Annotated in this window: 54 protein-coding genes and 2 tRNA genes (2 of these 56 running past the window's edge); 50 read left to right on the forward strand and 6 right to left on the reverse strand. The window is 62.4% G+C overall.

Annotated features, from left to right (window positions below; genetic code table 11):
- From ileS to DXA43_RS02720, 25 genes are all read left to right on the forward strand, one after another.
- Window positions 1-1,484: the 3' portion of an isoleucine--tRNA ligase gene (gene ileS, locus DXA43_RS02600; protein ID WP_370448003.1), read on the forward strand. It extends 1,294 nt beyond the left edge of the window; 1,484 of the gene's 2,778 nt are visible here — the last part of the coding sequence; its start codon lies off the left edge, out of view; its stop codon occupies window positions 1,482-1,484.
- Window positions 1,485-1,722: 238 nt separating this feature from the next.
- Window positions 1,723-2,304, forward strand: coding sequence for a signal peptidase II (lspA, locus tag DXA43_RS02605; RefSeq protein WP_117806223.1), 582 nt, complete (start codon window positions 1,723-1,725; stop codon window positions 2,302-2,304).
- A complete protein-coding gene (locus tag DXA43_RS02610) occupies window positions 2,304-3,317 on the forward strand; it encodes an RluA family pseudouridine synthase (protein ID WP_117806174.1) in 1,014 nt (337 codons plus the stop codon). Before lspA ends, DXA43_RS02610 begins: the two co-directional genes overlap by 1 nt.
- Window positions 3,318-3,399: 82 nt before the next feature.
- Window positions 3,400-4,695, forward strand: a complete 1,296-nt coding sequence (locus DXA43_RS02615; protein WP_117806175.1) for a glycosyltransferase family 2 protein — start codon at window positions 3,400-3,402, stop codon at window positions 4,693-4,695.
- Between the two features lie 81 nt (window positions 4,696-4,776).
- Window positions 4,777-5,199: a prepilin peptidase gene (locus DXA43_RS02620; RefSeq protein ID WP_089571722.1), complete on the forward strand. Its 423-nt coding sequence runs from the start codon at window positions 4,777-4,779 to the stop codon at window positions 5,197-5,199.
- A gap of 31 nt (window positions 5,200-5,230) precedes the next feature.
- Window positions 5,231-6,478, forward strand: coding sequence for a deoxyguanosinetriphosphate triphosphohydrolase family protein (locus tag DXA43_RS02625; protein WP_117806176.1), 1,248 nt, complete (start codon window positions 5,231-5,233; stop codon window positions 6,476-6,478).
- 60 nt (window positions 6,479-6,538) lie between these two features.
- Window positions 6,539-7,888, forward strand: a complete 1,350-nt coding sequence (locus DXA43_RS02630; protein WP_168170407.1) for a replication-associated recombination protein A — start codon at window positions 6,539-6,541, stop codon at window positions 7,886-7,888.
- Window positions 7,889-7,983: 95 nt separating this feature from the next.
- Window positions 7,984-8,571, forward strand: a complete 588-nt coding sequence (locus DXA43_RS02635) for a hypothetical protein (protein ID WP_117806177.1) — start codon at window positions 7,984-7,986, stop codon at window positions 8,569-8,571.
- Window positions 8,564-8,941: an ATP-binding protein gene (locus tag DXA43_RS02640; protein WP_117629310.1), complete on the forward strand. Its 378-nt coding sequence runs from the start codon at window positions 8,564-8,566 to the stop codon at window positions 8,939-8,941. The genes DXA43_RS02635 and DXA43_RS02640 overlap by 8 nt, the downstream gene beginning before the upstream one ends.
- Before the next feature lies 1 nt (window position 8,942).
- A complete protein-coding gene (locus DXA43_RS02645; protein ID WP_117635146.1) occupies window positions 8,943-9,734 on the forward strand; it encodes an RNA polymerase sigma factor SigF in 792 nt (263 codons plus the stop codon).
- A complete protein-coding gene (locus tag DXA43_RS02650) occupies window positions 9,731-11,137 on the forward strand; it encodes an AI-2E family transporter (RefSeq protein ID WP_117806178.1) in 1,407 nt (468 codons plus the stop codon). Before DXA43_RS02645 ends, DXA43_RS02650 begins: the two co-directional genes overlap by 4 nt.
- Before the next feature lie 152 nt (window positions 11,138-11,289).
- Window positions 11,290-13,947 carry an alanine--tRNA ligase gene (gene alaS / locus DXA43_RS02655; RefSeq protein WP_117806179.1) on the forward strand — a complete coding sequence of 886 codons (2,658 nt, stop codon included), beginning with the start codon at window positions 11,290-11,292 and terminating at the stop codon, window positions 13,945-13,947.
- Window positions 13,948-13,956: 9 nt separating this feature from the next.
- Window positions 13,957-14,385, forward strand: coding sequence for a Holliday junction resolvase RuvX (gene ruvX / locus DXA43_RS02660; protein ID WP_117806180.1), 429 nt, complete (start codon window positions 13,957-13,959; stop codon window positions 14,383-14,385).
- A complete protein-coding gene (gene mltG / locus DXA43_RS02665) occupies window positions 14,378-15,763 on the forward strand; it encodes an endolytic transglycosylase MltG (protein WP_233539998.1) in 1,386 nt (461 codons plus the stop codon). Before ruvX ends, mltG begins: the two co-directional genes overlap by 8 nt.
- A 1-nt stretch (window position 15,764) precedes the next feature.
- Window positions 15,765-16,262, forward strand: a complete 498-nt coding sequence (locus DXA43_RS02670) for a YqeG family HAD IIIA-type phosphatase (RefSeq protein WP_117806182.1) — start codon at window positions 15,765-15,767, stop codon at window positions 16,260-16,262.
- Window positions 16,263-16,270: 8 nt separating this feature from the next.
- Window positions 16,271-16,804: a shikimate kinase gene (locus DXA43_RS02675; protein ID WP_117806183.1), complete on the forward strand. Its 534-nt coding sequence runs from the start codon at window positions 16,271-16,273 to the stop codon at window positions 16,802-16,804.
- Window positions 16,801-17,910: a hypothetical protein gene (locus tag DXA43_RS02680; RefSeq protein WP_117806184.1), complete on the forward strand. Its 1,110-nt coding sequence runs from the start codon at window positions 16,801-16,803 to the stop codon at window positions 17,908-17,910. The genes DXA43_RS02675 and DXA43_RS02680 overlap by 4 nt, the downstream gene beginning before the upstream one ends.
- A 132-nt stretch (window positions 17,911-18,042) precedes the next feature.
- Window positions 18,043-19,173: a Xaa-Pro peptidase family protein gene (locus tag DXA43_RS02685; RefSeq protein ID WP_117806185.1), complete on the forward strand. Its 1,131-nt coding sequence runs from the start codon at window positions 18,043-18,045 to the stop codon at window positions 19,171-19,173.
- Window positions 19,174-19,332: 159 nt separating this feature from the next.
- Window positions 19,333-19,896, forward strand: a complete 564-nt coding sequence (efp, locus tag DXA43_RS02690) for an elongation factor P (RefSeq protein ID WP_117806186.1) — start codon at window positions 19,333-19,335, stop codon at window positions 19,894-19,896.
- Window positions 19,897-19,920: 24 nt separating this feature from the next.
- Window positions 19,921-20,283, forward strand: coding sequence for an Asp23/Gls24 family envelope stress response protein (locus tag DXA43_RS02695; RefSeq protein WP_035138197.1), 363 nt, complete (start codon window positions 19,921-19,923; stop codon window positions 20,281-20,283).
- 3 nt (window positions 20,284-20,286) lie between these two features.
- Entirely contained in the window at window positions 20,287-20,874 is a 588-nt protein-coding gene (nusB, locus tag DXA43_RS02700; RefSeq protein ID WP_117806187.1) for a transcription antitermination factor NusB, read from the forward strand.
- Window positions 20,875-20,876: 2 nt separating this feature from the next.
- Window positions 20,877-21,116, forward strand: a complete 240-nt coding sequence (locus DXA43_RS02705; protein ID WP_006233978.1) for an exodeoxyribonuclease VII small subunit — start codon at window positions 20,877-20,879, stop codon at window positions 21,114-21,116.
- 35 nt (window positions 21,117-21,151) lie between these two features.
- Window positions 21,152-21,955, forward strand: a complete 804-nt coding sequence (locus tag DXA43_RS02710; protein WP_117806224.1) for a TlyA family RNA methyltransferase — start codon at window positions 21,152-21,154, stop codon at window positions 21,953-21,955.
- A complete protein-coding gene (locus DXA43_RS02715) occupies window positions 21,952-22,812 on the forward strand; it encodes an NAD(+)/NADH kinase (RefSeq protein ID WP_117639364.1) in 861 nt (286 codons plus the stop codon). Before DXA43_RS02710 ends, DXA43_RS02715 begins: the two co-directional genes overlap by 4 nt.
- On the forward strand, window positions 22,802-24,430 hold the full coding sequence (locus tag DXA43_RS02720; RefSeq protein ID WP_117757237.1) for a DNA repair protein RecN: 1,629 nt from the start codon (window positions 22,802-22,804) through the stop codon (window positions 24,428-24,430). Before DXA43_RS02715 ends, DXA43_RS02720 begins: the two co-directional genes overlap by 11 nt.
- A 59-nt stretch (window positions 24,431-24,489) precedes the next feature.
- Here DXA43_RS02720 and DXA43_RS02725 read toward each other — a convergent pair whose 3' ends face one another.
- Window positions 24,490-25,347 (reverse strand): MurR/RpiR family transcriptional regulator, encoded by an 858-nt coding sequence (locus tag DXA43_RS02725; protein ID WP_117806188.1) that lies wholly within the window; start codon window positions 25,345-25,347, stop codon window positions 24,490-24,492.
- 271 nt (window positions 25,348-25,618) lie between these two features.
- Between DXA43_RS02725 and DXA43_RS02730 the strand changes: the two genes are divergently transcribed.
- From DXA43_RS02730 to DXA43_RS02775, 10 genes are all read left to right on the forward strand, one after another.
- Window positions 25,619-27,622 (forward strand): fructose-specific PTS transporter subunit EIIC, encoded by a 2,004-nt coding sequence (locus DXA43_RS02730; RefSeq protein WP_117806189.1) that lies wholly within the window; start codon window positions 25,619-25,621, stop codon window positions 27,620-27,622.
- A 505-nt stretch (window positions 27,623-28,127) separates the two neighbouring features.
- A complete protein-coding gene (locus DXA43_RS02735; protein WP_022094575.1) occupies window positions 28,128-28,391 on the forward strand; it encodes an HPr family phosphocarrier protein in 264 nt (87 codons plus the stop codon).
- 133 nt (window positions 28,392-28,524) lie between these two features.
- Window positions 28,525-30,228: a phosphoenolpyruvate--protein phosphotransferase gene (gene ptsP / locus DXA43_RS02740; protein ID WP_099431685.1), complete on the forward strand. Its 1,704-nt coding sequence runs from the start codon at window positions 28,525-28,527 to the stop codon at window positions 30,226-30,228.
- Window positions 30,229-30,302: 74 nt separating this feature from the next.
- A complete protein-coding gene (locus DXA43_RS02745) occupies window positions 30,303-31,235 on the forward strand; it encodes a 1-phosphofructokinase family hexose kinase (RefSeq protein WP_055250439.1) in 933 nt (310 codons plus the stop codon).
- A 183-nt stretch (window positions 31,236-31,418) separates the two neighbouring features.
- On the forward strand, window positions 31,419-32,351 hold the full coding sequence (locus DXA43_RS02750) for a 1-phosphofructokinase family hexose kinase (RefSeq protein WP_117806190.1): 933 nt from the start codon (window positions 31,419-31,421) through the stop codon (window positions 32,349-32,351).
- A gap of 164 nt (window positions 32,352-32,515) precedes the next feature.
- The gene (locus tag DXA43_RS02755; RefSeq protein WP_117806191.1) at window positions 32,516-33,910 is read left to right on the forward strand and encodes a CCA tRNA nucleotidyltransferase; all 1,395 of its coding nucleotides are present in this window, start codon (window positions 32,516-32,518) and stop codon (window positions 33,908-33,910) included.
- A 128-nt stretch (window positions 33,911-34,038) separates the two neighbouring features.
- Window positions 34,039-34,115: transfer RNA gene (locus tag DXA43_RS02760), tRNA-Glu, on the forward strand.
- Window positions 34,116-34,137: 22 nt separating this feature from the next.
- Window positions 34,138-34,214, forward strand: a tRNA-Glu gene (locus tag DXA43_RS02765).
- Between the two features lie 151 nt (window positions 34,215-34,365).
- Entirely contained in the window at window positions 34,366-35,673 is a 1,308-nt protein-coding gene (locus DXA43_RS02770; RefSeq protein WP_117806192.1) for a lysylphosphatidylglycerol synthase transmembrane domain-containing protein, read from the forward strand.
- Window positions 35,674-35,789: 116 nt separating this feature from the next.
- Window positions 35,790-36,401, forward strand: a complete 612-nt coding sequence (locus DXA43_RS02775; protein WP_158564927.1) for a TetR/AcrR family transcriptional regulator — start codon at window positions 35,790-35,792, stop codon at window positions 36,399-36,401.
- A gap of 112 nt (window positions 36,402-36,513) precedes the next feature.
- Here DXA43_RS02775 and DXA43_RS02780 read toward each other — a convergent pair whose 3' ends face one another.
- The 5 genes from DXA43_RS02780 to DXA43_RS02800 all read right to left on the reverse strand — a co-directional run bounded on the left by DXA43_RS02780 (window position 36,514) and on the right by DXA43_RS02800 (window position 41,923).
- Complete coding sequence (locus DXA43_RS02780; RefSeq protein WP_117806194.1) at window positions 36,514-37,683, reverse strand: ABC transporter ATP-binding protein; 1,170 nt, start codon at window positions 37,681-37,683, stop codon at window positions 36,514-36,516.
- A gap of 12 nt (window positions 37,684-37,695) precedes the next feature.
- Window positions 37,696-38,718, reverse strand: a complete 1,023-nt coding sequence (locus tag DXA43_RS02785) for an iron ABC transporter permease (RefSeq protein WP_117806195.1) — start codon at window positions 38,716-38,718, stop codon at window positions 37,696-37,698.
- A 22-nt stretch (window positions 38,719-38,740) separates the two neighbouring features.
- Window positions 38,741-40,312, reverse strand: a complete 1,572-nt coding sequence (locus DXA43_RS02790) for an ABC transporter substrate-binding protein (RefSeq protein WP_118256071.1) — start codon at window positions 40,310-40,312, stop codon at window positions 38,741-38,743.
- 4 nt (window positions 40,313-40,316) lie between these two features.
- Window positions 40,317-40,850, reverse strand: a complete 534-nt coding sequence (locus DXA43_RS02795; protein WP_117716075.1) for a hypothetical protein — start codon at window positions 40,848-40,850, stop codon at window positions 40,317-40,319.
- 146 nt (window positions 40,851-40,996) lie between these two features.
- A complete protein-coding gene (locus DXA43_RS02800) occupies window positions 40,997-41,923 on the reverse strand; it encodes a sirohydrochlorin cobaltochelatase (RefSeq protein ID WP_117583469.1) in 927 nt (308 codons plus the stop codon).
- A 458-nt stretch (window positions 41,924-42,381) separates the two neighbouring features.
- Between DXA43_RS02800 and cobM the strand changes: the two genes are divergently transcribed.
- The 15 genes in view from cobM to DXA43_RS02875 are tightly spaced (at most 41 nt apart) and all read left to right on the forward strand, a layout consistent with a single transcriptional unit that may run on beyond the window.
- Entirely contained in the window at window positions 42,382-43,173 is a 792-nt protein-coding gene (gene cobM / locus DXA43_RS02805; RefSeq protein ID WP_117806197.1) for a precorrin-4 C(11)-methyltransferase, read from the forward strand.
- 1 nt (window position 43,174) lies between these two features.
- Window positions 43,175-44,359, forward strand: a complete 1,185-nt coding sequence (gene cbiD / locus DXA43_RS02810; protein WP_233539999.1) for a cobalt-precorrin-5B (C(1))-methyltransferase CbiD — start codon at window positions 43,175-43,177, stop codon at window positions 44,357-44,359.
- Window positions 44,352-45,041: a precorrin-2 C(20)-methyltransferase gene (gene cobI, locus DXA43_RS02815; RefSeq protein ID WP_117757225.1), complete on the forward strand. Its 690-nt coding sequence runs from the start codon at window positions 44,352-44,354 to the stop codon at window positions 45,039-45,041. Before cbiD ends, cobI begins: the two co-directional genes overlap by 8 nt.
- Window positions 45,042-46,175, forward strand: coding sequence for a cobalt-precorrin 5A hydrolase (locus DXA43_RS02820; RefSeq protein WP_117806198.1), 1,134 nt, complete (start codon window positions 45,042-45,044; stop codon window positions 46,173-46,175).
- Window positions 46,175-46,918: a precorrin-3B C(17)-methyltransferase gene (cobJ, locus tag DXA43_RS02825; protein ID WP_042435525.1), complete on the forward strand. Its 744-nt coding sequence runs from the start codon at window positions 46,175-46,177 to the stop codon at window positions 46,916-46,918. Before DXA43_RS02820 ends, cobJ begins: the two co-directional genes overlap by 1 nt.
- A complete protein-coding gene (gene cbiE, locus DXA43_RS02830) occupies window positions 46,906-48,378 on the forward strand; it encodes a precorrin-6y C5,15-methyltransferase (decarboxylating) subunit CbiE (protein ID WP_117757222.1) in 1,473 nt (490 codons plus the stop codon). The genes cobJ and cbiE overlap by 13 nt, the downstream gene beginning before the upstream one ends.
- Window positions 48,375-49,757, forward strand: a complete 1,383-nt coding sequence (locus DXA43_RS02835) for a cobyrinate a,c-diamide synthase (protein ID WP_233502537.1) — start codon at window positions 48,375-48,377, stop codon at window positions 49,755-49,757. The genes cbiE and DXA43_RS02835 overlap by 4 nt, the downstream gene beginning before the upstream one ends.
- The gene (locus tag DXA43_RS02840; protein ID WP_117757221.1) at window positions 49,750-50,892 is read left to right on the forward strand and encodes a nicotinate-nucleotide--dimethylbenzimidazole phosphoribosyltransferase; all 1,143 of its coding nucleotides are present in this window, start codon (window positions 49,750-49,752) and stop codon (window positions 50,890-50,892) included. The genes DXA43_RS02835 and DXA43_RS02840 overlap by 8 nt, the downstream gene beginning before the upstream one ends.
- Window positions 50,889-51,437: a bifunctional adenosylcobinamide kinase/adenosylcobinamide-phosphate guanylyltransferase gene (locus tag DXA43_RS02845; RefSeq protein WP_117806199.1), complete on the forward strand. Its 549-nt coding sequence runs from the start codon at window positions 50,889-50,891 to the stop codon at window positions 51,435-51,437. Before DXA43_RS02840 ends, DXA43_RS02845 begins: the two co-directional genes overlap by 4 nt.
- A complete protein-coding gene (gene cobS, locus DXA43_RS02850; protein WP_117758118.1) occupies window positions 51,434-52,201 on the forward strand; it encodes an adenosylcobinamide-GDP ribazoletransferase in 768 nt (255 codons plus the stop codon). The genes DXA43_RS02845 and cobS overlap by 4 nt, the downstream gene beginning before the upstream one ends.
- 41 nt (window positions 52,202-52,242) lie before the next feature.
- The gene (locus DXA43_RS02855; RefSeq protein WP_233540000.1) at window positions 52,243-53,199 is read left to right on the forward strand and encodes a histidine phosphatase family protein; all 957 of its coding nucleotides are present in this window, start codon (window positions 52,243-52,245) and stop codon (window positions 53,197-53,199) included.
- A complete protein-coding gene (cbiB, locus tag DXA43_RS02860) occupies window positions 53,199-54,173 on the forward strand; it encodes an adenosylcobinamide-phosphate synthase CbiB (RefSeq protein ID WP_117806201.1) in 975 nt (324 codons plus the stop codon). Before DXA43_RS02855 ends, cbiB begins: the two co-directional genes overlap by 1 nt.
- The gene (locus DXA43_RS02865) at window positions 54,170-55,393 is read left to right on the forward strand and encodes a histidinol-phosphate transaminase (RefSeq protein ID WP_158564928.1); all 1,224 of its coding nucleotides are present in this window, start codon (window positions 54,170-54,172) and stop codon (window positions 55,391-55,393) included. The genes cbiB and DXA43_RS02865 overlap by 4 nt, the downstream gene beginning before the upstream one ends.
- Window positions 55,386-56,885, forward strand: coding sequence for a cobyric acid synthase (locus DXA43_RS02870; protein ID WP_233540001.1), 1,500 nt, complete (start codon window positions 55,386-55,388; stop codon window positions 56,883-56,885). Before DXA43_RS02865 ends, DXA43_RS02870 begins: the two co-directional genes overlap by 8 nt.
- A protein-coding gene (locus DXA43_RS02875; RefSeq protein WP_117806203.1) for a cob(I)yrinic acid a,c-diamide adenosyltransferase crosses the window boundary here: on the forward strand, window positions 56,882-57,345 show its 5' portion. The gene runs 52 nt beyond the window's last position; 464 of the gene's 516 nt are visible here — the first part of the coding sequence; it begins with the start codon at window positions 56,882-56,884; its stop codon lies beyond the right edge, outside the window. The genes DXA43_RS02870 and DXA43_RS02875 overlap by 4 nt, the downstream gene beginning before the upstream one ends.

The following is a 57,345-nucleotide window of genomic DNA, read 5'->3' on the forward strand; positions in this document are numbered from 1 at the left end:
AGCAGGCTGGCAAAGAGGTCCGCGAGAACGTCAAGTGGTATCCGGCCCACGCCGCCAACCGCATTGGCGCCATGGTCGAGCAGCGTCCCGACTGGTGCATCAGCCGTCAGCGCAACTGGGGTGTGCCTATCCCCAGCTACACCTGCGCCGACTGCGGCGAGAAGGTCATGAACGACGCCACGCTCGACGCCGTTATCAAGCTCTTCCACGAGAAGGGCTCCGACGCCTGGTTTACCGATGCTCCTGAGAGCTATCTGGGCGAGGCCTGCGTCTGCCCCAAGTGCGGCGGCCATCACCTCAAGGCTGATAAGGACATCCTTGACGTGTGGTGGGACTCCGGCGTGTCTTGGAAGGCCGTCTGTGAGTACCGTCCCGAGCTGGAGTACCCGGCGGACGTCTACCTCGAGGGCTCTGACCAGCACCGCGGTTGGTTCCAGAGCTCGCTGCTCACCTCGGTGGGCGCCAACGGCCACGCTCCGTACAAGGCGGTCGTCTCGCAGGGCTTCACCCTCGACGGCCAGGGCCGTAAGATGTCTAAGTCACTCGGCAACGTCATCGACCCCAACAAGGTCTGCGACGAGATGGGTGCCGACATCATCCGTCTGTGGGTCGCCTCCGTCGATACCAGCTCCGACGTCTCCATCGACCACGAGATTCTCGCTCGTACGTCCGATGCCTACCGTCGTTTCCGCAACACGCTGCGCTTCCTGCTCTCCGAGCTCGAGGGTCAGTTTGAGCCCGAGACCGACGGCGTCGCCTTTGCCGACCTGCTGCCGCTCGACAAGCTCATGGTCGCCCGCCTGACCCAGGTCCAGGCCGAGGTCGACGATGCCTACGCCAGCTACGAGTTCCCGCGCGCCTACCGTGCGCTTTACGACTTTGTGGTTACCGAGCTCTCCAACGTGTATCTCGACGCCCTGAAGGACCGTCTGTACTGCGAGAAGCCCGGTTCGCTCGAGCGTCGCAGCGCCCAAACCGTGCTGGCCGAGCTCTTCTCGATGCTCATGCGCGACCTGCAGCCGATCCTGTCTTACACCGTCGACGAGGCCATGGCCTATGCGCCCGCCGGCTGCGTCGACCACCAGAAGTACGCCGCGCTGCTCGATTGGTACAAGTCGCCCATCACGGTCGACGAGGCCAACGAGTTTGAGGGCGTGCTCGAGGCTTCGCTCGAGCTCCGTAGCGTCGTGACCAAGGCCCTTGAGGATGCCCGCTCCGCCGGCACCTTCACCAAGAGCCAGCAGGTCCGCGTCAAGGCGGTCGTTCCTGCCGAAATGTATGCGCTGCTGACCGGCGACAAGGCCGTCGACCTGGCCGAGTTCTACATCGTCTCCGATGTTGAGCTTACCCAGGGCGAGGAGCTTTCTGTTGCCATCGATGCTGCCGAGGGCGAGTGCTGCGACCGTTGCTGGAACTACCGCACCACCGTCGGCGAGTACAACGGCCACGCTCACATTTGCAAGCGCTGCGCGAATGCCCTTTAAGGCACGGTAACTCGGCATTTTAGTTATAGGGAGAATTTAGGCGCCTTCGGCCCATTTGCTCCGCTGAAGAAAAGCGACATTCCGTTATCCGGAATGCCGCTTTCTTTTATGCTGGTTATTTATCTGACGTTAGCGAATGTGTCGTGCGCTCTGCGTGTGGCAATATAAGATGGTTATTTGCGTTAAACGGAATTTGATTATCTGAGGGTAGGGGATTTCTTTGGGTCGTGGTGCGGATATGACGCCGCCTATGCGTTGGCGGTTGGGTGTTGCTGGTGGGGTGGCGCTGGTTGTGCTGCTTGTTGACCAGCTGACCAAGCTTGCGGTTCGTGCCGTGGGCGACGCCTTGCATGTGACCGTCATCCCCGGTGTTATCGACTTTATGTTTGTCCGCAATATCGGTGCTGCCTTTAGCATGGGCGAGGGGCATGGCATCGCGTTTGCCGTGCTGGCGTTGGCGGTCATTATCGCTATTGCCGTGTACCTCGTTCGTGCACCCCAGCTCGCCCATCTTGAGGTTGTGGGCATGGCGATGGTTGCAGGCGGTGCTATCGGCAACGCTATCGATCGTTTGGCCTTTGGCTTCGTGACCGATTTTATTGCCACCACCTTCATCGACTTCCCCGTCTTCAATGTGGCCGATATCGGCATTACGGTCGGTGTCGTGCTCGCCCTCTTCGGTTACATCTTCTTGAGCCCCGCGGCCCGTGAGGTCGATGCGACCGCCGAGCTTAACGCCCGTGATGAGGCCCGCGCCAAGCGCAAGGCTAAACAACGTGGGGAGCGTGCCCGCAAGATTCGCGAAAGGAATGAGCGTTAATGGCCGACATCCATATTCTTGTTGCCGACGATTCCGCTGGCCAGCGTCTCGACGCCTATCTGGGCGCCAACGACGGCTGCCCCACGCGCTCTGCCTGCGCGCATCTGATCGAGGGGGGCGCCGTAGTAATCAATGGCGAGACCTGCCTGTCCAAAAAGTACGCCGTGCGCGCCGGCGATCGCATTTCGGTCGACCTGCCCGAGCCGCACGATCCCACCGATGTGATTCCCGAGGCCATCCCGCTCGATATCCGCTACGAGGACGACTATCTCATTGTCCTCTCCAAGCAGCGCGGCCTGGTGTGCCATCCTGCGCATGGTCATGAGAGCGGTACGCTCGCGAATGCCCTGGTCTATCACTGCGGTATCGACCATCTGGGCACCGTGCAGGGCGAGGACCGCCCCGGTATCGTACATCGTTTGGATCGCGATACCTCGGGTCTTATGCTTGCGGCAAAGGACGACGACACCCAGCGCGCGCTCCAAAATCTTATCCGTACGCGCACGCTCGACCGCCGCTACATTACGCTCGTTCACGGTCATATCGCCATGGATGAGGGCACCATTAACACCGGCATTGCCCGTTCTACACGTGACCGTGTCAAGATGGCGGTTTCCGATGATCCTTTTGCGCGCCAGGCCATCACGACCTTTAAGGTCCTTGAGCGCTTTGATTCCACGCGCTTTGATGACGGCTACACGCTCGTTGAGTGTCACCTGTTTACCGGTCGCACGCATCAGATTCGCGTGCACATGCGCCATATCAACCACGCCTGCGTGGGCGATCCGCTCTACGGTAAGTGCGATGCGCGTGCCGATCGGGGCCTGACCAGGCAATTCCTCCATTCCTGGCGCGTGGCGTTCGATCACCCCGTGACGGGAGAGCGCATTGAGTGCCGCGACGAGCTGCCGTGGGATCTCGCCGCCGTCCTCGACGACTTAGCCCCGCGTTCGCTTGGTCGCACTGCTGCCGGCGACGAAATCGTACCGCAGCTCGGCCTGCTCGAAGCCTAGCCAGTATTAGGTGGTTTCTTGAACTCGGTAAGCCTGCGGTAAGATATACGGTTGTTTACGTAACACGTTCCTGGGAGCCTGCATGCTCGCCTTTTTACAAACCAACACACCCATCGTGATCTTCAACCAGATCGTCGTCACGCTGCTCACGGTCTGCTTCTTGTACCAGGTGGTCTTCTTTGTCATCGGTGCTCTCCGCGGCGAGGTCGCGCCTCCCAAGGCCAAAAAACTCCACCGGTATGCCTTCTTTATTGCAGCACACAACGAGGAGGCCGTTATCGCCAACCTCGTTCGCTCCATCAAGGACCAGGATTATCCGTCCGAGCTCATCGAGGTCTTCGTGGTCGCCGATGCCTGCACCGATAACACCGCGCAGCTCGCGCGCGAGGCGCGCGCTGTCGTGTACGAGCGAAACGACCTGGCCCGTAAAGGCAAGAGCTGGGTCATGGACTTTGGTTTTGACCGCATTCTTAACGAGTATCCCGATACCTTTGAGGGCTACTTTATCTTCGATGCCGACAACGTTATCTCCCGCGATTACGTCTCCAAGATGAATGACGCCTTTGACCAGGGCTTCCATGTGGTCACAAGCTACCGCAACTCCAAGAACTTTGGCAGCTCGTGGATCTCGGCTGCCAACGCCACTTGGTACCTGCGCGAGGCGCGTTTCCTTAACAACGCGCGTAATATCTGCAAGACGTCCTGTGCCGTCTCGGGTTCGGGCTACCTCATCTCCGCCAGTGTTATCGAGGGTATGCACGGCTGGCAGTTCCACACGCTGACCGAGGATATTCAGTTCACCACGTTCTGCGCCATTCACGGCATTCGCATTGGCTATGCGCCGGCGGAGTTTTTTGACGAGCAACCCGTGACGTTTAAGGCGTCCTGGAAGCAGCGTATGCGCTGGACCAAGGGCTTCTACCAGGTGTTCTTTACCTACGGTAAGCATCTGGTCAAATCGACGTTCCGCTATCATCGCTTTGCCGCATATGACATGTTTATGACCATCGCTCCGGGCATGCTGCTGTCCCTGATCTCCATGCTCGCCAACGCGACCTTCCTCATCGTTGGCGGACTTTCGCATGGCTTCTTGGCCACCGAGGTCGAGATGCAGGCTTGTGCCGCCTCGCTCATTATGACCTTCGCGATGATGTATCAGACCTTCTTTATCCTGGCGCTGCTCACGACTATCTTCGAGTACAAGCACATCCATTGCGCGCAAAAGTGGCGCCTGGTGACCAACCTGTTTACCTTCCCGATCTTTATGTTCAGCTATATCCCCATTACGGTGGCTGCGTTGTTCCTGAAGGTCGACTGGGTCCCGACGCAGCATGCCGTCAGCGTTACCCTCGACGAGGTCATGCAGGGCGCTAAATAACCACCACCAAAACCACCACGAAGGGGACAGGCACCTCTGTGGTGGTTTTTGCTTTTGAGTGACTGCCCCGGGAGGTGTTCAATGGTCTATATTCCCTTTTGGATCTGCGCCTTTGCCGGTGCGGTGATTGATGTCCGTGAACGGCGGTTTCCCAACGCGCTTGCCGCCGCATGCGCCGTGGCGGCGTTTGCAGGCGTTTGGCTGGACAGGGGCTTGAACACGGCGCTTGACCACGCCGGTCCTGCCGTTATCGTGTACCTTTCCCTTGTGCTGACCGAGTCGCTTTGGCGGCGTTTCCGCCAGGCCCCCGGCATCGGCATGGGGGATGCCAAGGCGCTTTTCGCGCTTTGCACGCTCGACCCCCTGGGCGGCATCGTGGCATTTGCCGTCGCGCTCCTGGTCCTGGCCCTCTCCTGCCTCTTCACAAAATCGCGCTCCCTGCCATTGCTCCCGTTTTTGGTGCCGATATTTGCCATAATCGAGGTCGTGGGCTGGACATTGTAACCGATTGCGCATCCTTTTTAAGGAGCATGCCATGGCAACTAATCAAGAAACGGCCGTCATTAAGGCGCGCATGGACCGCATTCCCGCGGCGTTGTCGCCCGAGCTGGTCGAGCGTATCGCCGCCGACCGCGCCTCGGGTGTCGTTAATCCTTATCGATGCTGCGACGACCAGGTCATTCGTCGTATAGATCGCGCTGCCGACAAAGGCACGCTTATGCGTCCGGCGTTTATGCGCGATACCGAAAAGATTCTTCATCTTCCTGCGTACACGCGTTATGCAGGCAAAACGCAGGTCTTTAGCTTTCGCAGCAACGACGACCTGTCGCGGCGCGGCCTTCATGTGCAGCTCGTCTCGCGCATTGCCCGCGATATCGGCCGTGCCCTGGGCCTCAACTGCGATTTGATCGAGGCGATTGGCCTGGGCCACGATTTGGGCCACACGCCCTTTGGCCATGCCGGCGAGCGTTTCCTCAACGATATCTATCACGAGCGTACGGGTCGTTATTTTTTCCATAACGTGCAGTCCGTCCGCGTGCTCGACGCGCTGTACGGCCGCAACGTGTCGCTCCAGACGCTCGACGGCGTGCTGTGCCATAACGGCGAGTACGAGCAGCGTGTCTTTGAACTCTCGGACATGGCGTCGTTTGACCAGTTCGACCGTACCGTCGAGGACTGCATTGCCACGGGCTATGGCGCGATCGAGCACCTGCGCCCCATGACCCTCGAGGGCTGTGTGGTGCGTATCTCGGATATCCTCGCCTACGTCGGTCGTGATCGTCAGGACGCCATTGCGGCGGGCCTGCTGTCGCCCGACGCTTTTGACGATGGTCGGGGCGGCGCCTATAACAGCTGGATTCTCACGCACGCTTCCATCGATATCGTTGAGCATAGCTATGGCAAACCGCGTATCGAGATGAGCGAGGACCTGTTTGAGGAGATCCGCCGGGCGAAGCGCGAGAACTACGAGAAGATCTATAGCAAGGGCGGTATCGAAGGCGATTCCGAGGAGGAGCTGCGTGAGGCCTTCGAAAAGCTCTACGACCGTTGCCTGCAGGATCTAAATAAAGGCGACGAGTTCTCTTACATCTTTAAGCATCATGTTTCGCGCATTGAGCAGCAGCTTTTCTACTACGATCGCACCTATGCCTGGCAGGACGACAAGGATCAGGCCGTCGTCGATTACATCGCAAGCATGACGGATGGTTATTTCTGCGAGCTGACGAGCAAATTGTTCCCAGGTCTAAAGTTTCCGCACCGCACCTATATTAACGAACGGTAGTTCGTATCCTTTCGGTATACTGTTGGTCAACAACGATTTTGATTAATGCACGGGATGGCTATGGACGACCTTTTTTCTGCTTCGACGCGCGAGCGCTCCTTTAAAAATGCGCCGCTTGCGGTGCGTATGCGCCCCAATTCGCTCGACGAGTATGTGGGCCAGCAAAAGGCCGTCGGTAAGGGCTCGTGGCTGCGCGCCGCGATTGAGCATGACGTGCTGTCGAGCGTGATTCTGTACGGCCCGGCTGGCACGGGCAAGACGACGCTGGCCCACATTATCGCCAACCATACCAAGAGCGAGTTTGTCGAGGTCAGCGCCGTGACGGGCACTGTGAAGGACCTGCGCCGCGTAATCGATGAGGCTAAGACCCGTCTGAACACCTACGACCGCCGCACCATTCTGTTTATCGATGAGATCCATCGCTTCTCTAAGTCGCAGCAGGATGCCTTACTGCATGCGGTTGAGAACCGCACCGTCATTATGATTGGCGCCACGACGGAAAACCCGTACTTTGAGGTCAACTCGGCATTGCTCTCGCGTGGGCGTGTGGTAGAGCTTGAGCACCTGAAGGACGAGGATATCGCCATGCTCATTGAGCGTGCGCTCGAGGCGCCGCAGGGTTTAAACGGTAAGTTCTCGGCCGATGAGGATACGGTTAAGACCATCTGCACGCTGGCAGCGGGTGACGCTCGGTCGGCGCTCACGACACTCGAGCTTGCGAGCGAGATTGCCGTCACGCGTCCCGATACCGAGGGTACGCCAGCGCCTGCGGCGGGGGAACGCTATCCCATTACCGTGGACGACGTGAAGATCGCCAATCCGCGTCGTGGGTTTTCGTATGACAAAAACGGTGATATGCACTACGACATTATTAGCGCGTTCATCAAGTCCATGCGAGGCAGCGATCCCGATGCCACCATTTATTGGCTTGCGCGCATGATCGATGCGGGGGAGGATCCCAAGTTTATCGCTCGCCGCATTATGATTCAGGCTTCCGAGGATGTTGGCAACGCCGACCCGCAGGCGCTTTTGGTGGCACATGCCGCATTTAAATCTGCCGAGGTCATTGGCTATCCCGAGTGTCGCATCAACCTGGCTCAGGCTGCGCTCTATGTGTGCCTGGCGCCTAAGTCCAACGCGTGTGAGGCCTCGATCGATGCGGCGCTGGCCGATATCCACAGCAGTGGTCTTCGCGAGGTGCCCAGCTACCTGCGCGATCGTCACCGTCCCGGCAGCGACGAGTACGGTGTATACAAGTACCCGCACGATTATCCCGAAGGCTGGGTCGATCAGCGCTATTTGCCCGAGGGGTTGGAGCGCGGCGCGTTCTGGCAGCCTGCCGGCCGCGGTTGGGAAGAGTGGCGTGTGGAGCAAAGCGAGCGCGACCGTAGCGGCAACGCTCCCAAGTAGGCCATTGGTGCCTCGCGCATTCCCTTTGGGTATCTTTGCCCTTCTTTGGGGTACCATGAAAAACGTCTGTATTTCGATTCCTTCGGGAGGCTTGTATGAGTCCCATTCAAATCGCCCTGCTGGTGCTCGCCGTTGCCGGCGTGTGGGCTGTTGTCGAGCTCGCGCTCACGCTGCGCAAGACCCGCACCGTCGTCGACTCGCTCGACAAGACGGTGAGCGACCTCAATAATACGCTCGCCGAGGCACAGCCCGTGGTGGCAAAGCTCGATGGCGCTGTCGATGAGCTCACCCCCGCGCTGGCACAGGTTGAGCCGCTCCTCAAGTCGAGCAAGACTGCCGTTGATGCTCTGACGTCTAACCTCGTTGAGGTTGAGGCGGTCGTTCGCGACATCTCCGAGGTCACGGGCAGCGTGGCCGAGGCCAGCAATGCCGTATCGAGCGTGACTGATTCTGCTGCTGGCGCCGTGCAGAAGCTCTTTAATAAGGTGAAGGCTCCTGCAGCCGACGCCGATCGCAAGCTCGCCGCTGCCGCCGCCGAGGCCGAGCAGCCTACTGAGCGCGTTCTGATTGGCGATGACGATGCCGCTGCTGACGATGACGATGTTCAGAAGCCCGCTGCTAAGCCTGCTCAGTATTACACCTATACGCCTGTCGAGACCTCCGAGGAGTCCTGCGATGAGTAGTGAAGCAACCTGCCCCATTACGCTGAGCGTTGCCGGTGATCCGCGTCTCGCGCGCTTGGTGCGCATGACGGCCGCCAACGTCGGCGCCCTGTGCTCTATGTCCGTCGATCGCATCGAGGATATCCGCATGGCTGCCGAGGAAGCCTTCATCTTTGGGTGCACCGCGGTCGACTGCGACGACATCACGATCAATTTCGATGTGGACGAATCTCACGTCGGCATGACCTTTACCTTTGGGGAACAGGCCACCGTCGACGAGGATGACCAGGCTGCTGTGTATGCCGAGCTCATTCTTGCAAGCGTGTGCGATTCCTACGAAAAGACTGCGGCGCCTCTAACGCTTTCCCTCGACCTCAAGGCGGATATCTAATATGACCGAACGTTCCCGGAGCGGCAAGACCGCTTGGGACAAGGAGAAAACCCGCGAGCTGTTTCGTCGTTATAAGGAGACCGGTGATCCGGATGCTCGCGAGCAGCTCGTCATGTCCCATATGAACCTGGTAAGGTTTCTTGCCAACAAATTCAAGAACCGCGGCGAGCCGCTCGATGACCTTTTGCAGGTCGGGTACTTGGGCTTGCTCAAGGCTATCGACCGCTTTGACCCTGAACGCGGACTCGAGTTCACGACGTTTGCCACGCCCACCATCTTGGGCGAGATTAAGCGCCACTTCCGCGACAAGGGCTGGAGTGTGCGCGTGCCGCGTCGTCTGCAGGAGCTCTCTGCCAAGGTTAACCAGGCCACCGATAAGCTCACCAACGAGCTTCAGCGTTCGCCCAAGGTTGAGGAAATCGCCGATTACCTTGGCGTGACCGTTGACGAGGTGCTCGAAGCCATGGAATCGTCCTCGGCCTATACCTCGGTGCCCATCGAGGCTCCCGGCGCGTCCGACTCCGACGATGCTCCCTCGATTCTCGATCGCTATGCCGACGACGACAACGAGCTCGACTTTACCGATGACCGTCTGGTAATCGAGGAAGCCATCCGCGATTTCTCGCCTCGCGAGCGCGAGGTTATCGAGCTGCGTTTTGTGAAGGGCATGACCCAGATCGAGATTGCCAAGAAGCTGGGCATCTCGCAGGTGCAGGTTTCGCGTCTGCTGCGCCGCACGCTTAAGAAGATTCAAGATAAGATTGACCCCGACGGAGTGATGGTTCGTTCATGAGTGAGCACCCCCAACAAATCGACCGCACGCTTCGCGATACCCGCATTCTGACGCTGCGCATTTGGGGCGTCGTCGGCTGCATTGTCATCGTTGCCGTCATCTTTAACCTTATGGGCATCCTGGCACCGGTCATCGAGTTTCTCGCTGTCGGTTCCATCATCGCTTTTGTGATGTCTCCGATCACCAACTGGCTCGAGCATCACGGCGTCGGACGTGGCCTCGGTTCGCTCATCGCACTCATTGTGGTTGTTGCCGTGCTCGTCGGCGTCGTCTGCATCCTATCGCCTATTTTGCTCGGTCAAATCATGGAAGTCCTGAGCCGCCTGCCCGAGCAGCTTCGTGTTGCGGGTGGCGATCTCAACGAGATGCTCTCGCACGCTAAGACGCTCAACAACACGCCGCTCAAGGAGTATCTGGACGACAATCTTTCTTCGCTGGTTACCGTAGCGTCCAAGTACGTCTCGCAAATCGCTGCCGAGCTCGGACGCGGTGTGTTTCCGCTCATTACCAACACGGCCTCGCAGCTGTTCGTCATCTTCCTGGGTCTGGTGCTTGCCTACTGGCTTGCCTGCGATTATCCCCGCATGCACCACGAGGTCTGCACCATCATCGGACAGGAAAAAGAGACCTCGTACCGCTTTATGGTTGCCATCCTTTCACGCTCGGTCGGCGGCTATATGCGCGGCATGGTCGTGACGTCCATCTGCGGTGGCTTTTTGGCTTTTATCGGCTTTACGCTCATTGGCCATCCATACGCAGCGCTCATGGCCATCTTTACCGGCATTATGCACTTGGTTCCGGTTGTCGGTCCCTGGGTGAGCGCGGCGATCGCCACGGTGCTCGGGTTTATGTTCAGCCCTATGCTGGCGTTATGGACGCTTGTCGTGACCATGGTGGCTCAAAACGTCACCGATAATGTCATTTCGCCCAAGGTCATGCAGAGCTCGGTGCAGGTGCATCCCGTCATGAGCCTTACGGCCCTCGTTATCGGTTCGGCACTCATGGGTCCCATCGGCATGGTTATCGCTATTCCGCTGTGCGCGGCCCTTAAGGGCATTTTCGTCTACTACTTTGAGAACGAGACCGGCCGTCAGCTCGTGGCATACGACGGCGCCGTGTTTAAGGGCACTCCGTATCGCGATACCGATGGTAACCCAGTTGCCGCCTACGACGCGCTCGGCGATGACACCTTCATTTACGAGTCCGAGCTCATCGGCAACGAGACTGCGCCCGAGGCCAAGGCCATGCCCAAGCCCGAGTTTGATAATCCCTGGATTAAGCTCTCTGGCCTGCAGCCCGATGCCACGGGCTTCTTCAAGAACCCCTTTGCCAAGGACGATGACTCCAACTCGGACGACACCAAAACCGGCATCGACGGCTCCATGGACGATGACGATAACTAGCGGGGTAATTCGGGTTAACATTCATACGCGCTAACATGCAATTTCGCTGAAGGGCCGGCATTGTGCCGGCCCTCTTTTTTGCACAGGCGCGGTGGGATGGTAATATCGTTACGTTTGAACTGTTTCGATGTGAAACCGAGGAGATTCCCTCTATGAGTGCTGACTACCCGTCAATGACTACGGCCGAGATTCGCTCCAAGTTCCTCAACTTCTTTGAGGAGCGCGGTCTTAAGCTCTATCCTTCTTCGTCCCTCGTCCCCGACGATCCTTCGCTGCTGCTTGCCAACGCCGGCATGAACCAGTTTAAGGAGTACTACCAGGGCAAGAAGACCATGAAGGAGATCGGCGCGATCTCCTGCCAGAAGTGTGTCCGCACCAACGACATCGACTGCATCGGTGAGGACGGCCGTCACCTGTCCTTCTTTGAGATGCTCGGCGACTTCTCCTTTGGCGGCGTCTCCAAGCAGCAGGCCTGCGCTTGGGCCTTTGAGCTCATCACCAAGGAGTTCAAGCTGCCGCTCGACCGCCTGTACTTCACCGTCTTTACCGAAGACGACGAGACCCACGACGTGTGGCGCTCTCTGGGCGTTGCCGAGGATCACATCTCCCGCCTGGGCGAGGACGACAACTTCTGGGCCGCTGGCCCCACCGGCCCCTGCGGTCCGTGCTCCGAGATCTACTTTGACATGGGCGAGGAGGTCGGTTGCGGCAGCCCCGACTGCAAGCCTGGCTGCGACTGCGACCGCTTCCTTGAGTTCTGGAACCTCGTGTTTACCCAGTACGACCGCCAGGAAGACGGCTCCATGCCGGAGCTGCCGCACCGCAACCTCGATACGGGCATGGGTCTGGAGCGCATGGCCGCCATCATGCAGCACAAGACCGCTAACTACGACGGCGATCTGATGCAGCACCTCATCAAGCTCGGTGAGAAGATCAGCGGCAAGACCTATGACGCCGACGATTACTCCGGTGCCAGCCGCTCCCTGCGCATCATCGCCGACCACTCCCGTGCCGTCGACTTTATGATCTCCGACGGCATCCTGCCCGGTAACGAGGGTCGCGAGTACGTCCTTCGCCGCCTGCTCCGTCGTGCCGTGTTCCACGGTCGTCTGCTGGGCATCGAGGGCGCCTTCCTGACCAAGTTTATCGACGAGGTCAACGCTCAGATGGGCGAGGCTTATCCCGAGCTGCTCAAGAACGTCGCGCTCGTTAAGGGTATCGTCGCCTCCGAGGAGGAGCGTTTCTCAACGACGCTCGACAACGGCCGCGTTTACCTGGACGAGGCCCTGGCCGCGCTCGCCGACGGCGCTGTCCTTCCGGGCGATGTTGCCTTTAAGCTTCACGACACCTTTGGTTTCCCCATCGACCTGACCGTCGAGATTGCCGGCGCTGCTGGCCACGACGTCGACATGGACGGTTTCACCGCCTGCATGGAGGACCAGAAGGCTCGCGCTCGCGCCAACGCTAAGGGCGATGCCTGGGGCAGCTTCAATGACGTGTGGGTCGAGCTTTCCGACAAGGTTGCCGCGACCGAGTTCGACGGCTATGACAACGACGCCATCGAGGGCGCCAAGGTTGTCGCCATCGTGCGCAACGGCGAGTCCGTCGAGTCCGCTGCTGCCGGCGAGGATGTTGAGGTCGTGCTCGACCGCACCCCGTTCTATGCCGAGATGGGTGGCCAGCAGGGCGATGCCGGCAAGCTTTCCGCCGAGGGCGTTGTTCTGGCCGTTGCCGACACCAAGAACCACAACGGCCTGTATGCTCACGTCGCGCACGTTGCCGAGGGCACGCTGACCGTCGGTGCTACCGTGACCGCCGCGCTCGACGCCGAGCGCCGTGGCTTCCTGCGCCGCAATCACACCGCCACCCACCTTCTCGACGCTGCGCTTAAGCAGGTTCTGGGCGAGCATGTCTCCCAGGCCGGCTCGCTGGTGACGCCCGAGCACCTGCGCTTTGACTTCACGCACTTCGAGGCTCTGTCTTCCGAGCAGCTCAAGGCTGTCGAGGACCTGGTCAACCAGCAGATCTTCGCTTCCAAGCCGGTTGTGACCCGCGTTATGGGCATCGATGAGGCCAAGGCCGCCGGTGCTGTTGCCCTGTTTGGCGAGAAGTACGGCGACGTCGTCCGCGTCGTTTCCGTGGGCGCCGAGGACCAGCCGTTCTCCCGCGAGCTCTGCGGTGGCACCCATGCCGCCAATACCGCCGAGATCGGCCTATTCAAGATCATTTCCGAGTCCTCTACGGGCTCGAACGTCCGTCGTATCGAGGCCGTGACCTCTAAGGGCGCTCTCGATTACATGGCCGACCGCCTGGCACTTGTTGACGCCGCTGCCGCTGCGCTCAAGTGCCGCGCGGACGAGGTTCCCGCTCGCGTGGAGAACCTGCAGGCCGACCTGCGCGAGACGTCCAATAAGCTCAAGAAGGCTCTGACCGGTGGCTCCTCCGATGCCATTTCCGGCGCCATCGACGGCGCTGTCGAGCTGAACGGTTACAAGCTCGTTGTCGCTGAGCTCCAGGGCCTTGAGGCTGCTGACCTGCGCAACGTCTGGGATACCGTGCACCAGAAGGTCGCCGGCCCTGTCGCCTGCGTCGTCGCCAGCGTGACCGAGAAGGGCACGCCTGCGCTGCTCGCCGCCGGTTCCGATGACGCCGTGAAGGCCGGTTTCCACGCCGGCAACGTGATCAAGCAGATCGCGGGCCTGGTCGATGGTCGCGGTGGCGGCCGTCCCAACATGGCCCAGGCCGGTGGCAAGAACGCCGCCGGTATTGCCGATGCCCTCGCGGCCGCTAAGACCGCGCTCGGCGCCTAAGAAGTCGCTGTGGTCGCGCTCGCGCTGGACATAGGGGAGACCAGGATCGGTATTGCCGTCTCGAGCCGTGATGGCAAGATGGCGATGCCTGTCAAGGTGCTTCCGGCTGCCGAGGTCACCGGTATGGCCAAGACGTTTCGCTACCTGGTCGAGGACTATGAGCCCGATATCCTGGTAAGCGGACGTCCCTTGACCATGGCCGGTGAGCCCGGCCCCCAGGCCGAGCGCGTTGCCGCCGTGGCCCAAAAGATTGCCGACAAGCTCGAACTTCCGCTGGAGTTTGAGGACGAGCGCTTGTCCTCGCAAGAGGCCAAACGCATCCTGCGCGAGCAGGGCCTCAACGAAAAACAGATGAGAGGCAAGATTGACATGATCGCCGCCAGCCTGTTTTTGCAGACATGGCTTGATCGTAAAAACGAGGAGGTCTCGCATGCCTAGCGCTTCCGATCCGCGCCAGCCGATTCGTACACGTCAGCCTGTGCCGCGCCCTGCCCAGCCTGGCCAGCGTCCGGCACAGCCGACGCAGCGCGCAGCTCAGCCTGCCGCGCGCCCGGTGCAGTCCTCCTCTCGTTTGGCTCAACCTGCTCAGCGGACGGTTCGACAGCCCACTGCTCGTACGGCCCAGCCTGCAGGCGGTACCCGCTTTAAGCAGCAGGCACCTACCCAGCGAGCACAGGCCCCCCAATCGCATTCGCATCACGCTCGCGGTTCGCACGGCGTTGCTCCGGCCACGCGATCGAGCTACAACACGCATGCTCGTCGCGGTGCCCAAAAGAAAAGCTCCCCGGTGCCTATGATTATCGGCGTCGTCGTCGCCGTGCTAGCGCTTGTCGCGATCGTTTTCTTTGTCGTGCCGGCCGTCAAGGGCTTCTTTGTCGGTGAGGATTCGAAGGTCACGGCTGGTCAGCAGGTTACGGTGACCATTCCTGACGGTGCTTCGGGCGATACGATCGCCTCGATTCTCTCCGAGAACCATATCGTCGAAAATCCCAAGGATTACTATGCGGCGGTGAAAAAGCTCAACGCCGATATGTCGCTCAAGCCTGGTACTTATTCGTTCACCACGCTCATGGACGCGACTAAGGTGGTTCAGCAACTCATGGAAGGCCCCAACGCTGGCTCCAATGCGCTGACGATTCCCGAGGGCTTGACGGTCGATCAAGTCGCCGACCGTGTGGCCCAGGCCTACAATAGCATCTCTAAGGAAGACTTCCTCAACCAGGCCAAGGCCTCCAACTACGTGGACGACTATAGCTTCCTTAGGGGCGCGGCCAATGATTCGCTCGAGGGCTTCTTGTTCCCCAAGACCTATTCGCTGGGCGATTCGCCGACGGCCGATGATGTGATTCGCGCCATGCTCGATCAGTTTAAGACCGAGTACAAGTCGCTTGACTTTGCGAGCTGCGAGGCGAAGATCAAGGAACGCTACGGTGTGGAGATGTCCGACTACGACATCGTCAACTTGGCCTCTATTGTTGAGCGCGAGGGCCTCAACGCCGATCAACGTGCGCACGTGGCCTCGGTTTTTTACAACCGCCTTGCCGGCAAGCTCGACGGTCTGCGTTATCTCAACAGCGATGCGACCATGATGTATGTCACCGGCGGCGAGGTTGCCGCCGACGACCTGCAGAGCGATAGCCCGTATAACACCTATAAGCACGAGGGCCTGCCGCCCACGCCCATCTGCTCTCCGTCGCTCGAGGCGCTCAAGGCCACCCTTGAGCCGACCGACTCCGATGACCTGTATTTCTACATTACACAGGACGAGGAGTACTTCTCGCAAACCTACGAAGAGCATCAACAGTCTTGGAATTAGCATGAGGATTTTTAGCCCCAAACGATACGTTGCCTCGGTCGATCGCATCGACCTTGATACCCTGTGGGCCGACGGCAAACGCGCCATTCTGCTCGATCGCGATAACACCCTGGTGCCGCGCGACACCGAGCAGGTTCCCGCCGCGGTTTCCGCTTGGCTTGACGCCGCCCGCGCCAAAGGCTTTAAGCTGTGCATGGTGTCCAACAACTGGCATCGCGACCAGGTCATGAGCTCTGCACGCGAGCTGGGACTCGAGGCCATTAGCCACGCCATGAAGCCGGCGCCGTTTGCCCTCAAGGCGGGTCTTCAGCGCCTCGGCGCCACGGCCGACGAGGCGGTACTGATCGGTGATCAGCTCTACACTGACGTGTGGAGTGGCAATTTAGCCGGCGTCGATACCATCCTGGTAAAGCCGCAGGCGACGCAGGACCTGTGGTATACGCAGATCTTCCGTATTTTTGAGCGCCGGGCCCTGCGCGACCTTCCCTGCGAGGAATAGGTTTCGCCATGTCTCAGCACATCAAACACGGCTGCGACCATATTTTCTTTATCGGCTTTTTGGGCGCGGGCAAGTCGACGCTCGCGCGCAACGTCGGCACCATGTTCAAGCGGCGTTTTATCGATACCGACCGCCTGGTCGTGCGCCGTTGCGGCAAGTCGGTAACCGAGATTTTTGAGACCGAGGGCGAGGACCGTTTTCGCGAGCTCGAGACCTCGGCGCTCCGTTCGCTCCAAAGCGAGCGCAGCCTGTTGGTTTCGTGCGGTGGCGGTATCGTCGAGACACCGGTGAATATTGAGCTGATGCACGATATGGGTACGTGCGTGTACCTCGAGGGCGACTTCGAGGATTCGATTCGCCAGATTCGTCGGTCCGACACGCGCCCCGATTTCCGCTCGCCCGAGCATGCCGCGCGCCTGTTTGAGCATCGCCGTCCGCTGTATCGTCAGGCCGCAGATATTACCCTTGATATTCGCAACAAGTCCTTCGAGGACGTTTCCTACCTTTGTGCCGAGATGCTTTTGGAGCGTGGACTGCTATGATTCGCCGTCAATTGATCAATTTCCAAAATCGCAGTGTCGATGTTCGCGTCGGCTTTAACGCTTTTTGTGAGCTGTCGCGTATGTTTGCCTCGGCCGTGGGCAAGCCCAAGCGTGCGATGGTTGTCTGGAACAGCGCTGTTTCCGACCGCTTTGGCGAGATCGTTGAGCACGCTCTGGTCGATGCCGGCTTTGCCGTGTCGCTGCTCGTCCTCGAGGTTTCGCCTGCCGGTGCTACGCTGGCCGATGCCGATACCGTCTTTGGCGCCCTGTCGGCTAACGGCATTACCTGCGACGATCTGGTTGTCGCCGTTGGCGATGTCGCAACCTGCTCGGTTGTTAGCTGGTGCGCTAACCAGTGGTGCGGTCGCACCGAGTGCGCGCTGCTGCCGACGACGTTCGACGCCATGCTCACGGTCGCGACGACCATGAAGCCGCTCGTCGCCTCGTCGGCCAATGCGCTTCCCGCTATCGCGTTTCGTCCCGAACCGGGCTTGGTCGTGTGTGACCTCGACCTTGTTCGCGAGACGGACCCCGAGGACCTCAAGCTCGGCTTTGTAGTACTTGTTGGCACCATGCTTTCGAGCAGTAAGTCCCGCTGGAATCAGTTTACTGAGACCGTCCCCGAGATTCTCGCGGGCGAGGAAGTCGCGCTCGTCAATGCTGTTCAATGGTCTCAGACTGCCCGCAAGGACGTACTGATGGCCACGAACCCGAGCGCCCGCCATGCGCTCGATTTTGGCAAGACGGGGGAGCGTACCCTGCGCGCTTGCTTGGGCGATGCCGCCTCGCAGGTCCCTGCCTACCAGCTGTTGTCCGAGGGCATGCGCTTTGAGGCGCGCGTTGCCCACGATGCCTGCGACTTCGATATCGATTACGTCTTTGAGGTCGATGACTGCTTGGAGGACTTTGGTATCGAGGAACTTGCCTTCGATCTGGAGCCTGCCGCATATATCGAGGAGTTCCGTAGGCAGCAGTTCGCGCGCTCAAACCGCAGTATGCTGCCGCTGCCCGCGGCACTCGGCGCCATTCGCCTAACGAACGTTGAGGACGAGGTTCTTGAGCGCCATGCTCACGCCTACTTGGCTTCTCGCACAGAACTTCTCTAAGATTTATTGACTTCCATCGTCTTTCGTATCATGTTGAGGGGCGGGTTTCCAATCGGTTGCGGATCGCATGCGATTCCGTCGTTCGGTTGAGACCCGTCCCGTCTATATAGAGACAACAAGAAAGGAATCTGCATGTCTGAGTTTGCTGCCGGTCCTGCCGGTCGTATCGAACGTGTCCGTGCCCTGATGGCCGAGCGTGGCTACGACGCCATCGTGGTGCGCGACGAGGCCAACCTTCGTTGGCTTACGGGCGTGAAAGGCGTCTTCGACTACACCTTCGAGTTCCCGCACGCTGCGTTTATTACGGCCGACCAGTGCCTGTTCCACACCGACTCGCGCTACCTCAACAGTTTTGAGGAGAACACGCCCGCCGGCAGCCCCTGGGTCTACGACATGGATGAGGGTACCATCCCCGGTTGGGTCGCCGGCAAGATCGCGGCCAACAAGTGCCGCGTCTGCGCTGTCGAGGACGACATGCAGATCAACTTCTACCAGGGTATTCAGCGCGGCCTGGAGGACCGTTCCGTCGCCTGCATGTTGCCGCTGATGCATGACGACATTCGCAAGATGCGCGCCATCAAGGACGCCGAGGAGATCGAGCTCATGCGCCATGCGCAGTCGATCACCGATGCCGCCTTCCAGCATATGCTCGGCTTTATTAAGCCCGGCATGACCGAGAAGCAGGTTCGCAACGAGCTCGAGAACTTTATGTTCGCCAATGGCGCCGACAGCCTGGCCTTCGGCTCCATCGTGGCGAGCGGCCCCAATACCGCCAACCCGCATGCCGTTCCGAGCGACCGCGTGATCGAGAAGGGCGACTTCGTCCTCATGGATTACGGCGCGGGCTACTGCGATTATCGTTCCGACATGACGCGCACCGTCGTGATGGGCGAGCCCACGCAGGAGCAGCTTGACCTGTACGCGCTCGTGCGCCGTACGCACGAGGAGTGCGTCGCCGCCATCCATCCGGGCGTCGAGGGCAACGACATTTTTAAGCTTTCCAAGAAGATCATTGGCGATGCCGGCTATGGCGATTACTACAACCATGGTCTGGGCCACGGCGTCGGTATCGACATCCACGAGCTGCCCAACTTCAACCGCAGCAAGAATATCATCGAGGTTGGCTCGGTTATCACCATGGAGCCCGGCGTGTACCTGCCCGGTGTTGGCGGCGTGCGCTTGGAGGACTACGGCGTGGTCACCGAGAACGGCTACGAGCCCTTCACCAAGACGCCGCACGACCTTCACGTCATCGATTGCTAGCCCATTTCGATAGATTTTTGGGGCGGGGCGTCCGGATCGATTCGGACGCCCCGCGTTCTCTTTTTATGCGCTCGCTGCAGGTGCCGTCTGCAAGTGTATAATTTCCGTCGTATGTAATTTGGACGCTTGTGCGTTCTGCCCATAACAAGAAAGGTCGCTATGCCTACCATTTCTACCGCCGACTTTAAGAACGGCCTCGGTCTCCGCATCAAGGACAAGGTCTACACCATCGTCGAGTTCCAGCATGTCAAGCCGGGCAAGGGCGGCGCGTTTGTGCGCTACAAGACCCGCGACATCAAGAGCGGTCGCGTCGTCGAGAACACCTGCAACGCCGGCACCAAGTTCGAGAGCGTCATGCTCACCACCCGTGAGTTCCAGTACCTCTACAACGATGGCGCCGATTACATCTTCATGGACAACGAGACCTATGAGCAGGTTCCCGTTCCCGAGGACATGGTGGGCGAGAACTCCAAGTGGCTGCGCGAGAACGACATCTGCCAGCTGCTCTTCGCCGACGATGAGCTCATGGGCGTGACCCCGCCGATGTTCATCGAGACCACCATCGTCCAGACCGACCCGGGCTTTAAGGGCGACACCGTCCAGGGTTCCACCAAGCCGGCCACGATCGACACCGGCGCTGTCATCCAGGTCCCCATGTACCTCAACGAGGGCGAGGTCATCAAGGTTGACACCCGCGACGGCAAGTTCGTCTCCCGCGTCTAGCAACCAACTCTTCTAGGAGGACTCATGCCCCAGGAAATCAAGATTGACGGCATCGGCATTTCGCCCGATGTTCTGACCGCCATCGTCTCGCGCGCCGTGTCGGATGTCGAGGGCATCGCCTCCGTTGGCGTCAAGGACCTTGCCACCAACCTTGTCTCCATGATGCTCTCGTCCAAGGCCCCGGCTTCCGAGCCGGCGGTCGAGGCCGAGGTCATCGGCGACAAACTCGCGCTCACCGTGCGTGTCGTGGTGTTCTTTGGCTATCCGTTCAAGAAACTCGCCGAGGCCGTTCGCGCCGCCGTGGTCGCCGCCATCGATGCCCAGGTTGGCGTCGAGGTCGAGCGCGTTGACGTTTGCATTGACGGCCTCGTTTTCCCCAAGGAGTAACCTTTGAGCCTTAAGGTTTATCGCGGGCGTACGCTTGCCCGCAGTCAGGCGCTGCAGCTGCTGTTCCAGGCCGAGGCCACGGACAGCCCGCTCGAGCGCGTCCTCGAGGGCGATTTCCTGATCTCGAAGGGTCCCCTCGACCCCTATGCGCTGGAGCTTTGCCGCGGTGCCTACGAGCATATCGATCGCATCGACTGTGCCCTGCGCGCCGTCGCCAAGAACTGGGATCTTATGCGCATGCCCGGCGCCGACCGTAACCTGCTGCGTATCGCCGTCTACGAGATGCGTTTCCTCACCGACGAGGAGGTCTCGGACGCTATCGTGATCAACGAGGCCGTCGAACTTGCCAAGGCCTATGGCACCGACCAGTCCGCGTCGTTCGTCAACGGCGTGCTGGGCAAGATCGCGCGCAGCGAGGAGTTGCCGGGCGAGGACCTGTACCAGGAATTGCTGGCCGAGGATCGCGCTCGCGAGGAGGCCCAGGCTGCTGAGGCTGCCGCCAAGGTCGCTGCCGCTCAGGCTACCGCCGGTGTACTTGCCGAGGATGTGGACGCTGCTGAGGCCGTCGAGGCCGACTCCGTCGAGGAGTAGCCATGCCAGAGGGTTCTGTCCGCAACTTTGACGAGATTTCGGACCGTCTGGACCAGATCATCGCTACCGTTCGCTCCAAGGATACGTCCTTGGAGCGTTCACTCGATCTGTTTGACGAAGCGATTGAGCTGGGCTCCCGCGCGGTCGATATGGTCGACAAGTTTGAGCTGACGCCGCGTGAGGCCGATAAGCTCGAGCAGGAATACGATGAGGATGCGGCTAACGAATCCCAGGATAGCTAGGCCGCATCTCCGGATACGAATGGTTGATGGCATTCATGAAACGCGTGCGTCTTGATGACGAACTGATTTCACAGGGCATCTGCGCCGATCGCGCGGATGCCCTTCGCACTCTTATGGCCGGATTGGTCTCGAGTGGCGGCGAGCGCTTGACTTCGCCGGGCCTTAAGGTGATTCCGGGTCTGCCACTGCACGTGAAGGGGCGCATTCCCTATGTTGGCCGCGGCGGTCTTAAGCTCGAAGGCGCGCTTGATGCGTTTGGCATCAATCCGACGGGCCTTAGCTGTCTGGATGTGGGCTGCTCTACCGGCGGCTTTACCGATTGCCTGCTCAAGCGCGGAGCTGCGACCGTTGTCTCGGTGGACGTGGGTCGCGCCCAGTTCGATTGGTCGTTGCGTCAGGATGATCGCGTGACGCTGCATGAGCGCACAAACGTGACGCAGCTGCCTGAGCTTGGCTATGCCTGTGCCATCGACCTGGCTGTATGTGATGTCTCATTTACCGGCATCGCGAATATCATCGACGCCGTGCTGGCGTGCCTGAAGCCTTCGGGTTCGTTCTGCACGCTCGTAAAGCCCCAGTTTGAGGCGCCGGCTGCGCTGGTGGGCGAGGGCGGTATCGTGACAGATCCCACTGTGCGTGTTGACACGCTCGTGGCGGCGATTGAGCTCTTTGCCGCCAAGGGCCTGTTCCCGCTTGACGTGTGCGTGTCGCCCATCCATGGCGCCAAGGGCAACGTGGAGTTTTTCCTGTACGGCACGAGGTTTGCCCCCAGCGAGCACTCCGATGACGAGTTGCAATCCCAGGTATCGGCTTTGAGCGAGAAAGCTGCAACGCTATGAAGGTCTTTCTGGTTCCCAATTACTACAAGCAAGAGGCGGTCGAGAGCGGCCTGATGCTCGAGCTCTGGCTGACGCGCCAGGGCTACGAGGTCGCTTGGGCTGCCGACCAGCGCTCCAAGATCCAGAGTACGCCCGACGTGGATGGTGCCGACCTTGTCATCACGCTCGGCGGCGACGGCACGCTGCTGCGCGCCGCCCGCATCCTCAACTATCGAGAGATTCCTATTCTGGGTCTTTCCTATGGTCACCTGGGCTTTTTGACGGCGGCCAGTCCCGAGGAACGCGATATTCTGCAGGTTGTGAGCGATGCCCTGTCCGGTGAGCTCCACGTGAGTCGTCGCGCCACGATCGCTGCAGACATCGTTTCTGTGCGCGAGGACGGCACCAAGGATGTCGTGCGTTCTTTTGCCCTCAACGACATGGCGCTCACGCGCGGGCCGCTTTCCGATATGGTCGAGTTCGATATCACCGTTTCGGGCCACCATATCGATCGCTTGCGCGGCGATGGTGTGGTCGTGTCTACGGCAACTGGTTCCACGGGCTATGCCCTCAGTGCCGGCGGTCCTATCGTGAGCCCGGATTACACGGGCATGGTCTGCGTGCCTATCGCGCCGCATACTATTCAGGCCCGTGCCTTTTTGACCTCGCCGAGCGATGTCGTCGAGATTTTTATGTCTGATGACCGTCCGAGCGTTCCGGCGATCGCTATCGATGGACAGTTTATTACCTGCGATGGCACCGTTGAGAGCGTGGCGGTGCGCCGCGGGCCCGGCGATGTGCTGCTGCTCGACTACGGCCCCGAGAGTTTTTACAACTCGGTGAGCCGCGTATTCTACGGAGTCCGTCATGATCGATGAGCTGCAGGTTTCTAACATTGCACTCATTCGCGAGGCGACGCTGGTGCCGAGTACCGGCCTGACTGTCCTGACCGGCGAGACCGGTGCCGGCAAGACCGCGCTGCTCTCGGCCCTTAAGCTTATTTTGGGTGAGCGCGCGGATTCGTCGACGGTGCGCGAGGGCGAGGCGCTGGCGAGTGTCGAGGCGCGCTTGTTCGACGGCCCGCACGACACGGAAGGCTTCACGGTCCAGCGCAGCCTTTCTGCCGAGGGCCGCAGCCGCGTGAAGATTGACGGCCGCATCGCCAGTGTGCGCGAGCTTTCGGAGCGCGTTGGCGTGATGATGGATCTGTGCGGCCAGCACGAGCACCAGCGCTTGCTCGACCCGGCGCATCACGTTGCGATGGTCGATGCGTGGGCAGGGCGCTCTGCGCTCGAGGCGCTGGATGCGTATCGCGCCTGCTTTAAGGCATCGCGCGCTGCCGCCAAGGAGGTTCGACGCGTCGAAGAGGCCTCACGTGCGCAGGGGAGCCGCGTCGAGGAGGCGCGCTTTGCCCTCGAGCGCATCGGCGAGGTCGACCCCAAGCCGGGCGAGTATGAGGAGCTCGAGGAGCTGCTGCCGCGCTCGGAGCACGCCGAGGTCTTGGTGGCGACGGCTAACGATGCCCATGCATCGCTTGCCGCCGAAGGGGGAGCGCTCGATGCCGTGAACAGTGCCGTGGCAGAGCTTTCTCGAATGGCTACCGTCGATCGCAAACTGGGCGACATTGCCGATGCACTTTCGGATGCTTGTATCTCCCTTGAGGATTGCGCGAACGAGCTTCGTGCCTATCGCGATGGCATCGCCTTCGACGCGCGCGAGCTCGCTCGCATGCGTGAGCGGTATTCCGACCTCAAGGGCCTGTTGCGTCAGTGGGGTCCCACTATGGACGATGTTTTCGCCATGCGCGATCGCTCTCAAGAGCTGCTGTCCCTGGTTGATGATGGCGATGAACAGATCAAAAAGGCGCGTGAAGCGCTTGGCGCGGCGGAGCGCGAACTGTTTGCTGCCGCCAAGGCGCTTAAGCGCGCTCGCAATACGGCGGCCCCGCGCTTCTGTCACGAGGTTGGCCGCCAGATGGCTCGCCTGGAGATGGGCGGCGCCGAGCTCGTCTGGGAGTCGCGCGATCTTCCCCGTGCTGAGTGGACGCCCGTTGGTCCTTCGAGCTACGAGCTGCTATACCGTAGCGGTGCCGGCTTGACGCCGCGCCCCCTGCGTCGAATTGCGTCGGGCGGCGAGCTCAGCCGCGTCATGCTGGCGAGTAAGGTGGTTTTGGGTAACGCCGACGGTGTTGATACGCTCGTGTTCGATGAGGTCGATGCCGGTGTCGGCGGCTCCACGGCGCGTGCGCTCGCGGGCGTGCTGGCAGATCTCGCCGCTACACATCAGGTGATTGTCGTAACCCACTTGGCGCAGGTCGCCGTCATGGCTGACAAGCATTATGTCGTCAGCAAGGAACCGGGCGTGGTTCCCCAGACGCATTTGGACGAGGTAACCGGCGAAGCGCGTACCGCCGAGATCGCCCGCATGTTGAGCGGCGATCAATCGGAGGCGAGCTTAGCGCACGCCAAGCAGATGCTCGAAGAAGCTCGAGGTTAGGTCGTATCAGCGGTGTTGGTGGGACAAACTAGACTGAAATTTTTGTCCCACTACGCGTTTTACTCAACGACCTTATCCGGCTGGATGAGCTCCTCGTAGTAGCTGATATGTTCGCGAGCGTCTTCAATCTCGGGCAGCAGGAAGTTGTAGATGACTTCGATGATCATCGTGGCGCTGATCTTAGAGAACGCAAAGTCGCCCGTCGTCAGCAGCGCTTCGTGGTTGACGGTATTAAAAGTGTAGTCTGCCAGGCGCGCGAGCGGGGATTTGCTGTCGCTGCTGATGACGACTACGGTTGCGCCGCAGTCGCGAGCCGCTTTTGCCATGCGATTCAAACGGCGCGACTTGCCCGAGTTTGAAATCAGTACGATAACGTCACCCGGGCGTAACGTGAGCGCAAAACCAATCGAGGTCTCGCTAATGGTGCTCGCCATGCAGCGCAGGCCCAGCTGCGAAAACTTAAACGTCGCATCGAGCGCGACCGCGTTCGTATTGCCCACAGCTGCAAACTCAATAACCCCTGCATGCTTAAGGGCATGCACGACAGCCGCCAGCGTATCGTGGTCGATTCCGTCGATGGTCGCATTAAGCTCGCTCACCTTGGCGGCCAGGATGTTCTTGAGGCTCTGCTCCATATTGTCGAGCGAGACCTCGTCAGTCAGGCCCTCGTTGCGCTGGCTTTCCAAATCCCTCGCCAGAGAAAACTGAAAGCTGCGGAAGCTACCAAAGCCCAGCTTGCGGCAGAAGCGCGAAACGGTCGCTTCGGACGTGGCAGCGGCGCGCGAGAGCTGAGCCGCCGTGAGGCGTGGCGCCTCGGACTGGTGCTCCAATATATAGTCGACAATGCGCTGCTCGGACTCGCTGTATCCCTGGTGGGTACTAATGAGGGAAAGTGCGCTCTTGCTACTATCGGTCATGGATGGCTCCTGGTTGGCATGAAAATCGGACTCGTTTGTATTCTCATAGTATAGGGGGATTTTCAATAACAAGATACACCTTGCCGTTTCAAGTGTTGATGGTAAACTTTCACCTACCGTTTACGGTTATGAAAGAACCTTTCACCGGAGAATTGCGCCTTGTCTCTTCTCACGCGGACGGTAGGTTGGTATCTTTCAGTTGTGGAAAAGCGCGCAAGGACGCGCGTGTAGGGGAGCGCCTGCGGGCGCAAAACTTAAAAAGGAGGGACACATGGCTAAGTTTGACATCATCGCCGCCACCGGTTGCCCGACCGGCATCGCGCACACCTTCATGGCGAAGGAGGCGCTGGAGAAGGCAGCTGCCGAGCGAGGTCTGACCATTAAGGTCGAGACCCATGGCCAGGTCGGTGTCGAGAACGAGCTCACCAAGAGCGAGATCGCCGGTGCCAAGGCCGTCGTCGTCGCAGCCGATAAGGATGTCCAGGCTGAGCGTTTCGCCGGCAAGCCCATGGTTTCCGTCGGTGTTTCCAAGGCCCTGTCCGTTGAGGCCGCCGGTAAGCTGATTGACCGCGCGCTCGCCGCCAAGGGCGACAGCACGGTTGCAGTCGCTGCCGATGTCGAGGACGAGACCGAGGAGAAGGAGTCCATCGGCCACGTCATCTACAAGCACCTTATGAACGGTGTCAGCCATATGCTGGTCTTCGTCGTTGCCGGTGGTGTCCTGACCGCCGTCTCGTTCCTGTGGGGCATTACGTCCTTCGATTCGACGGCGTCTGACTACAACAGCTTTGCTGCGATGCTGAAGATCATCGGCGGCATCGCCATGAACCTCATGGTTCCGGTGCTTTCCGCCTACATCGCCGAATCCATCGGCAAGCGCCCGGCGCTCGTCCCCGGTTTTGTTGCCGGTATGATCGCCATCCAGGGCCTGCCTGTTAACGCCGAGACCGGCATGATCGACGCCGGTGGCGCCGGCGTGGGCTTCGGCTTCCTGGGCGGCATCGTCGGCGGCTTCCTCGCCGGCTATGTCATCCTGCTGCTCGAGAAGGTCTTTGCCGGTCTGCCCAAGAACCTAGACGGCCTCAAGGCCATCTTCCTGTACCCGCTGTTCTCGACGGCTATCGTCGGCCTGGTCATGCTCGGCATTTCGGGCCCCATGGCTGCCATCAACACCGCCATGATGGACTTCCTCAAGGGCCTGTCCGCCTCTGGCGCCGTTGTCCTGGGTCTTGCCATCGGCTGCATGTGCGCCTTTGACATGGGTGGCCCGGTCAACAAGGCTGCTTACGTCACCGGTACTGCTATGCTCACCGAGGCACTGGCTGCCGGCGTTGGCACCGATACCTACAACTTCGGCACCAACTTCATGGCTGCCGTCTCTGCCGCCTGCATCGTTCCGCCGCTGATCACTACCTTCGCTGTCGTTGTCGGCAAGAAGTACTTCAGCCAGGAGGATCACGACGCCGGTATCGTCAACCTCATTCTTGGTTGCACCCACATCACCGAGGGCGCCATTCCGTTCATGACCAAGAACATCTGGCCGGTCATGCCCATCATGATGCTCGGTTCCTCCATCGCCTCGATCCTGACCATTATGTTCAACGTCCACGATCCGGCGCCCCACGGTGGCTTCCTGGTCCTGCCCGTTGTCGAGAACGGTCCGCTGTGGGTCCTCGCGATCCTCATCGGCGCTGTGGTCGGTGGCATCCTGTTCGTGGCCTTCAAGAAGTACGACTTCGAGAAGAATCAGAAGGCCGCTCCTGTAGCCAAGCCGGTTGAGGCTTCCAAGGCCGCTGCCGTTGAGGCCCCTAAGGCCGAGGCTGCCGACTTCGTGAAGGTTGAGAATGTCTTTGTCGCCGAGGACTTCGCTTCTCGTGACGAGGCTCTGAGCTTCGTTTCCAACCAGGCTGTCAAGGCCGGTATCGCCAGCGACGCCGACGCTGTGATGAACGCCTTCCTGGCCCGCGAGGCCGAGGGCACCACGGGCATGATGGAGGGCTTCGCCATCCCGCATGCCAAGTCCGACGCCATTACCGAGGCCGTCGTCATCGTCGTCAAGGACGAATCCGGCGTGACCGGTTGGGACACCATGGACGGCGCTCCCGTCAACGTGGCTATCGCCCTGCTCATCCCCGGTGCACAGGCTGGCACCACGCACCTCAAGATCCTGTCCAAGGTCGCCGAGGCGCTCATGGACGAGGACTTCCGTGGCACCGTCAAGGGTTCCACCGACGCCGCCGAGATCGCCAAGACGATCAACGCCCGCCTGGTCTAATCCCACAGTACGCGAATAACATCGCCCCCTGTAACAAAGGCGAGGACTCCACCAGGAGCCCCCGCCTTTTTCATACAGCCCGGCACTTAGGGACGTTCCATTCCTGCCGGCACCCCGGGACACTCCTCAGTCCTCAAGTTGGGCATACAAAGCCCCATCAACCGGATCTCACATACGAACAGTAATTCAGCCAGAATTCCTTTCGTACGATATTTCTTGGACCGACTCAGTTATCGCAGCTCGCCTGCCGGGCGGGGCGGTTAAGTTTGTCGCGAGTTCCGCACGCAAAGGAAAGCACTTAATGTGCTTTCCGTCTTGCGCAGGACTGTAGAGCAGCAAACTTAACCGCCCCGCCCGGCAGGCGAGCGGACAGGACAGACAACTGTCCAACAATTCGTGCGAAACACAATGAAAAACAGTTTGATGTGAGTTAATATAAACAACGTCGTGAATCTGACTCCTGCCACATGCATGACAGGGGTTAAACACAAAAAAGGAGTCAACTATGGTTTCTGAGAAGGCTACCCTCGTTAATCCTCAGGGTCTGCACATGCGTCCGGCTGGTCTGTTTGCCTCCACCATGGGCAAGTACGCCTGCGACGTGACGGTCGTCACCCCCGAGAAGGAGGTCAACGGCAAGTCCCCGATGGCCCTCATGGCTGCTGGTATCCCCTGCGGCACCGAGGTCGAGGTCAAGTGCGACGGCGCCGACGAGGCCGAGGCTCTGGCTGCTGCTATCGAGCTCATCAAGAGCGGTCTTGGCGAGTAGAACTCAAACGGGTCGCATGTTGAACAATTAAGTTCATACTTGGGGGCGCAGTGACCTGTATCAAGGTAGCTGCGCTCTTTTGTCATGGATATGGCAAAACGCTTTATCACATGGCACGGAGAGAGGAATGGGAATGTATCAGGGAGTCAACGCATCCGAGGGCATCGGAATCGGCACCGTTATGGTCGCCGTCGATCCCGACTTGACGTTTGAGCCGCACGAGGTTGCTGATTCGGCAGCAGAGAAGGAACGCTATCAGACCGCTCTTTCGGTCTTCTGCGAGAAGACTCAGGCTCAGGCCGACCACATGAAGGAGACGGTGGGCGAGGCCGAGGCCGAGATCATGAGCGGACACATTGTCCTGGCTCAGGATCCGGGCATGACCGACGCCATCAACGCCGCCATTGACGGCGGCACCTGCGCCGAGCAGGCGCTCATGGACACCTCGACCATGTTCGAGAACATGTTCCTGTCCATGGACGACGAGATGTTCCGTCTGCGCGCGGCCGACATCGCCGACATCCGTACCGGCATTCTGGCCGAGTTGCTGGGTAAGGAGGTCGTCGACCTCTCCGTCCTGCCCGAGAACACCGTCGTTGTCGTGCACGACCTCACGCCGTCCATGACCGCCACGATCGATAAGGCGCACGTTGCCGGTATCGTCACCGAGACTGGTGGCCGCACGTCGCACTCCGCAATCATTGCGCGCGCCCTCGAGATCCCGGCTGTCCTTTCGGTTTCCAACAGCTGCACCGCACTGCGCAACGGCATGACCGTTGTCGTCGACGGTGGCAAGGGTATCGTCGAGGCCGATCCCGATGAGGAGACGCTCGCCGCTTACACTGCCAAGGCCGAGGCTTTCGCTGCCGAGAAGGCGGCTCTCGAGGCCTTCCGCGGCAAGCCGTCCGTGACTGCCGACGGCATCAAGAAGATCATTGCCTGCAACATCGGCAACCCCGATGACGTGCCCAACGCGCTCGATCACGACGCCGAGGCTATCGGCCTGTTCCGTTCCGAGTTCCTGTTCATGGACTCTGCTGAGCTTCCTTCCGAGGAGGAGCAGTTCAACGCCTACCGTAAGGTCGCCAGCGCGCTCAAGGGCGCTCCGGTCATCATCCGCACGCTCGATGTGGGTGGCGACAAGGAGATTCCGTACCTGCACATGGTCAAGGAAGAGAACCCCTTCATGGGCTTCCGCGCCGTGCGTTACTGCCTGGCCAACCCCGACCAGTACAAGGTCCAGCTCCGCGCCCTGCTGCGCGCCAGCGCCTTCGGTGACGTCAAGATCATGATCCCGCTCGTCACCTGCGTCGAGGAAGTCTTGGCTGTCAAGGAGCTCGTCGAGCAGTGCAAGGCCGAGCTGACCGAAGAGGGTCGCAAGTTCAACGAGAACATCGAGGTTGGCATCATGGTCGAGACGCCTGCCGCCTCGCTGCTCGCTGACCGCCTGGCCGAGGTCGCCGACTTCTTCTCCATCGGCACCAACGACCTGATCGGCTACACCATGTGCGCCGACCGTGGCAACGACACCATCTCCAACCTGTACCAGGTTTACTATCCCGCCGTGCTCCGCTCGCTCAAGAACATCATCGAGAGCGGCGTGAAGGCCGGCATCATGGTCGGTATGTGCGGCGAGGCCGCTGCCGATCCGTTGCTCGAGCCGCTGCTGATCAGCTGGGGCCTGGAGGAGTTCTCGATGAGCGCTCCGTCCATCCTGCGCGCCCGCAAGACCATCAGCCAGTGGACCAAGGCCGAGTGCGACGAGCTCGCCGAGAAGGCGCTCGCCTGCAACACCGCTGCCGAGGTCAAGGCACTGCTCGAGTCCGCAGCTCGCTAATTTGGTATCAGAGGTAACCGCGTGGTTGGAATGGGCCGGCCACGCGGCCCTCACATATACAGGGGGTACTGTAAATGTTCTACACGCTAACCGCTAACCCGGCTGTCGACATGACGGTTTCGAGCTCTCCGCTCGAGCCCGACGAGAACGTCCGCACCGGCTCGGCCAGCTACACGGCTAACGGCAAGGGCCTCGACGTGTCCTTCGCCTTTAAGAAGATGGGCGTCGACACCGTCGCGCTCGGTTTCTTCGCCGGCTTCACGGGCAAGTTCATCGTCGAGGAGGTCATGAACCTGGGTTGCCTCTGCCGCCCGGTCTGGACCGACGGTATCACGCGCATCAACACCTACGTCAACGATGGCCAGCACGAGTACGGCATCCTGAACCCCGGTGCTCCGATCACGCCGCAGCATCAGGAGGAGCTCTACAACATCCTGGACACCGCGGGCGACCTTGAGTGCCTGATCGTCTCCGGCTCCGTGCCTCCCAAAGCTACGCCCGACTTCCTGGCTCAGGTCATGGAGCACGCTCAGGCCCGTGGCGCCGACGTCGTCCTGGACCTGTCCTCCGACAAGCTCAAGGAGCTCGCTCACAAGAAGCCGCTGCTCATTAAGCCGAACCATCACGAGATGAAGGCTATCTTCGGCGTGCCGGTCGACACCGACGACGAGGTCCGCGTTGCCATGAAGCTGGCTCACGAGGCCGGCGTCCAGAACGTGCTGCTCACCCGTGGTAGCCGCGGTGACGCTTACTTCTCCAACGGCGAGGACATCTGGTATGCCAAGCGTGAGTTCAACATCAAGCTTGTCTCTTCCGTCTGCGCCGGCGACTGCACCCTCGCTGCGTTCCTGCACAAGTGGTACAGGGATCGCGACAACGTCGAGGAGGCCATGAAGCTCGCTATGGCCACCGGCGCCAACGTTGCTGAGTCCGTCGGCATCGGCGACTTTGGTCACGTCGACGAGTACAGCAAGCGCGTTGCCGTTCGCAAGCTCGATCGCAAGTAAGCGAAACACGACAAACTCGTGCGCATACGGCGTCCCGGTTTCGACCGGGGCGCCGTTTTTTGTCCCACTCGAACCTCGGAGCCGCGCTTCACGCGTTCCACACCGTTCACCGAGTTGTTGTAGCCTTTTGCCGAAGCGTGGAATATACTTTCATTAATACGTTGCTTCGTGAAAGGAACATTCATGATTTACACGCTTACTGCAAATCCCGCTATTGACTACAACATCTCCTGCGATGGCTTGTCCGCCAACACCGTTACCCGCACCCGTAACGCTGTCTACACCCCCAACGGCAAGGGTCTCAACGTTTCGTTTACGCTCGACCACTACGGCGTCGACACCACGATCCTGGGCTTCTTCGCCGGCTTCTCGGGTGAGTATATCGTTAAGGGCGCCGAGGCCCTGGGCGTGCCCGTCAAGCCCGTGTGGACTGACGGCATCACGCGTGTCAACGTGTTCCTCAATGCCGGTCCCGACACCGAGTACAACATGGTCAACGCCGGTGCCGCCATCAACGAGGCCAACGAGCAGGAGATGTTTGAGCTGATCGATTCGCTCGAGGACATGACCTGCCTGGTCATTAGCGGCTCGCTGCCCCCCAACACCTCTGAGGGCTTCCTGGCCGAGGTGCTTCGCCGCGTTAAGGCAAAGGGCGCCGAGTTCGTGCTCGATATTTCGAGCCATCAGTTGGCCGACCTCATTGCTATGGAGCCGCTCCTCATTAAGCCTAACGACGACGAGCTGCTCGACATCTTTGGCATTAAGGTGAGCGGCGGCGACGATGAGTCCGTCAAGGCTGCCATGGCCGAGCTGCATGCCAAGGGCGCCAAGAACGTGCTGTTGACCCTGGGTGGCGCCGGCGCGTACTTCTCCAACGGCGAGCACATCTGGTTTGCCAACCGTACCTTTGAGGTCAAGCTGCTGTCGACCGTTTGCGCCGGTGACTCTTCGCTGGCCGCCTTCCTGTCCGTGTGGCACGACGCTCCCGAGCGCGTCGAGGACGCCCTGCGCCTCTCGATGGCCACCGGCGCCAACGTGGTCGAGTGCCCGGGTCTGGGCGATTTTGCCAAGGTCGATGAGTATCAGAAGGGTATTGCAATTCGTCAGGTTTGCTAGTTCCGGCACCTTGCCTGAATAGTTCAATTATTTCGCATCCGTCTTAGACCAGGACGGATGCGTTTTTGTTTATCGGACTTGCGTGTGCAGTGGAGGCTGTTTCTTGCTAGACTTCTTGCAGACGCAATCGATAGCCAATTTGATAGTCGCAGGAGGCCATAGGCATGTGCAATGTTTCGCTCAACGGTACGCAGCCGACCGATGCCTCTATCCGTGTCCTGCGTGCGCTTGAGGCAGCAGGTCTTGAGGCTTGGTACGTGGGCGGTTGGGTACGTGATGCCCTGATGGGACGCCCCAGCCACGATGTTGACATGTGCTGCAGCGGCCTGTGGCAGGAGTCCAAAGAGGCGCTCGAAGCGGCTGATATTGCCGTGGTTGAGTCGGGCATAAAATTTGGCGGCATCACGGCTATTTGCGATGATGAGCGCATTGAGGTCACCACCTACCGCCTAGACGGCTTTTACACCGACGGCCGCCATCCCCAGAGTGTGGAGCGTGCGGCGTCGCTTGAGGACGATCTGGCGCGTCGTGACTTTACCGTTAACGCTATGGCCTGGCATCCCGATCGTGGTCTTGTCGACCGCTACGATGGTCAGGGCGACCTAGACCGCAAGCTCATCCGCGCCGTTGGAGATCCCAAGCGTCGTTTTAACGAGGACGCGCTTCGCATGCTGCGCGCGGTGCGTTTTGCCTGCCGTCTGGATTTTATGATCGAGCCTAAGACTAAACAGGCGCTTGCCGAGTGCGCGCCGCTGCTCGATGCTGTGGCGCGCGAGCGCGTGGGCATTGAGCTCGAGGGTATCCTTTCGACCGGCCATGGGGGAGACGCGATGCTGCGCTACCCCGAGCTTGTTTGCGCCGCCGTGCCCGAGCTCGCGTCCGCTCGCGGGTTTGATCAACGCAGCGTCTATCATGCGTTTAACGTCTACGAGCATATCGCCCGCGTGCTGACGGTGGCAGGGGAGCTGGCGCTGTGCGACGGCGTCGCGCCCTCGTCGAGCCTTATGTGGGCTGCGTTTTTGCACGACGTTTCCAAACCCGAGTGCTTTACGGTCGATCACGACGGCAGCGGCCACTTCTACGGTCATCCCGAGCTCGGCGCCAAGAAGGCGCGTGTCATCATGGATCGCCTGGCGCTCTCGCACGATTTGGTGCGCGATGTGTGCCTGCTGATCAAATACCATGACAAGCCGCTGCGCCCCGAGCGCTCCTGCCTGCTCAATATGATGCGCGCGCTTTCGGGCGAGGGTGTCGATACGCCGCGTCTGATGGACGAGCTCATGGACCTTAAGCGTGCCGACACGCTCGGCAAGGCGCCCTCGTGCTTCTATTACGTCGAGACGATCGAGGAGATGCGTACGCTCGCCCACGATCTGCTGCAGGCGGGGGAGCCCTATACACTCAAGATGCTTGCCATCAATGGTGGCGATCTGATCCGCGCCGGCGTCAAGCCGGGGCCGGAGCTGGGGCAGCTTCTCAACGCTGCCCTCGACGCCGTGATCGAGGACAACATCCCCAACAACCGCGAAGCCCTCCTGGCTCATCTCAACTTGAACTAGCTAACCAGTTGACCTGCGCGTTCCATAACCTGCCGACAATTTTTTCGGCAATTTGGAATTTCTTCTTGCGCTGATGTTTTTTGTCCCGTAATATATTTCCTCGCAGCACGGCAGTGCAGATGTCATGTGGCCCGTTCGTCTAGCGGTTTAGGACGCCGCCCTCTCAAGGCGGAGATCACCAGTTCGAATCTGGTACGGGCTACCACTTCTTTTCTGCTGAGGCTTATGGCCCGTTCGTCTAGCGGTTTAGGACGCCGCCCTCTCAAGGCGGAGATCACCAGTTCGAATCTGGTACGGGCTACCATGAATTTGAGACCCGGACTTCCCACGGAAGCCCGGGTTTTTTATTTCCGAGCAAACCATCTGCAATTCCCATTTGGCCCATAGCTTTACGTTCTGCTTGTGGCCCTTGCGGGTACAATATGCAAGATATTTGGACGGTCAGAAGGAGCCTCATGACGGAGTCCTCTCAGCATACATCTAAGCCCCAGGTCGAGGTTGAGGCCTCGGGCGGCGATGACAACAAGGGTGCACGCCGCGGTGCCATTTTTATCGGCGTCGTGCTGGTTGGCTATATCGTTTATCTGATTGTGACCGGTCAGATGGGACAGTTCTGGGCTGCCATGTCGAGCGTTCAGGCGCCGTGGCTCGTTGCTGCATGCTTTTGCATGTTCCTGTACCTGTTCTTTGGCATCGTCGCCTATGCGATCGCCGTCTGGCTCGATCCCAATTCGCCCGTCGGCATTCGCGACCTGATCTCGGTCGAGGCGAGCGGTATCTTCTTTGGCAACCTGACGCCCATGATGATGGGCTCTACGCCCGCCCAGATCTACCGCCTGACCAAGGCAGGCCAAAATGTCGGCGAGGCCGGTGCCACGCAGTTCACGCGCTTTATCGTGTATCAGTTTGGCCTCGTTGCCTGGGGCGCCATTCTGCTGCTTGCCCGAATGCCGTTTTTCGCCGAGCGCTATGGCGACATGACGCTGCTGTGCGTCTTTAGCTTTGGCGGTCACTGTTGCATTCTGCTTGGCATCTTTGCCGTCGCGCTCATGCCCAAGACCGTCACGCGCGTCGCGCACTGCATCATCAATTGGCTCGAGCGAATGGGCGTCTCGGCCACCAAGATTGAGGGCTGGCGTACGTTTGTCGACGGCGAAATCTACTCTTTCTCCGAGAAGTTCAAGCTTTCAGCCGGCCACTTTTCGTCCATGCTGCTCACGGTGGTCATCACCATGTTGCAGCTCGCGTTTTTCTACCTCGTGCCGTATTTCCTGATGCTTGCCTTTGGCCACCACGAAGTCGACTTTTTCTCGGTCATGGCCGCGAGCGCCTTTGTTCAGCTCCTGAGCTCTGCTGTTCCCCTGCCCGGTGGCACCGGCGGTGCCGAGGGTGGCTTCGCGCTGTTCCTGGGTCATTTCTTTGGGTCGGCGTCGACCGCCGGTTATCTGCTGTGGCGCCTCATTACATTTATTGCGCCGACCATTTTGGCTGCGCCCCTGCTGGGCCTTAAGAGCGCCCACAACGAGAGCATCCATGCGCGCTGGGATCGCGTGATGCGCAAGCTCGGCCGCGAGCCTCAGACGCCCTCTGCGCCCACTAAGCCGCACCCCACGAATGCTGTTACCGTTGATCCCAGGAAGCACGCTCAGAAGGCTTCTGGGACCGCTAAGCCGGCTCATAAAGCCTATGTGCGCCGGACGGGCGACGGTATCCGCGTATCTCCGTCGGCGCTCAATAAGAAGAAGCACCCTAAGTCGCGGTAGGGCAGTCGTGCGTTCTTCATGATGCGGGGCATATTTGAGCTGTATGGGGGATAATCCTCTTACGTAGATTATCTCTCATCTGTTGATGAATGCCCTCTTATCGAAGGGACACGCCCATGGCAACCAGCAAACCGCGCCTTGATCGCCGCATCGTTCGCAGCCGTAATGCCATCCTTTCCGCTTTCGAGCGCCTGCTCATGGAAAAGCCGCTGGCAGACATTACGGTGAGTGCCATCGCGCGCGAGGCCAATGTCGACCGCAAGACCTTTTACGTTCACTTTGGTACGGTTGATGGCCTGCTCGATGCCATTGCCGTCGATGTGGTGGAGATGATTGTCGACTCGGTCGAGAAAACGCTTGCTTCCATGGACGGCGACACCAACGAGCGCGCTCTGGGCGCGGCGGCGACCTTCTTTAAAACCGTTAACGAGGCACTGTGCAACAACTTGGTGCTCAATCGTCAGCTGATCGAGAACATTCCGCTCGATGATTTTATGGCTCGTCTTCGTGCGCCGCTCGAGCACGAGATTGCCGAGCGCGATCTGCTGCCCCAAGGCCTCAAGGACGAGATGTTCGACTACTATCTGGCGTATTTGCTGTCCGGTATCATCGGCATCTATCGCACGTGGGCGCTGTCTGACGGTTCGGTTCCCATCGAGCGTGTCTCGGAGGTTGCTAATAATCTGACGTTGAGCGGTCTTTCGAGTTTGGAATCTCGCTTGGATTAGGTCTAGTTGGGCTCGTCGGCGTGGAAATTCCTGTTTACGAGGTTCTCCGGCGCCTTGTAGACCTCGCCGGCGTAGGAGCTGTAGCCTGAGGATCCTTAAAAGAAAGTCCAGTTTATCCTTTCCACCCCAAATGGGAATCCTCCGATGCGCCTTCGCACGCTCGCATGACCTCGATACCGTGCGAGCGTGCGAACTCGACGAGCTCTGCGTTGCGGGCGTTTATGGTGCCGAAGGCGGCGGGACACACGATAAGGCGCGCGCAGTGGACGAGGAGCTCTTTGGCGCGGGCTATGGTTCTATCCCCGATCGGCTCGAAGGCGCGCTCGGCCACGCATTCCGCCGCCAGGTCGCGCGCGAGCTCGCAGTCGATGTCCCCTTCGTGCAGAACGCCCGTGTAGAACGCCTTGCCCTGCCGGATGAGCTGGCGAAACACAGCCGACCCCGTACCTGCGCCGGCGATGACGAACGTGTGCGCATCGCCGTGCGGGCGTCCAATTTCCACGCTGCCGAAGCGCTCGTTGAAGGTGCCATGTTGAAGGCCGTAGAGCTCGCCAATCGTCTCGCGCGTGAATATGTCCTCGGGTGCGCCGGCGCGGAAGACTCGGCCGTCCTTCACGCAAATCACCTTGTCGGCGCTTTTCTGCGCGAGCTCGAGTTCGTGGATGGACATGATGACAGCCACATTCCGCGATTTCGCAAGGTGGCGAAGTATTCGCAGCAGGTCGATCTGGTAGCGGATATCGAGATACGACGTGGGCTCGTCGAGCACGAGCACACGCGGATCCTGCGCGATGGCGCGTGCGAGCATGACGCGCTGGCGTTGCCCGTCGCTTATCTGCATAAAGTCGCGCTCGGCGAGCTCTTCCACATGTGCGGTTTTCATGGCCTCGTCGACCCGACTATGGTCGTCGGGCGAGAGTGTGCCCATTCGCCCGGTGTAGGGGTGCCTTCCCGCCTCTACGACATCGCGGCAGGTGAGGAGCTCGGTCCGGGGGCGATCTGTCAGCATAACCGCAAGGTTCCTTGCAAACTCCGCCGTCTTCCATCGGGAAATCTCCCGCCCGTCGAGCTCGACCGCGCCGGCAAGCGGTGCCAGATGGCGTGTGATGGTTTTCAAGATGGTCGACTTGCCCGAGCCGTTCGGCCCGATGAGCGCCACGACGTCGCCCGCGCGAACCTCCAGATCGACGCCTTCGACTACGACCTTCTTGTCGTAGCCCGCCGACAGGTCGCTTATGTGGAAAAGCGGCGCTCCGTCAGCCTGCGTTTTGGGCCGCGGCACGAATTCCCCCATCTACCTCACCCGCTTCTTCAACATGAGCGCGATAACCACCGGAGCGCCGAAGATGGCGGTGACGGCGCTGATGGAAAGCTCGACGGGAGAGAACAGCGTGCGCGCGATCAAATCGCAGCCCGCGCAGAAGATGGCGCCTCCCAAGAAGCACGCAGGAATCACGCGGATGGGCTTCGACGACTTTAGCGCCGACTTCACGAGATGCGGAACCGCGATGCCTACGAACGACACCGGACCAGCGAACGCGGTCACGCAGGCGGAGAGCATGCTCGCTAGAAGGACGAGCACCACGCGGAAGCGTTCGACGTTCACGCCGACGCTTTTCGCGTAGGCTTCTCCCAGCTGGAAGGCGGAAAGGGGCTTCGATATCGCGAATACGCATGCGCTCACGGTGATCACCACGACCGCGATGATCGCGATGTCGTCCCAGCTCGAACCCGAGAAGCTACCCAAAGACCAGTTGTGCAGGTTCACGATGGACTGGTCGTCGGCGAAGGCGATGAGGAAGTTCGTCGCCGCCGAGCAGATGTATCCCACCATGACGCCCGCCACGATGAGCATGGCCATGGAACTTATGCGCCGTGCGATGAGGAGCACGAAGCCGATGGTGATAAGCGAGCCCAGAAACGCTGCGGCCACCATGGCCGGCGAGGACATGGCCTGGTTCGCGCCTAGAAGTACGATCATCGTAAGCGCGACGACGAACTTTGCGCCCGAGGAGACGCCCAAGATGAACGGGTCGGCGATGGGGTTGTTGAAAAACGTCTGCAGCAGGAACCCGGAAAGCGAAAGTGCCCCGCCGAGAAGCACGGCTGAAAGCACGCGCGGCAGGCGAATCTCCCAGATGACCTGGCTTTCCATGGAATTGGCCGCGCCGCCCGAAAGGATGCCGGGGATGTGGTCTGCGGGCACGAGCACGCTCCCGATGCACAGGTTGGCCCCGACGAGCACGATGAGGGCAACAGCGAGCAGCGCCGTCACGACGCGACACCGCGCGGCGCGCCCCGATTCGTCGTATGCCATGGAAAGCCGGCTTCTCATGGCGCTAACCGAGCTTCCTCAGATAATGGAAGTCGCTCGCGTCATCGCCGGTGAACGCCCCGTGCAGCTCGTCGATAATGTCGGCGGTAGAAGTCATCTGCTGGTACATGTCGGCGCTTGTGACCCAGACGTTGCCGTTCTTCACGGCTTTGAACTGCGACAATAGCGCGTTTTTGCCTACGAAGTCGTTCAAGGTGGCAACCGATTCGTCGATGGTGCCGTTGTAGACGATGATGTCGGCATCCTTCGCTGTCGCGTAGAAGCGCTCCATTTCGAGCGTTACTGACGAACCTGACGTCGACGCCGTCTGCGCGTCATCGAGCGCGTAGCTGCCGCCTGCAAGCTCGATCATCTGCGCCACGTAGTCGCCCGCCCGCCGCGTGACGGCGGCCCCGTTCGAGTTAATGTAGAAATACGCCACGGTTTTACCTGACGACGCGAGCCCCGACGTTTGCTCGACGCGGGCCTTCTGCTCGTTGAACAGGTGCGTGGCCTCGTCTTCCTTGTCGAACAGGACGCCGAAAAGCTTAATCCACTCGACGCGCCCGAGTGCTTTGGGCTCGCTCGACGACTGTTCGGTGAGCACGACGAGCCCGAGCTTCTGCAGCTTTTCCTTCACATCGGGCGTGTGGTTGATCATGGTGTTCTCGATGGCGAGCGTGCAGCCCGAGGCCGATATTCGCTCGTAGTCGGGCGCGCTGTACTTGCCGCCGTAGGCGATCGCCCCACTTCCGAGCGCGCTTTTGAAGCCCGCGACCGAGCAATCGTCGGCTTTCGTGCCCGACATTAAGATATTGTCGTTCGCATCGAGCGCGTCGACCAGGCACATCGTCGCCGACGACACGAGGTACACCTTGTCGGCGGGGCGCCTTATGACCGCGATGTCGGAGCTTAACCCATCAGGTACCTTCGCATCTTGCGGCACCACGAGGAAGCGCTCCCCGTTCGAAACGCAGATAAGCCGCAGGCCGCCTTCGAACTCGTCGACAGTGAAGTGCTCGGCGTATTCAAGCTGAAGCGCTCCCGTCGGCTCCCAGCCGCAGCCCAAATCGGCGTTGTGGAAGTCGGCCGCGGCGCTTGAAGCCGTTCCCGCAGGGGAGCCGCCGCTTGCATCGTCGCCCGATTTCTCCTTCATGGTGGATGAGTCGAAGTGGAGCGTGTAGTCGATGGTGTGCGGCGTCGACATGGCGACGGTCTCGGCCGACACGGCGATGTCCTCGTCGAGCGTGACGGGTATCTCGAACGTGGAGTTGCCGCCGTCGTTTACGGGCGCGTAGTCCACGCCGTCGACGGTCATCTTGTCGTAGTTCGAACTCGACCAGGTGATGGTCGCGGTGTAGGTGTCGCCATCCTTCACAATTGTGGTGGGTGAGGCGATGCTTGCGCGCCCTGACCCGCCGGAAAGTGAGACGCTCACCGTGTATTCCTGAGAGCCCGCCGTGCCACCGGTCGCGTTCGGGCTCGCACTGCACCCCGCGAAGGGAAGCGCGAGCAGGGCGACGAGAACGCAGGCGATCGCGCGCGCCGCGATGCTGTGGAGCTTCCTGTTTTCCCCCTTGGGAAGAATCGACCGCATGGCGTTACTTCAGTGCGTCGGCGCGCAGATCGACGCCGGCGGATTCGAACACAAGTGTGCGGTCGTACCACTGCTCTTTTCTAATACTCCACGCGGCACAGGCGGTGTCCTCGTCGAGCGCATCAACGGGCACGTCGTAGGTGTACTTGCCTTCCGCGTTTTCCACATAGGGGATGAAGTCGGCCTCGCTCGCGGCGGCAGCCTCGTCGCCCGTGCCCATGAAGAGCTTGCCGTAGCCCGTGCCGGAAAGCGTCATCACGCAGTGCATGGAGCCGTTTTCCACGATGAGCTGGGCGTCCACGATCCTGAACATGTTCGAGCTGGAATCTACGGTGATTGGATAGGTGCCGTCGGCCACCTTGTCGGCGGTGATGGGGGCAGCGCTTGCGCCCGCGGGCGCATCGGCCGCCTGTTCGGTCTTTTCCTGGGAATCGGCATCGCTTGCCTTTGCGCTGTCGATTGAATTTCCGGCGCAGCCGGCGAGCGAGAATGCGCAAAGCGCCGCCGACAGGGCGAAGACGAGGGTTTTCTTCAACATGGAGGGGGTTCCTTTCAATCGCTTCGACCGCCCGTGCCGTGCGGTGGGCGGTCGGGATGCGAATGCAACGGGCATGCGTCGTCAGTCGGGGAAAGGCGCATGCCCGTTGCACGGGGACGCGACCGGCGCCCCCGTGCGCGGCGAGTTTACAGCTTGGCGATGGCGTCGTCCACGTGCGAGACGTAGATGTCGTCGACCGCGACGTTCTGTCCCAGACCCTGGAGCAGGCACGTCACTTCGAAGCCGGCGGCCACGAACTTCGCAGCCCAGCTGTCGGGGTCGGTCTCGTCTGCCATGTCGTTGTTCGCGTGGTCGCCCGCGACCACCATGAACGGCGCGAGCACGGCCTTCTTGTAGCCTGCGGCGCTCGCGGCGGCGATAACATCCTCGCAGGTCGGTTCAGCCTCGACGGTGCCGACGAAGAACTGCGTCAAACCCTCGTTCTTGAACACTTCCTGCATCTTGGCATAGTCGGCGTTGGAATCGGCTTCGGTGCCGTGGCCCATGAGGCACAGCGCCGTCTCGCCGTCGTCGAAGGACGCCATGTTCTCCTTAATGGCTGCGGCCACCTTTTTGTAGTCGTCGTCGGAGGTGAGCAGCGGGTCGCCGAGCGAGATCTTGTCGAACTTGTCGGCGTACTTGTCGAGCTCGTCTTTCACGTCGGCGTATTCCAGGCCAGCCATGAGATGCGTCGGCTGCACGACGATTTCCTTCACGCCGTCTTCCACGCAGCGGTCAAGCGCCTCGGTCATGTTGTCGATCGTGATGCCGTCGCGCTTCTTCAGCTTGTCGATGATGATCTGCGCGGTGAAGGCGCGGCGGATGTCGTAGTCCTGCCAGTACTTCTCGCGGATAGCGTCTTCGATGGCGCCGATGGTGATGTGGCGCGAGTCGTTGTAGCTCGTGCCGAAGCTCGTGACGAGGATGACCGGCTTCGCGGCCTTCTCCTTTTCACTAGATTTCTCGGAACTCGCGGAGGTGTTGGAGCAGCCCGCGAGCGCGACTCCGGCGAGCGCGACGGCTCCGGTTGCTGCGGCGCCCATGAAGCCGCGGCGTGACATCTGGTCGGACATGGTTTTTCCTTTCCTCGGTTTGCCGGTCCCCCGGCGACAGTTGCTTGTCGGCACAAGCGAAAGAAAAGCGCACCCCTCGGGGTTCACAAGGAGCTAACGCCACGGCGATGCCGTGAGGAAAAGGCGAAGCAGTCTGGCTTGGGGCGCGAGGCGGTTCGCCCGCGCGTCCTATACAGTAATGTCCCTTGCCCAGGATTCCCACCTGGTTCCCTCCGCAAGCCAGCGCGGGCTGTGCAAGCGCCGCGCCGGTCATTTCCTTTTATCCGATTGTCATATGCTCGTTGCCGAAACTTTTACTATGATAGTAGGCACTTGTGAACGTGTCAAAGCCAGCGCGGGCGGCATTGCGCCTCCTGCCTGCGTATTTGCGCCGATTGCTGCCGCAGGCGCCGTGTTTTGCCCGCTGCGCGAATGGCGGCGTAAACGGTTGCGATGAGAAACGGGAAGGGAAGGCTCGGATGATTCATATCGTTGGCGCAGGTTCGGGCGCCGCCGACCTTATCACGCTGCGCGGGGCGCGTCTTCTACGCGCGGCCGACGTGGTCGTTTGGGCGGGGAGCCTTGTGAACCCCGAGCTGCTCGCCGAGTGCAAGGAATCCTGCGTCGTCTACGACAGCGCGCACATGACCTTGGAGGAAGTGCTCGACGTGATGTGCGCGGCGGATGCGCGGGGCGAGGAAGTGGTGCGCCTGCACACGGGCGACCCGTGCCTGTACGGCGCCATCCAGGAGCAGATGGACGCGCTCGACGCGCGCGGCGTGGTCTACGAGGTGGTGCCCGGCGTGTCGAGCTTTTGCGGTGCCGCGGCGGCGCTTCGCCAGGAATACACGCTGCCGGGAATCAGCCAGTCGGTCGTGATCACGCGGCTTTCCGGGCGCACCCCCATGCCCGCGGGCGAGGGCATGCGCACCATGGCGGAAAGCGGCTCGACTATGGTCATCTTCCTGAGCTCGGGTATGCTCGCCGAGCTTTCCGCCGAGCTTTTGGCCGCGGGCCGCAGCTCCGACGAGCCGGCGGCGCTCGTGTACAAGGCGACCTGGCCTGAGGAGCGCGTGGTGCGATGCACAGTGGGCACGCTCGCTGATGCGGGCGCGCGAGAGGGCATCGACCGCACGGCGCTCGTGGTGGTGGGCCGCGTGCTCGGAGTTCGCGGTGGGCTTGCGCACAACGGCGCGCAAGCGGAGTCGTACGAGCGCAGCAAGCTTTACGACCCTTCGTTTGCCACGGGGTATCGGAAGGCGAGCAGCTAGCGTGGCCTTCGAGCACTACATATATACCGGGACGACCCGCCTGCGCTGCGGCTACACCACGGGGAGTTGCGCCGCGCTTGCGGCGAAGGCGGCCTGCGAGATGCTTTTGTCACGAAAGCCCGTCGGCCGCGTGTCGATCGTCACCCCCGGCGGGCTGCCCGTCGAGGCGAACGTGGTCGACGCATGTATCGGCGAGGGGTGCGCCCAGTGCGCCGTGCGAAAGGACGCAGGCGACGATGCAGATGTGACCGACGGCGTGCTCGTGTACGCGCGCGTGGAACATGCGGGGTCGGGCACGGGCGCTGCGGGCAGCAAGGGCGTGCCCGCGCGCGAATCGGAAGTTTCCGTCGATGGCGGCGTGGGCGTGGGGCGCGTGACGTTGCCCGGGCTCGAGCAGCCGGTGGGGGCGGCCGCCATCAACGCGACGCCGCGCGCGATGATCACTTCGGCGGTGCGCGAGGTGTGTGCCGCGCACGGCTTTTCTGGAAATATTGCTGTGACGATTTCGGTACCCGAGGGTGTTGCCCTTGCCGAAAAGACCTTCAACCCGCACCTGGGGATAGAGGACGGCATTTCCATCCTGGGCACGACGGGCATCGTCGAGCCGCGCAGCCTTGCTGCCTTGCGCGACAGCATCGAGCTCGAGATCCGGCAGCATGCGGCTATGGGGCGGCGCGGAGTCGTGCTCACGCCCGGCAACTACGGCGGGCAGTTCATCTCGGGGCATTTCCACCTAAACGGTGCGCCGGTGGTCTTCATCTCCAACTTCGTGGGCGATGCGATTGATTGCTGCGTTCGCGAGGGATTTACCAATGTCCTTCTTGTGGGACACATCGGCAAGCTGGTGAAGGTTGCGGGCGGCATCATGGACACCCATTCGCGTACCGCCGACTGCCGCGCGGAGATTCTGGCCGCCCACGCGGCCTTGGCCGGCGCTGGCGCGAAGACCGTGCGCGATATCATGTCGTCGGTCACGACCACGGCGGCGCTTGAGGTAATCGAGGCCGCCGGCGTGGGGGACGCTGCGCGCGCCTCGCTCGCTGTGGCAATCGAGGACAGGTTGCGCCGCCGCGCGGCGGGCGGATGCGACATCGCCGCGGTCGTGTTCGACGCCGAGCGCCGCGAGCTTTTCCGCACGTCGGGCGCCGATGCAGTTATCGGGGAATTGGGGGCGACGTATGAGTAAAGGCGTGCTGTACGGGGTGGGCACGGGGCCTGGCGACCCCGAGCTGCTCACGATCAAGGCCGTCCGCACAATCGAATCGTGTCCGGTCATCGCCGCACCGCAGACGGCGGACGGGGCCATGGTCGCGCTCGACATCGTACGCGGTGCCGTCGACCTTACAGGCAAGACGGTGATCCCCGTGCGATTCTCGATGACGCGCGACGTCGAGCGCCGCGCGGCCGAGCATGCCTCGCTTGTTCGCGAGCTTGTCGCGCACCTGGATGCTGTCCGCGACGTCGCGCTGCTGAACCTGGGGGACCCGAGCATCTACGCCACATTCCAGCGCATAGCGCCCGACGTGCGCGCCCGCGGGTTCGAGGCGCGCGCTATTCCCGGCGTGCCGAGCTTCTGCGCGGTCGCCGCGGCGCTCGAGCGCGACCTCACGCCCGAGATGTCGTCGCCTCTGCACATCGTGCCCGGCGGCTACGACGACGTGCGCCGCGCAATCGGCTGGCCGGGGGCGAAGGTGGTCATGAAGGCGCGCCGCTCGCTTGCGGACACGAAGCGCATCCTTCGCGAGGAGGGCGCCTTCGACGGTGCCGAGCTCGTAGAGGACTGTGGGCTTCCGGGCGAGCGCGTGTACTGCTCGCTCGACGATGTGCCCGATCGGGGCAGCTACTTCTCGACGATGGTGGTGCGCTAGATGAGGGTTTCCTGCATAGCGTTCACTGAGAGGGGGTATGCGTTGGCGGAGCGCACCGCACGCGCGCTTTCCGATTGCGCGCAGACAGGTGAAGATGACCCTGGCTGGGACGTTTCCGTTTCGCGCGGGTTCGGCGAGGGGAAGGCCGACCTGCGCGCATGGACGGCGCTCGCGTGGGAAGCGTCGGACGCGCTTCTGTTCGTGGGCGCGGCGGGCATCGCCGTGCGGGCGATCGCGCCGCATGTCGCCTCGAAGGCAAGCGATTCCGCGGTTGTGGCGATCGACGAGGCGGGGCGCTTTGCCGTCCCGCTTTTGTCGGGGCATTTGGGCGGTGCGAACGAGCTTGCGCAAACTGTGGCACGCGCGGCAGGGGCCATCCCCATCATCACCACGGCGACCGACGTCCGCGGCGTGTGGGCGGTGGATACGTGGGCGCGCTGTGCGGGGCTCGCCGTTTCGAATCCCGAGGCCATCAAGCGAGTGTCGGCGCGGCTGCTTTCGGGCGGGCGCGTGGCGCTCTATTCCGACATGCCGATTTCGGGACAGCCGCCTGAGGGGGTTGACATTGCGTCCGACCGCGCTCGGGCCGATATCGTCGTGTCGCCGTTCGCTGGCGCGAATGCAGGTGCGTCCGTTCGCGCAGCGGAGACGACGGGCGATGTCGTGCCCGCCGGTGAGGCGGGGGAGCCGGCGGGCGTGCGGGCGCAGGCGCCTGCGCCCGAGCCGCTTCGCCTTGTCGTGCCCTGCATCGTTGCGGGCATAGGGTGCCGTCGCGGTGCGTGCGCCGAAGCGATCGGGGAGGCGTTTCTTCTCGCGTGCGGGCAGGCGGGTATCTCGCCTTCGGCCGTGCGCGAGGCGGCGACGATCGACGTGAAGGCGCACGAGGAGGGTCTGCTCGCCTTCTGCCGCGCGCGCAAGATTCCGCTTGCTACGTATTCCGCAGAGGAGTTGTCGCAGGTCGAAGGCAGCGTTTCGCCATCTGATTTCGTGCGTGCGACGGTGGGGGTCGACAATGTGTGCGAGCGCGCGGCGCTCGCGGGCGGGGGCAAACTTATCTTCCCGAAGCTCGCTCACGGCGGCGTGACCGTCGCGTTTTCCAAGGTAACTATCGAACTTTCGTATAAGGAGCGGTGATGGGAAAGCTCTTTGTGGTGGGGATCGGCCCGGGCGGCCCCGACGGCATGACGATTGCGGCTCGGCGCGCGCTCGAGGCGGCCGACATCGTTGTGGGGTACACGAAATACGTGGAGCTCGCGCTCGCCGCCGTGCCCGACGCGGCGCATCTCGCGACGCCGATGATGCACGAGGTCGAACGGTGCCGCCTGGCGCTTTCGCGCGCGCAGAGCGGAGAAGCCGTGGCGCTCGTGTGCAGCGGTGACGCGGGCGTGTACGGCATGGCGAGCCCCGTGCTGGAGCTTGCGGAGGACTACCCCGATGTAGACGTGGAAGTTATCGCCGGGGCCACCGCGGCTCAGAGCGGGTCGGCGGTGCTCGGCGCCCCGCTTGCCCACGACTTCGCGGTCGTGTCGCTCTCCGACCTGCTCACGCCGTGGGAGGTCATCGAGCGCAGGCTCGCTGCCGTGGCGAGCGCCGACTTCTGCATCTGTTTGTACAACCCGCGCAGCAGAAAGCGCGCCGACAGGCTCTCGCGCGCGGCGAAGATTATGCTCGAATGGAAGGCCCCCGACACGCTCTGCGGCTGGGTACGCAACATCGGGCGCGAGGGGCAGCAGTCGGGCATGTGCAGGCTCTCCGAGCTGGGGGAGTTCGACGCCGACATGTTCACCACCGTGTTCGTCGGCAACGCGGACACGAAGCGCGTAGGCGGCCGTATGGTCACGCCGCGCGGGTATCGGGAGATTCCATGCGAAAGGTAACGATCATCGGGGCGGGGCCCGGAAACCCCGACTTGCTCTCGCGAGCGGCGCTCGACGCGATCGACATCGCCGACGTGGTCATCGGCGCTCATCGCGCGCTTGTCGGCATCGACGTGCCGCCCGACGTGGTGAGATGCGAGCTCGTGAAGACGGCGGACATCGTCGCCGCGCTCACTGATGCGGCGTCGTGGCAGCGCGCCGTGGTCGTGATGACGGGCGATGTGGGGCTGTTCAGCGGCGCGCGCCGCCTGGTGGAGGCGCTCTCCGGCGACGCGCGGGTGGACGTGCGCGTCATTCCCGGCATAAGCTCAGCGTCGTATCTCGCCGCGCGCCTCGCGCGTCCATGGCAGGATTGGCGCTTCGCGAGCGCTCACGGCGTGGCGTGCGACATCGTGGCCGAGGCCGAGCGCGCAGGTGAGCTCTTCCTCGCCACTTCGGGCGGGGAAGACCCCTCGCGGCTTTCGGGCGAGCTTGTGCAGGCGGGCTTCGCGGACGCGCGCGTGACGGTGGCCGAGCGCCTGTCGTACCCCGACGAGCGCATCACCTGCGCGACCGCAAGTGAAATCGCAGGTCAGACGTTCGACGACTTGAACGTGATGCTTATCGAGTTCGCAGGCTGCGCCGGGTCGCCTGCGGGCTCTAGCGCAGCCTCCGAGGCGCCGGCCGGCGCGTCTGCGCCCGCGGCGGCTTCTTTCGCGGCGGACTCTGCGGGCGCATCCCGCGCCGCGAGCTCCCGCTGGCCGTACGCTTCCTCGGGCATTCCCGACGAGCTCTTCATCCGCGGCGACGTTCCCATGACCAAGCAGGAGGTGCGCGCCGTCGCGCTCGCGAAGCTGCGCCTTACCGCGACCGACACCGTGTGGGATGTCGGCGCCGGCACGGGGAGCGTGTCGATCGAGGCGGCGCTCGTCGCGCGAGCGGGGTCGGTATGGGCGGTCGAGCGCAACGCGGCCGGCGTGCGGCTCATCCGAGAGAACGCGGATGCATTCGGGTGCGGCAACGTGCATGCGGTCCCCGGTGTTGCCCCCGAAGCGCTCGCGAAACTGCCCGTCCCCGACGCCGTGTTCGTCGGCGGGAGCGCGGGCGAGCTTCCCTCCATCGTGGAGGCGGCGCTCGAGAAGAACTCGCAGGTTCGCCTGTGCGTCCCATGCGTAACCGTTGAGACGCTCACCGAGGCGTGCGCGCTCCTCTCGGGTTCGCGCTTTAAGGGGTTCGAGGCCTGCCAGGTGTCGGCCGCCCGCGCCGAGGCTGTAGGCTCGCACCATCTTATGAAGGCACAAAACCCCGTGTTCCTCGTCAGCGCGCGTGGTACGGGCGCGGATGCCGAGGAGCTTGCCGATGTCGGGGCGCTTGTTGAGTCGCCTGTCGGGGAGGACCCCTCTACCGAGGGGAAACCATCCGTTGAGGTGGTCTCGCTTGCTAACTGCAACGCCGCAGGCGGGGAAGGCGGTGCCCGGTGAGCACGTCCATCCCGCGCTTCATGGTCGCTGCGCCCTCGAGCGGGAGCGGCAAGACGGTCGTCACGTGCGCGCTCCTGCGCGCGCTCGCGCGTCGCGGCCTTGCATGCGCGGCCTTCAAATGTGGCCCCGACTACATTGACCCGCTCTTTCACCGCCGCGTCGTGGGTGCGCGCTCGGGCAACTTAGACGGCTTCTTCGCTGACGCCCCGACGCTGCGCGCCCTGCTCGCACGCGGCGCCGCGGGTGCGGATGTCGCGGTGCTCGAGGGGGTCATGGGCTTCTACGACGGCATGGCGCCCGGCGTGGCCGAAGCGAGCAGCTACCAGGTTGCGCGCGACACGGAAACGCCGGTCGTTTTAGTGGTGAACGGGCGCGGGGCGTCTTTATCGCTCGCCGCCGTAATCCGCGGCATCGCCGAGTTCCTGCCTTGTGCGAACGTGCGCGGCGTCGTGCTGAACAGGACGAGCGCCGCTGCCTGCGCCTACGCGGCGCCTGCGATCGAGAAGCACACGGGCGTCGCGGTTTTGGGGAATATCCCCGCCGACGAGACGTTCTCGCTCGAAAGCCGGCATCTGGGGCTTGTGACCGCCGACGAGGTCGAGCAGCTCTCCGCGCGCATCGACAAGATGGCCGAGTTGGTGGAAAAGAGCGTCGACGTCGACCGCTTGCTCGAAATAGCTGCGACGGCCCCCGATATCCGCGAGGAACCTTACCGGTTGGAGCCGATCGCGGGAGCGCGGCCCATCGTCGGCGTCGCGCGTGACGAGGCGTTCTCGTTCTACTACGAGGAGAACCTGCACGCGCTCGAGGACCTTGGTTGCGAGCTGGCCTTTTTCAGCCCCCTGTGTGATAGCGAGTTGCCCCGGGGGACAAGCGCCCTCTATCTGGGGGGCGGCTACCCGGAGCTCCATGCGCGGCAGCTCTCCGAGAACGCGCCGATGCGCGAGGCGGTGCGGCGCGCGGTGGAATCCGGCATGCCGACGGTCGCCGAATGCGGTGGGTTTCTGTACCTGCAGCGCGAAATCGCCGATAGCGAGGGGCGGCGCTGGCCTGTTGCGGGCGCCCTTGAGGGCGCAAGCGAGAACGGGGGAAGGCTGTCCCATTTCGGGTACGTGGAGCTCACTTCCCAACGCGACGGGCTCTACGGGCCGCGCGGCACACGCATCCGCGCGCACGAGTTCCACTACTGGCAGTCCACCTGCCCGGGCGGCGACTTTTGGGCGCAGAAGCCCCGGCGCGACAAGGGCTGGCCGTGCATGTCGACCACCCCGTCCCTGGTTGCGGGCTTCCCGCATGTGTACTATCCTGCGAACCCCGACGTTGCGCGCGCGTTCGCGTCTGCCGCGGCGTCGTTTGCAGAGAGGAGACGGCATGGCTGAAGCAACCGAAACCGCGCTTGCCTGCATCCGCGAGGAAGTCGAGCGCGCGTTCTCGTCGGCGCCGGGCGCCGTGCTCGAAGCCACGCTCTCCCGGATCGAGCCCGCAGACGAGTGCGCCCGCGCCGCCGCGTACGCCGCGTGGGACTCCATCGCGCACCCCTTGGGGGGATTGGGCGACTTTGAAGACGCCGTCGCGTGTATCGCCGCAGCTCAGGGGAGCGCCGAGGTGGCCGAGTTTCCCCGTGCGCTCGCGGTATTCTTCTCCGACAACGGGGTTGTTGCCGAAGGCGTGTCGCAAAGCGGGCAAGACGTGACGCGAGCCGTCGCGCGTAACATGTGCGAGGGGGCCACGAGCGCCTGCCGCATGGCGGCGTTCGCGGGTGCCGAGGTCGTGCCCGTCGACGTGGGTATGGCCCGGGGCATAGAAGACGCGCGCATGGTGCGCGCGAACGTGCGGCGGGGGAGCGGCAACATCGCGCACGGCTCCGCTATGTCTCGAGATGGGGCCGTGCGCGCGATCGAGGTCGGAATCGCCGTCGCGTGCGGGCTTGCCCGCGCCGGCGTGCGCCTTCTCGCCGCGGGCGAGATGGGCATCGGCAACACGACCACCTCGGCGGCGGTGGCCGCAGTGCTCATCCGGGCGGACGCGCGGAGCCTCGTCGGGCGCGGCGCGGGGCTCTCGGACGCCTCGCTCGCGCGCAAGCGCGACGTGGTCGAGCGCGCTATCGACGCGAACTTGCCCGATCCCGCCGACCCGATCGACGTGCTCTCGAAGGTGGGCGGCTTCGACATCGCGGCGATTTGCGGCTTCTACCTGGGGGCCGCGGCCTCGAAGGCGCCGGCGCTCCTCGACGGGGTCATATCCTGCACGGCGGCTCTGTGCGCGGCGCGCCTGTGCCCCAACGCCTTGGGCTACCTCGTGGGCACCCACGCATCAAGTGAACCCGCAAGCCGGGAGCTCCTTCGCGAGCTCGGCATAAAGGCACCCCTCGACGCAGGCATGCACTTGGGCGAGGGCGCGGGCGCCATGGCGTATCTGCCCCTTCTGGATTCGGCGCTGCGCGTGTACCGGGATGGGAAGACGTTCACGGCGACTGGCATGGCTGCTTACGAGCATTTCGAGGCCGGGAAATGACGGTGACGCTCGTCATCGGCGCCGCCACGAGCGGCAAGAGCGCCTACGCCGAGTCCCTGTGCCTCGGGCACGACGGCCCCCGCGTGTACCTGGCAACGATGGAGCCCTTCGGGGAAGAGGGCGCCCGCCGCATCGCGCGCCATCGGGCGCTGCGCGAGGGCAAGGGGTTTTCCACCCTCGAGCGCACGCGTGACGTGGGCGCCGCAGTGCCCGGGCTTCCGCGCGGCTGCACGCTTCTTTTGGAGGACGTGGGCAACCTGGTTGCGAACGAGCTTTTCGCGGAAGGCGGCTTGTCCCCACGTGACCCCGACGCTGCGGCGCGCGAGGTACTCGGAGGCATCGAACGGCTCGCTCAAGCCGCTGCGTATACGGTGGTGGTCACCGTCGACGTGTTCGCCGATGGGATGCGCTACGATGAGGGGACCGAGGCATGGAGGCGCGCGCTCGCGCGCGTGAACGCGGGCGTGGCGGCGCTGGCCGACCGCGCAGTCGAAGTGGTATGCGGGATTCCCGTGTGGATGAAAGGTGAAGGACCTACAAGGTGAAGATAGCAGAGGCAATCGGCGCGGCGTTCGGAACGTTCTCGCGCATCCCCGTCCCGAAATCGGCCTGGACCGATTTCGGGTCAACCCATGCGCTTGCCGCGTTTCCCCTGGTGGGCCTTGCGGAAGGGTTCCTCATGACGGCGTGGGGACACGTTGCGAACCTGCTCGGCGTGCCCGCGACCATCGTCGCGGCCGTGCTCGTGGCGCTGCCTGTGGCGGTGACGGGAGGCATCCACCTAGACGGGCTCTGCGACACCTCCGATGCGCTTGCAAGTTGGGCCCCGCGCGAGCGAAAACTCGAGATCATGCACGACCCGCGGGCGGGCGCCTTCGGGGTCATCGGTGTTGTTGTGTACCTTATTCTGCAGTTTTCCCTGTTCACCGCGCTGCCGCTTACGGCGGGGGCGTTCCTCGCACTTCTGTGCTCGCTCGTGTTCTCCCGCTCGCTTTCGGGGCTCGCCGTTGAATGCTGGCCTGCCGCGCGTGCGGACGGCATGGCCGCGGGGCTCTCGCCTGCTAAGAAGCGCGCGGCGATCGTCGTGCCGCTTTGCGCTTTCGCTGCGGCTTCGGCTGCAGGGATGGTCGCGTGCGCTCAGGCCGTCGGCGCCCTTATGGCGGTGGCGGGGCTTTTGGCGCTCGCGTGGTACCGCCATGTTGCCCTGTCCCGCTTCGGCGGGGTGACGGGGGATTTGGCCGGATGGTTTCTGCAATGGGCCGAGCTCGCGATGCTTGCCATGCTGGTGGCGGGGGGCATGCTCCTATGATGCACGTGGTAGGTGGCGCGCATTCCGGGAAGAGGACCTTCGTGCGCGAAAAGCTCGGGTTCGCGGCGGACGATTTCGTCGACGCGGCGCAGTTTGCGGAGGGCGGCGTGCCCGCGGCTTTTGCCGGCCGTGTCGCTTACTGTGCTGAGGAACTCGTACGCGCGCTCGACGCTGACCGGGCGCTCGAGCGGCTGATCGGCTTCGACGTAGTGATTCTGTCCTTGGTCGGCTCGGGGGTCGTCCCTATGCGTGCGGAAGACGCCCAATGGCGCGAGCGCGCGGGGCGCCTGGGATGCGCGCTCGCTGCGCGCGCCGACGTCGTCGTGCGCATGACGTGCGGGATTCCCCAGGTCATCAAGGGAAACCTTGATGATGCGCCTCGAGGGACGCAGGGCGCGGGCGCGCCTTTGGAAGTCGTCTTCGTGCGCCATGGTGCCACGGCGGGCACGGAAGACCATCGCTACAGCGGGGCGGGCACCGACGAGCCCCTGTCGAGCGCGGGCGAGCGCGCTTTGCGCGACCTCGCATGCTATCGTGACGTGTTCCGTGTTATCACGAGCGGCATGGCCCGCACCGACCAGACGGCGCGCATCCTCTTCCCGAACGCGGAGCTTATGGCGTGCCCCGGTCTGCGCGAGATGGATTTCGGCGACTTCGAGGGACGAAGCGCCGCCGAGCTTAAAGAGGATGCGCGCTACCGCGCCTGGGTAGACTCCTGGTGCGAGACGCGCTGCCCGCATGGCGAGGGCAAGAGCGATTTCACCCGCCGCGTCGTCGCGGCGTTTCGGGAGGCGTGCAAATCGGAGCGTGCCCAGGGGAGTGGGCGCGCCGTCTTCGTCGTTCACGCGGGTACCGTGAAAGCGCTGCTCTCCGAGTTAGCTGTCCCGAAAATTGGATACTTCGACGTGCATACCGAGCCGGGCGGCGCATGGGCCGCCACCTGGGATGGGCGCTGCCTTCGCGACGTTCGCCCCGCTTCGGGGGGCGATGCCCGGTGATGACGATTCTTGCCGTCGCCGCCGGGTTCGCGGCCGACCTTGCCTTCGGCGACCCGCGCTGGCTTCCCCATCCCGTCGTCGCCATGGGGCGCGCGATCACGTGGGCCGAAGGCCGCCTGCGGGGCGCATTCCCGCAAACGTCCGCGGGCACGCGCGCCGCAGGTCTTGTGCTCGCCGTGGCGCTTCCGCTTGCGTGTGGGCTTTTGACCTGGGGCATCCTGCATCTTTGCGGCATGGTTCACTCCGGCTTGCGCTTCGTTGCCGAGGCATGGGCGAGCTATCAGATTCTCGCGACATGCGAGCTGCGCCGCCAGAGCCTGGCCGTGGCCCGCGCGTTCTCGAAGGGCGGCCTTGTCGCGGCGCGCGAAGCCGTCGGGCTCATCGTGGGACGCGACACGTCTGTTCTCGACGAGCACGGCGTCGCGCGTGCCGCCGTGGAAACGGTGGCGGAGAACGCGAGCGACGGCGTCATCGCGCCGCTTTTCTACCTTTTGATCGGGGGTGCGCCCTTGGGCATGGCGTACAAGGCGGTGAATACGCTCGACAGCATGGTGGGCTACAAAAACGAGCGCTACATCGACTTCGGCTGCGCCTCGGCGCGCCTCGACGATGCGGCGAACTGGATTCCCGCGCGCTTATCGGCCCTGCTCATGATCGCCGTGTGCCCGATCGTCGGGCTCGACGCGCGCGGGGCGGCGCGCATCTGGCGCCGCGACAGGCGTCGCCATGCGAGCCCGAACGCGGCGCAGACCGAGTCAGCGTGCGCGGGCGCGCTCGGGCTGCGCCTGGCAGGACCCGCGGTGTATTTCGGCAAGCTCGTTGAGAAACCGACGATAGGAGACGCGTCCCGCGAAATCGAGTGGGGCGACATCGCCCGGGCGACAAGGCTCATGCTCGCTGCGTCCGTATGCGCGCTCGTCGTCTTCGGCGCCGCGCGCGCGGCGGTCGTGCTCGCCGTGGGGGCGATGGCATGAGGGAAGACCACGCCGCGCCCCGGGCTGCCGGGGGAATCCTGCGCGCCCGTACGCATGGGGGCAGCGCGCAATCGCTCGGCATCGCTTGCGAAGGGGGCGCCTCCGACCTCATTGACTTTTCGGTGAACGTGAATCCGGCAGGCCCCTCGCCGCGCGCCGTCGCCGCAGCTTGCAAGGCGCTTTCTCGAATCGACGCCTACCCCGATAGGGAAAGCCTCGCCCTCGTTCGCGCGCTAGCGCGCGACCAGGGCATTCCCGAAGATACTATCGTCTGCGGCGCGGGCGCGTCCGACATCATCTGGCGGCTCGCCGCGGCGGTGCGCCCGAAACGCATCGTCGTGTGCGCGCCGACGTTCTCTGAATATGCGGAGGCGGCATCGTACTACGGCGCATGCGTGCAGGAGTTCCCGCTCTCCGAAGCGGACGACTTCGACGTGCCCGCCTCCTTCGCCCGCGCGATCGAGGGGCCGGGAGACGTGGCGTACCTCTGCAATCCGAACAACCCGACGGGGCGCCTCGTCGACCCCAGCGTGATCGAGGCCGCGGCTTGCCGCTGCGAGCAGGTGGGCGCGCTGCTCGTCGTGGACGAGTGCTTCCTCGGATTTGCGCCCGACGCCCGCGAAAGGAGCGTGGCCGCACGCGCCGCGTGTTCGCGCCATGTGGCCGTGCTCTCCGCGTTCACCAAGCTCTACGGAATGGCGGGGTTGCGGTTGGGATATCTGATCAGCGGAAACGCCCAACTCATCGAGGGGATTCGCCGGGCGGGGCAGGCGTGGCCTGTCTCCTCGGTCGCCGAGGCCGCGGGCATCGCCGCCCTGGAAGACGTTGAATACGTCTCGCGCTCGCGCGATGTATTGGCGGGCGAGCGAGCGTGGCTTTCCCATGAGCTCTCCTCGCTCGGGCTTTCCGTCGTGCCATCGGATGCGAACTTCCTTTTAGTCCGCACGCCGGCGAAAGACATCCCCGAACGCCTGTATAAACAGGGGGTTTTGGTCCGCACGTGCGACTCGTTTTCGGTACTGTCCCGTTTCTGGTGCCGCGTCGCGGTGCGCACGCGCAAGGAGAATGCCCGGCTTGCGATGGCGTTCAGCCGCGTGCTTCGGGCGGAAGGTGCATCGGGCGAAGGCGAACCCAACGAATGGGGCGGCGTTTCTTGCAGCGGCGCTATGGCGGGCGCGGATGGCCGAGGCTCGGCGAAGGAGGTCGATACCCGTGGGTAGGGCGAAGCCCATCATGATCCAGGGCACCATGTCGAACGCGGGGAAGAGCCTGCTTGCGGCGGGACTGTGCCGTGTGCTTTCGCAGGACGGCCTGCGCGTGACTCCCTTCAAGAGCCAGAACATGGCGCTCAACAGCGGTGTCACGGCCGACGGGCTCGAGATGGGGCGCGCCCAGATCATGCAGGCCGAGGCATGCGGCATCGCGCCCGACGTACGCATGAACCCCATCCTTCTCAAGCCTGAAAGCGACCACCGAAGCCAGCTCATCGTGGCCGGCAAGGCGCAGGGAGCCTTCGCTGCGAGGGACTACTTCGCGCGAAAGAAGGCGCTCATGCCGCAGATTTTGGAGGCGTTCGATTCGCTCGCGGAGGAAAACGACGTCATCGTCATCGAGGGCGCCGGCAGCCCCGCCGAAATCAACCTTTCCGAAAACGACATCGTCAACATGGGGCTCGCGCGCGCCGTGTCCTCCCCCGTGCTGCTCGCGGGCGACATTGACCCAGGCGGGGTGTTTGCCCAGCTCTACGGCACGGTCGCGCTCTTTGCGCCCGAGGATCGCGCGCTTTTGCGGGGGCTTGTGGTGAACAAGTTCCGCGGCGATGTGGAAATCCTGCGCCCGGGTTTGGCCCCGCTCGAGAAGATGTGCGGGGTTCCCGTCGTGGGGGTCGTGCCGTATCTTACGCTTGACCTGGACGACGAGGACTCGCTCGCGCCGCGCCTATCTGCCCGCGAGGCGCGCGGCGTCATCGATGTCGCCGTCGTGCGCCTTCCGCATCTGTCGAACTTCACCGACTTCGACCCGCTTTCGCGCGTGCCCGGCATGGGCGTGCGCTACGTTTCCTCGACGACCGATCTGGGCCGACCCGACCTGGTGGTGCTTCCCGGCTCGAAGTCCACGCTCGACGACGCGCGCTGGCTTGCGGCTAGCGGCATCGGAGCCTGTGTCCGCGCGCTTTCGGGCGCGGGCACACCGGTGCTCGGCATATGCGGAGGCTACCAGCTTTTGGGAGACGAGCTTTCCGACCCGCACGGCAGGGAAGGCGCTGGCACCGCGCGCGGGCTCGGGCTCATCCCTGCAAGTACGGTGTTCAAGGAGGAAAAGCGCCTCGCCCAGTCGGAGCTGCGCATCACGGGCGCCCAAGGCGCGTTTTCGGTGTGGAACGGCATGACGGCGCGCGGGTACGAGATTCACGACGGAGAAACGACCGTCTCCTGCGCTCCTGCGGGCACGATTGGCGGCAAACCAGAAGGCGCGGCCTGCGGAAACGTGTTCGGAACCTATCTCCACGGCCTGTTCGACGAACCGGGGGTGGCGCTCGCCCTCGCGCGCTCGCTCGCGCGCATGCGCGGCCTGCCCGAGAGCGTCGTGGGTGCTGCGGGCGCAGCGTCCGCGGCCGATCACCGTGCGCGCGAATTCGACCGCCTGGCCGACGTCGTGCGCGGGGCGCTCGACATGGAGTATATCTACCGCATTATCGAGGAGGGCGTATGATCCACGTGTATCATGGCGACGGCAAAGGCAAGACCACGGCGGCGATGGGCCTCGCCCTTCGCATGCTCGCCGCAGGTCGCCACGTCGTCGTCGTGCAGTTCCTGAAAGACGGCGAAAGCGGGGAGGCGCGCCTGCTCGCCGAGCATTTCGGCGTGCCCGTGTTCGCGGGGAAGGTGTCGGACAAGTTTACCTGGTCAATGACGTCGGAAGAACTTGCCGCGACGTGCGAGCTGCACGATGGGAACCTCGCTTTCGCGCTCGCCGAGCTCGAGGGCGCTCAGGAGGGGCTGCTCGTGCTCGACGAGGCGCTCGACGCGCTATCGAAGGGGCTTGTCGACGAGGCGCTCGTGGACCGCGCGCTCGATATGTCCGCGCGCGGCGTCGAAGTAGCGCTCACCGGGCGCGCGCCTTCCCGCAAGATCGTGGAGAAGGCCGACTACATAACCGAGATGCGGTGCAA

The sequence above is a fragment of the Collinsella sp. OF02-10 genome, from assembly GCF_003463445.1.
Classification (GTDB): Bacteria; Actinomycetota; Coriobacteriia; order Coriobacteriales; family Coriobacteriaceae; genus Collinsella.

Bases quoted from the DNA above. Each gene is read 5' to 3' on its own strand.
- DXA43_RS02845 (WP_117806199.1), top strand. From the start codon at position 50,889: ATGACGGTGACGCTCGTCATCGGCGCCGCCACGAGCGGCAAGAGCGCC.
- DXA43_RS02790 (WP_118256071.1), bottom strand. From the start codon at position 40,312: ATGCGGTCGATTCTTCCCAAGGGGGAAAACAGGAAGCTCCACAGCATC.
- cobJ (WP_042435525.1), top strand. From the start codon at position 46,175: ATGGGAAAGCTCTTTGTGGTGGGGATCGGCCCGGGCGGCCCCGACGGC.
- DXA43_RS02705 (WP_006233978.1), top strand. From the start codon at position 20,877: ATGCCAGAGGGTTCTGTCCGCAACTTTGACGAGATTTCGGACCGTCTG.
- DXA43_RS02680 (WP_117806184.1), top strand. From the start codon at position 16,801: ATGATTCGCCGTCAATTGATCAATTTCCAAAATCGCAGTGTCGATGTT.
- DXA43_RS02745 (WP_055250439.1), top strand. From the start codon at position 30,303: ATGTTCTACACGCTAACCGCTAACCCGGCTGTCGACATGACGGTTTCG.
- alaS (WP_117806179.1), top strand. From the start codon at position 11,290: ATGAGTGCTGACTACCCGTCAATGACTACGGCCGAGATTCGCTCCAAG.
- lspA (WP_117806223.1), top strand. From the start codon at position 1,723: ATGACGCCGCCTATGCGTTGGCGGTTGGGTGTTGCTGGTGGGGTGGCG.
- cbiE (WP_117757222.1), top strand. From the start codon at position 46,906: ATGCGAAAGGTAACGATCATCGGGGCGGGGCCCGGAAACCCCGACTTG.
- efp (WP_117806186.1), top strand. From the start codon at position 19,333: ATGCCTACCATTTCTACCGCCGACTTTAAGAACGGCCTCGGTCTCCGC.
- DXA43_RS02710 (WP_117806224.1), top strand. From the start codon at position 21,152: ATGAAACGCGTGCGTCTTGATGACGAACTGATTTCACAGGGCATCTGC.
- DXA43_RS02840 (WP_117757221.1), top strand. From the start codon at position 49,750: ATGGCTGAAGCAACCGAAACCGCGCTTGCCTGCATCCGCGAGGAAGTC.
- DXA43_RS02615 (WP_117806175.1), top strand. From the start codon at position 3,400: ATGCTCGCCTTTTTACAAACCAACACACCCATCGTGATCTTCAACCAG.
- DXA43_RS02725 (WP_117806188.1), bottom strand. From the start codon at position 25,347: ATGACCGATAGTAGCAAGAGCGCACTTTCCCTCATTAGTACCCACCAG.
- cobI (WP_117757225.1), top strand. From the start codon at position 44,352: ATGAGTAAAGGCGTGCTGTACGGGGTGGGCACGGGGCCTGGCGACCCC.
- DXA43_RS02695 (WP_035138197.1), top strand. From the start codon at position 19,921: ATGCCCCAGGAAATCAAGATTGACGGCATCGGCATTTCGCCCGATGTT.
- DXA43_RS02610 (WP_117806174.1), top strand. From the start codon at position 2,304: ATGGCCGACATCCATATTCTTGTTGCCGACGATTCCGCTGGCCAGCGT.
- DXA43_RS02720 (WP_117757237.1), top strand. From the start codon at position 22,802: ATGATCGATGAGCTGCAGGTTTCTAACATTGCACTCATTCGCGAGGCG.
- DXA43_RS02630 (WP_168170407.1), top strand. From the start codon at position 6,539: ATGGACGACCTTTTTTCTGCTTCGACGCGCGAGCGCTCCTTTAAAAAT.
- DXA43_RS02635 (WP_117806177.1), top strand. From the start codon at position 7,984: ATGAGTCCCATTCAAATCGCCCTGCTGGTGCTCGCCGTTGCCGGCGTG.
- DXA43_RS02755 (WP_117806191.1), top strand. From the start codon at position 32,516: ATGTGCAATGTTTCGCTCAACGGTACGCAGCCGACCGATGCCTCTATC.
- DXA43_RS02770 (WP_117806192.1), top strand. From the start codon at position 34,366: ATGACGGAGTCCTCTCAGCATACATCTAAGCCCCAGGTCGAGGTTGAG.
- DXA43_RS02640 (WP_117629310.1), top strand. From the start codon at position 8,564: ATGAGTAGTGAAGCAACCTGCCCCATTACGCTGAGCGTTGCCGGTGAT.
- DXA43_RS02865 (WP_158564928.1), top strand. From the start codon at position 54,170: ATGAGGGAAGACCACGCCGCGCCCCGGGCTGCCGGGGGAATCCTGCGC.
- DXA43_RS02795 (WP_117716075.1), bottom strand. From the start codon at position 40,850: ATGTTGAAGAAAACCCTCGTCTTCGCCCTGTCGGCGGCGCTTTGCGCA.
- ptsP (WP_099431685.1), top strand. From the start codon at position 28,525: ATGTATCAGGGAGTCAACGCATCCGAGGGCATCGGAATCGGCACCGTT.
- mltG (WP_233539998.1), top strand. From the start codon at position 14,378: ATGCCTAGCGCTTCCGATCCGCGCCAGCCGATTCGTACACGTCAGCCT.
- DXA43_RS02750 (WP_117806190.1), top strand. From the start codon at position 31,419: ATGATTTACACGCTTACTGCAAATCCCGCTATTGACTACAACATCTCC.
- DXA43_RS02650 (WP_117806178.1), top strand. From the start codon at position 9,731: ATGAGTGAGCACCCCCAACAAATCGACCGCACGCTTCGCGATACCCGC.
- DXA43_RS02730 (WP_117806189.1), top strand. From the start codon at position 25,619: ATGGCTAAGTTTGACATCATCGCCGCCACCGGTTGCCCGACCGGCATC.
- DXA43_RS02820 (WP_117806198.1), top strand. From the start codon at position 45,042: ATGAGGGTTTCCTGCATAGCGTTCACTGAGAGGGGGTATGCGTTGGCG.
- DXA43_RS02735 (WP_022094575.1), top strand. From the start codon at position 28,128: ATGGTTTCTGAGAAGGCTACCCTCGTTAATCCTCAGGGTCTGCACATG.
- DXA43_RS02625 (WP_117806176.1), top strand. From the start codon at position 5,231: ATGGCAACTAATCAAGAAACGGCCGTCATTAAGGCGCGCATGGACCGC.
- DXA43_RS02645 (WP_117635146.1), top strand. From the start codon at position 8,943: ATGACCGAACGTTCCCGGAGCGGCAAGACCGCTTGGGACAAGGAGAAA.
- cbiB (WP_117806201.1), top strand. From the start codon at position 53,199: ATGACGATTCTTGCCGTCGCCGCCGGGTTCGCGGCCGACCTTGCCTTC.
- DXA43_RS02775 (WP_158564927.1), top strand. From the start codon at position 35,790: ATGGCAACCAGCAAACCGCGCCTTGATCGCCGCATCGTTCGCAGCCGT.
- DXA43_RS02785 (WP_117806195.1), bottom strand. From the start codon at position 38,718: ATGGCATACGACGAATCGGGGCGCGCCGCGCGGTGTCGCGTCGTGACG.
- DXA43_RS02670 (WP_117806182.1), top strand. From the start codon at position 15,765: ATGAGGATTTTTAGCCCCAAACGATACGTTGCCTCGGTCGATCGCATC.
- DXA43_RS02800 (WP_117583469.1), bottom strand. From the start codon at position 41,923: ATGTCCGACCAGATGTCACGCCGCGGCTTCATGGGCGCCGCAGCAACC.
- DXA43_RS02675 (WP_117806183.1), top strand. From the start codon at position 16,271: ATGTCTCAGCACATCAAACACGGCTGCGACCATATTTTCTTTATCGGC.
- DXA43_RS02685 (WP_117806185.1), top strand. From the start codon at position 18,043: ATGTCTGAGTTTGCTGCCGGTCCTGCCGGTCGTATCGAACGTGTCCGT.
- DXA43_RS02715 (WP_117639364.1), top strand. From the start codon at position 21,952: ATGAAGGTCTTTCTGGTTCCCAATTACTACAAGCAAGAGGCGGTCGAG.
- cobM (WP_117806197.1), top strand. From the start codon at position 42,382: ATGATTCATATCGTTGGCGCAGGTTCGGGCGCCGCCGACCTTATCACG.
- DXA43_RS02620 (WP_089571722.1), top strand. From the start codon at position 4,777: ATGGTCTATATTCCCTTTTGGATCTGCGCCTTTGCCGGTGCGGTGATT.